Genomic DNA, 54,416 nt, shown 5'->3' on the forward strand with positions numbered 1-54,416 from the left:
AAGGGGCTTGCTGGAGCCCAAGAACCGTTCAGCATCTGTTTCGATCCCATCCTACGAAACGATATTGACCCTGAACTCGTCGCCACGAACGAGTGGGCGGGGTAGTGCAGAGGTTCCCTCGTGATGCTCGAGGATGGCCCTCACCACCTCGCGCGGGTACTCGTGATGGCGCTCCACCATCAGGGCCGAGGCCAGCGGGTGGACATAGAGCTGGCGGCGCTGCTCGGCACTCAGGTGCTTCTCGGGCGCCATGAGGATCGGATCGACGTGGAGCATGCCCAGGTCGTGCAGCAGCCCGGCCGCGCAGGCCAGCAGCACGTCATGGCGCCGAGCCACCGGCGACCAGGCCAGGTAGCCGGCCGTCAGTGCCGTGAGCACGGCATGCTCGAAGAGATCGGGAAAAGACTCGCGCGCCAGCGTGAGTGAAAAGCCGATCGGCGCGGGCAGCGGCAGGCTGCTCAACGCGGCCAGCACCACCTCGCGGGTCTTGGGCTGGGCCCCCATCGCGGCCAACAACGGCCAGCGCGCCAGCACAACCTCAGCAGCTTCTTGCAGCACCCGCCCATTCACCGCAGGCTCGCTGCTCAGGCAGTCCTCCACCGGCACGGCCAGACGGTGCTCGATCAGACGCTCGTACATGCGGGTGTCCACGCGCACCCCCGCATCGAGCAACTTCATGCCCCGCTCGTTGTAGATCGCACGCGAGGTCAGCACCGGCCGCTTCTCGCCCAGCTCCGTCACCGCCCGCACATAGTGGCAAGGATCCAGCACGGCATTGGTCATGGAAGGCAAGGTCTCAGGGCTTCAGCCTAGGGTCAGTCCAGGACGAATCACGGCCGCGATTGTGCCGCGGCCGGCTGGCGCGACGCTGTCACGCCGACGCACGCACCAGCCACAGGTCGCAGGGTGACTCCAGCGCCAGGTGCAGGCACACGCTGCCCAGCACCACACGCTCCACAGGAGAGCGGTTGCCCGCCGACAAGGCGATGAGGTCGACCCCCAGCGCTTTGGCCTGGGCGGCGATCACTGCCGGCGGGTAGCCATGCACCACCTTGCACACGACGGGCAGGTCGCTGTGGCCCACCTCGCGAGCCAGCGACTGCAGCGCCAGCGCCAACTCTGCCTGTGCGCGACGGTGCAGCTCGTCCAACCGGGCAGCATCCACCCCCGCATAGGCCAGCTTGCTCTCGTAGGGCAATTCGTAGACGTGCAGCAGCACCGAGTCCACCTTCGGCAACAGCCGCCGCAGGCGACGCAGCGCTTCACGGGACTGCGGCCCCAGGTCGGTGGGCAGCAGCATGCGTTGGTAGTCGCGCCCGCCGTCCTCGCGCACCAGCAGCAGATCGCAGGCCGCGCTGTGCAGCAGCCGCTCGGCCGTGCTGCCCAGCACTGCATCGGCCAAGCCGTGTTCGCCCCGGGCGCCGATCACGACGAGCTGGGCCCCACAGGCGGCCGCCTCCTCGGCCACGGCCTTGGCCGCTCGGCCCGACAGCAGCCGCACCGCCACGGGAGCGCCCAGCTGTGCGCCCATGACCTGGGCCATCGCCTGCAGCCGGGTCAGCGCCGACTGCTGCAGGGTCCGCGTGTCGGCCTCCGACACGCCAGGCACCCAAGCCTGCCACTGGCGCCACACCTCCCCGAGCACCGGCGGCTCATGCACATGGACCAGCACGAGCGGGGCGCCGAGTTCGCGGGCGATGCGCGCAGCACGGTGCACGGCCTGTTGCGCCGCCGGAGAAAAATCGGTCGCCGCCAGCACCGGCGGCACGGCAGTCCTGTTCACACGGCTTCCTTTCCTTGGAAACGGGCCCACCCGGCGCCAGCAGCCGCCCCCCCGACATCGGGTGCCAGCGGCCCCGAGCGCACGCGCCCCTCCAGCGCACGCACCGCGTTGCTCCGCGCCCCGTTCACTTCGGCCTTGCGCATGGTACTTCCCCTCCACGCCCCCGCAACCTCGACCGACTCCAACCTACAACAGACGTTGATAGGCATCAAACCCGTTGATTCCTAACAAACTAGCACTGAATCGCAGGGGCCATCCTGCCCTGACACAGCGCACGCCTCGGCGATGCCCCACCAGCGGTGTGAGGTCGCCGCCCCCGACCCATCGGCGCGCACGGGGGCGAACCGGGTCGCCCGAGGGCAACAGAGCGGACACACCGCCCCCTTCCTTTCGGGTTGACGTCGCATACCCCGAGGAACTTTCCACACGAGTGTCCTCTCCTGTCCACACAACAGGGGCCACATCGCCGTGCCGTCTGGTGGGCGTGGCGAAATGGGGGCACACTCTTTGCAAGAGGTCCGCTTCGAACAACGCCGGCTTTGTCCCCCTGTTCGAGGCTTGCATTTGCCGCTTGTGGTTTCATGCTGGAAGCCCGGACGCCAAACGCAAGCCCCGCCGCAGCGCCACAGGCGCTGCCCGCCGAACCCAAGGAGGTGTCGATGGACGTCATCAGCAACTTCGCCGCGCGCTACGAGCGCACCCGCGAAGAGGAATACACCCTCCAGGAGTACCTGGAGATCTGCCGGCGTGACCCCATGGCCTACGCCACCGCCGCCGAGCGCATGCTCGCGGCCATCGGCGAGCCGCAGATGGTGGACACGCGCAACGACCCCCGCCTGTCGCGCATCTTCGCGAACAAGGTCATCAAGCTGTACCCCGCCTTCCGGGAGTTCTATGGCATGGAAGACGCCATCGAGCAGGTGGTGAGCTACTTCCGTCATGCCGCGCAAGGCCTGGAGGAGAAGAAGCAGATCCTCTACCTGCTCGGCCCCGTGGGCGGCGGCAAGAGCTCCATCGCCGAGCGGCTCAAGCAGCTCATGGAGCACGTGCCCTTCTACGCGATCAAGGGTTCGCCGGTGAACGAATCCCCGCTGGGCCTGTTCGACCCGGACGAGGACGGCCCCATCCTCGAGAAGGAGTACGGCATCCCGCGCCGCTACCTGCAGCGCATTCTCTCGCCCTGGGCCGTCAAGCGGCTCGAGGAGTTCGGCGGCGACATCCGTCAGTTCAAGGTGGTCAAGCGCTATCCGAGCGTGCTCAAGCAGATCGCCATCGCCAAGACCGAACCGGGCGACGAGAACAACCAGGACATCTCCTCGCTGGTGGGCAAGGTCGACATCCGCAAGCTCGAGACCTTCGCGCAAGACGACCCCGACGCCTACGCCTTCTCCGGCGGGCTGTGCCTGGCCAACCAGGGCCTGCTCGAGTTCGTCGAGATGTTCAAGGCGCCCATCAAGGTGCTGCACCCGCTGCTCACCGCCACCCAGGAGGGCAACTTCAAGGGCACCGAAGGCTTCGGCGCCATCCCCTTCGACGGCATCATCCTCGCGCACAGCAACGAGAGCGAGTGGAAGGCCTTCCGCAACAACAAGAACAACGAGGCCTTCCTCGACCGCATCTACATCGTCAAGGTGCCCTACTGCCTGCGCGTGAGCGAGGAAATCAAGATCTACGAGAAGCTGATCCGCAACTCCTCGCTGGCTCAGGCGCCCTGCGCGCCCGGCACGCTGAAGATGATGGCGCAGTTCTCGGTGCTCACCCGCCTGAAGGAGCCGGAAAACTCCAGCATCTTCAGCAAGATGCAGGTCTATGACGGCGAAAGCCTCAAGGACACCGACCCCAAGGCCAAGTCCATCCAGGAGTACCGCGACTACGCCGGCGTCGATGAGGGCATGAGCGGCATCTCCACCCGCTTTGCCTTCAAGATCCTGTCCAAGGTGTTCAACTTCGATCCCGCCGAGGTGGCCGCCAACCCGGTGCACCTGATGTACGTGCTCGAGCAGCAGATCGAGCGCGAACAGTTCCCCAAGGAAGTCGAGGAAAAGTACATCGCCTACATCAAGGAGCTGCTGGCGCCGCGCTATGCCGAGTTCATCGGCAAGGAGATCCAGACGGCCTATCTGGAGAGCTACTCCGAATACGGCCAGAACATCTTCGACCGCTACGTCACCTACGCCGACTACTGGATCCAGGACCAGGAGTACCGCGACCCGGATACCGGCGAGATCTTCGACCGCGCCTCGCTCAATGCGGAGCTGGAGAAGATCGAGAAGCCCGCGGGCATCAGCAACCCCAAGGACTTCCGCAACGAGATCGTCAACTTCGTGCTGCGCGCCCGCGCCAGCAACGCCGGCAAGAACCCGAACTGGACCAGCTACGAGAAGCTGCGCACGGTGATCGAGAAGAAGATGTTCTCCAACACCGAGGAGCTGCTGCCGGTCATCAGCTTCAACGCCAAGTCCAGCGCCGACGAACAGAAGAAGCACGAGGACTTCGTCAACCGCATGGTCCAGAAGGGCTACACGCCCAAGCAGGTGCGCCTGCTGTGCGAGTGGTACCTGCGGGTGCGCAAGAGTTCGTGAACCGGACGGCCCGAAAAACGGTCCAAACACCATCACGACACGAGGACAGCTTCATGCCCACCCTGCAGCAGATCATCGATCGACGCCTGTCGGGCAAGAACAAGTCCATCGGCAACCGCGAGCGTTTCCTGCGCCGCTACCGCGAGCAGATCCGCGAGGCGGTGCGCAAGGCCGTCTCCGGCCGAGGCATTCGCAACCTCGAACAAGGCGAGGACATCATCTTGCCGCGGCGCGACGTCTCCGAGCCGGTCTTCGGCCACGCCCCGGGCGGCGAGCGCGAATACGTGCACCCCGGCAACCGTGAGTACGTCAAGGGCGACCGCATCGAGCGGCCGCAAGGCGGCGGCGGCAGCGGCGGCGGCTCTCAAGCCAGCGACTCCGGCGAGGGCGAGGACGACTTCGTCTTCCACCTCACCAAGGAGGAGTTCATGCAGGTCTTCTTCGAGGACCTGGCCCTGCCCCACCTCATCCGCACCCAGCTCGCCGAGGTGCCCGAGTGGAAGAGTCACCGCGCCGGCTTCACCACCGACGGCACGCCGGCCAACCTGCACGTCGTGCGCTCGATGCGCGGGGCACTGGCCCGGCGCATCGCCCTGAGCGGCGACACCCGCCGGGAGATCCGCCAACTCGAGGCCCGGCTGGAGCATCTGAAGTCGCACCCGCATGCCGGCGAGGCCCTGATCCGCAAGGAGATCCGCGACACCGAGGCCGCGCTGGAGGAGCTGCGCGCCAAGGCCCGCCGCGTGCCCTACCTCGACCCCATCGACCTGCGCTACCGCAACCGGGTCCGGGTGCCCGTCCCCAGCGCCAAGGCCGTGATGTTCTGCCTGATGGACGTCTCGGGCTCGATGGACGAGCAGCGCAAGGACATGTCCAAGCGCTTCTTCATGCTGCTGTACCTCTTCCTGACACGGCACTACGAGAAGATCGACCTGGTCTTCATCCGCCACCACACCCAGGCCGCCGAAGTCACCGAGGACGAGTTCTTCCACGCCACCGAGACCGGCGGCACCGTGGTGTCCAGCGCGCTGCACCTGATGCACGAGATCATCCGCGCGCGCTACCCCAGCAGCGAATGGAACATCTACGGCGCCCAGGCCAGCGACGGCGACAACTGGCACCATGACAGCGGCCGCTGCCGCCAGATCCTCGACGAGCAGATCCTGCCGCTGGTGCGCTACTACGCCTACGTGCAGGTGGCCGAGGCCGAGCAGAACCTCTGGGAGGAGTACACCCAGCTGCTCGAGATCCACCCCCACTTCGCGATGCGCAAGGTGGCCGATGCCGCCGACATCTACCCGGTGTTCCGCGAGCTGTTCCGCAAGGAAGGAGCCCCCGCATGAACGCCGACCGCCCCCGCGAGCGACTGCCCAGCCCGCCGGACTGGACTTTCGAGCTGATCGAGCAATACCACGCCGAGATCGCGCGTGTGGCCCATCAGACTTACCAGCTCGACACCTACCCCAACCAGCTCGAGATCATCACGGCCGAGCAGATGATGGATGCTTACGCCTCGGTGGGCATGCCCGTGATCTACCGTCACTGGTCCTACGGCAAGCAGTTCATCGCCACCGAGAAGAGTTACCGTCGTGGCCACATGGGCCTGGCCTATGAGATCGTCATCAACTCCGACCCCTGCATCGCCTACCTGATGGAGGAGAACACCATGGCCATGCAGGCCCTGGTGATCGCCCATGCCGCCTACGGGCACAACAGCTTCTTCAAGGGCAACTACCTCTTTCGCATGTGGACGGACGCCTCGTCCATCATCGACTACCTCGTCTACGCCAAGAACTACATCGCTGAATGCGAGGAGCGCCACGGCCTGGACGCCGTCGAAGACGTGCTCGACTCTTGCCATGCGCTGATGAACTACGGCGTAGACCGCTACCGCAGGCCGCAAAAACTCTCGCTGTCGCAGGAACAGGCCCGCCGCGAGGAGCGCGAGGCTTACCTGCAGCAGCAGGTCAACGACCTGTGGCGCACCCTGCCCCGGCGCAGCGACCGTGGCGGCGACGACGAGGCCGCCTCGCGCCGCTTCCCGAGCGAGCCCCAGGAGAACATCCTTTATTTCATCGAAAAGAACGCCCCGCTGCTCGAGCCCTGGCAGCGCGAGGTGGTGCGCATCGTGCGCAAGATCGCGCAGTACTTCTACCCGCAGCGCCAGACCCAGGTGATGAACGAGGGCTGGGCCACGTTCTGGCACTACACCTTGCTCAACACCCTGTACGACGAAGGCCTGCTGGCCGACGGCTTCATGATGGAGTGGCTGCAGTCCCACACCAACGTGATCTTCCAGCCGCCGGTGGGGCACCGTGCCTACAGCGGCATCAACCCCTACGCCCTGGGTTTTGCGATGTTCAGCGACCTCAAGCGCATCTGCGAGCAGCCGACCGAGGAGGATCGCCGCTGGTTCCCCGACATCGCCGGCAGCCCCTGGCTGCCCACGCTCGACTACGCGATGCGCAACTTCAAGGACGAGAGCTTCATTGGCCAGTTCCTCAGCCCCAAGGTGATGCGCGACTTCCGCCTGTTCGCGATCCGCGACGACGAGGACGAACCCGAACTGGAGGTCTCGGCCATCCACGACGACAGCGGCTACCGGGCCCTGCGCGAATCGCTCTCACGCCAGTACGACCTGAACCACCGCGAGCCCAACATCCAGGTCTGGAGCGTCAACCTGCGCGGCGACCGCTCGCTCACCCTGCGCCATACCCAGCACCACAACCGCCCGCTGCACGACAGCGCCCAGGAAGTGCTCAAGCACGTCGCCCGCCTGTGGGGCTTTGACGTGCACCTGGACAGCGTGGACGACCAGGGCCGCGTGACCAAGCAATGGACGGCAGTGGCGCCCAAGCACTGACGGCTCAGGGCGCGCCGAGCTCCCACACCCAGGCCGGCGGCGCGTTGCGCCACACCACGGTGCGCTTGCGCCACACCAGGCCGTCGCCCAGTTGCAGGTCGAAGGGCGCGCGAGGCTGGTAGGTGTACTGGATCAGGCGCCGGTCCGGCTGCGCCCGCAGGAAGCGCTCGATCGCGCGGCTGGTGCCGTCACGCCAGCGCGGCGGCAGCGAGCGAAACGGCAGCGAGGACACCAGCGCGACAGGCTCGTCACCCTCGGGCCAGACCTCGAGCACCTCATGGGCCGGGGCCTGCAGCACCGTCATGCCGGGAAAGCGTTCCCGCAGCCGTTCGGCCAGCTCGGGCTGCAGTTCCACCACCGTGGTGGGCACCTCGGGATGACGCTCGCACAGGGCCTCTGTGATCGCCCCGGTGCCGGCACCGAGCTCGACGATACGCCGGGCGCCCTCCGCACCCCGGGCCATCGCGTGCGCCAGGTGGCGCGACGAGGGCCAGATGGCGCCGACCATGGTCGGCCGCGCAAAGGCCAGCATCATGAAGGCGGTGGCTGATCGCATGGTATGGGCCCGACCCTCGGCGTTGCGACCCAGCCAATGTAGGGCTTGCATGCCCGCGCCGCAAGGGGCCGAAACCAAGCCTTACCAACGGAAGATCTTGCCCGGATTCATGATGTTCTTCGGGTCCAGCGCCCGCTTGAGCGAACGCATCAGCGCCACGGCGCCATCGCCGGCCTCCTCACGCAGGAAGCCCATCTTGTGCAAGCCGATGCCATGCTCGCCGGTGCAGGTGCCCTCCAGGCGCAGCGCGCGGGCCACGAGCTGGTGGTTCAGCCGCTCGGCGAGCTCACGCTCCTCGGGCTTTTGGGGGTCGATCAGGTAGCCCACGTGGAAGTTGCCGTCGCCCACATGGCCCACGATGAAATAGGGCAAGCCAGCCTCGTCGGCCTCGGCCACGGTGTCCAGCAGGCACTCGGCCAGGCGCGAGATCGGCACACAGGCATCGGTGGTCACTGCCCGGCAACCCGGCTTCGTCTGCAGCGCCGCGAAATAAGCATGGTGGCGCGCCGTCCACAGCTTCGTGCGGTCCTCGGGCGTGGTGGCCCACTGGAAGTCCTCGCCGCCGTGGTCGCTGGCGATCTCCTGCACCACCTGGGCCTGCTCCTGCACGCCTGCCGGGCTGCCGTGAAACTCCATCAGCAGCATCGGGCCCTCGCGCAGCGTGAGCTTGTCGTGGCGGTTCACTGCCCGCACGGCGTTGGTGTCCAGCAGCTCGCAGCGCGCGATCGGCACGCCCACCTGGATGATCTGGATGGTCGTGTTCACCGCCGCTTCCAGCGTGGGGAAGGAGCACACCGCCGCCGACACCGCCTCGGGCTGCGGGTACAGGCGCAGCGTGATCTCGGTCATCACGCCCAGCGTGCCCTCGCTGCCCACGAACAGGCGCGTGAGGTCGTAGCCCGCGCTCGACTTGCGCGCGCGGGTGCCGGTGTGCACCACCTCGCCCGAGGCCGTCACCACGGTCAGGCCCAGCACGTTCTCGCGCATCGTCCCGTAGCGCACGGCATTGGTGCCCGAGGCGCGCGTCGCGCTCATGCCGCCGATCGAGGCGTCGGCGCCCGGGTCGATGGGAAAGAACAGCCCCGTGTGGCGGATCTCGTTGTTGAGCTGGGTGCGCGTCACACCCGCCTGCACTGTCACGGTCAGATCCTCGGCATTCACCGCCAGCACGCGGTTCATGCGCGACAGGTCGAGGCTCACCCCGCCCTGCACGGCCAGCAAGTGCCCTTCCAGCGACGAACCCACGCCGTAGGGAATCACCGGCACCGCGTGCGCGTCGGCCAGCTTCACCACCTCGGCCACCTCCTCGGTGCTCTGGGCAAACACCACCACATCGGGCGGCGGCACGTCGAAGGGCGACTCGTCACGGCCGTGCTGCTCACGCACCGCCAGGGCCGTCGAGCACCGGTCGCCAAACCGCGCCTTCAGCGCCTCGATCATCGCCGCCGGCACCGGCCGGGGCTCGTAGGTGGGCAGCACGTGTCCGGGCAGGGGGGCGTTCATGGTTTGTCTCCTCTCCGGCGTCGGAACCGGGGAAGCACACATTACAAGCATTTACTTTAAGCCGCCTGAATCCGGGGCGCATCCGGGTCGTCCACATGGCACACTGTTCGTTGGCTTCTTGAAGCGTCACAGGGAGAAGACATGAACATCGACAGCCAAGGTCTGGTCCAGGATCCGCGCGTGCGCCTGGCTCTCAGCCCGAACATCGAACGCGGCCCGATGACGCAAGTGCGTGGCATCGTGGTCCACCAGACCGACAGCCCCACCGCCACCTCCACCCTCAACAGCTATCGCTCGCCCGGCGCCAATGGAGCGCACTTCCTGATCGACCGCGACGGGACGATCTATCAGACGGCTTCCATCCTGAAGGTCACGTGGCACGTCGGCCCCCTGCGAGCCCGTTGCCTGGCCGAACATCGCTGCGCCCCCACGGAGCTTCGCGCTCTGCGCCGTTTTGACCCCAAGGGGGAACATCAGCGCGAGCGAGCGAAGGCCCACCCGGACCGCTACCCCTCCAATCAGGATGCCATCGGGATCGAAATCGTCGGTCAGGCTCTGCCCAAGGACGTCCCGCAGGAAGAGCGCGTCTATGAATCCGTCACGGCCGCTCAGAACGCCTCCTTGAAATGGCTCGTCTCCGGGCTCTCGCTCTCACTCGGAGTGGCCATGGCCGAGGTGTTCCGCCACCCTGTGGTGTCCAGAAAGAACCCGACGGAAGCGGAGACCGCCGTATGGGAGTGATCGCGACTGGCAAGATCCTCATTGCCGCTGCGTGTCTCGTCGCAGCAGGTGCAATGGCCTCCAATTCTCAGAAGGCTCCGGCCGATGAGGGCATCGAGCCTACTGTGTTTCCGTTGAACCTGCCGGATGTGCGCTGGGTAGTCATCACGGAAAACGCGCAACGCACCGCGCCCGATGTCGATACGGACCTGCGCTGCGACCGATTTGCGGTAACGCAGCGCGAAATCGCCACCTTTGTGCGCCGCGCCCAGGGAGTTTCAGCCCAGGATGCGATGCACATGCTGAACTGGACACCCTGCCTTGCCTCCGGTCGTGTCGGCTTTGTCGATGGGCGAACAGGCCGCTGGTCCGTCAACCTCAGCCGAAAAGGCTGGCTGCTAATGGACGACGGCCAGGAAATCCACATGTACTGCCCGGAATGCCGCCTCGCCGGCCAACGCCTGCCCTGAGTGGGCGCTCTGCAGTACGATGCCCCCATGGGCAACCGACTCACACAGATCGCCACGCGCACCGGCGACGATGGCACCACCGGGCTGGGCGACGGCAGCCGCGTGGCCAAGGACCACCTGCGCGTGCAGGCCATGGGCGACGTGGACGAACTCAATTCGCACCTCGGCGTGCTGCTGGCCGAGCCGCTACCGCCGCCCGTGCGCGAGCTGCTGGTGGGCATCCAGCACGAGCTGTTCAACCTCGGCGGCGAGCTGTCGATGCCCGGCCACGCCCTGCTGAAGGACGCCGCCGTGCTGGCGCTGGACGAGGCGCTGGCCGAGCACAACGCCGCCCTGCCCCGGCTCAAGGAGTTCATCCTGCCCGCCGGCACCCGCGCGGCCAGCCTGGCCCATGTGTGCCGCACGGTGGCGCGCCGCGCCGAACGCGCCGTGGTGGCGCTGGCCGCTCACGAGCCGGTGAACGCAGCACCGCGGCAATACCTCAACCGCTTGTCCGACCTGATGTTCGTGCTGGCCCGCGTGCTCAACCGCGCCCGACTCGACGGCTTGGGCGGCGACGACGTTTACTGGCGCAGCGAGCGCCTGAAGCGCGACGAAGCGGGCAGCTAGCTCACCTGCAACGCCGCCACGTCCACCGTGACGCGCTCGCGGCCGGTGGCGCCCAACGCCGCGCGGGCATAGGCCTGAGCCCAGCCGGCCTGCTGAAACTGCGCCGGCCCCACCGCCTGGGCGATGGACAACAGCTTGTCGACGATCAGCACCTTGCCGCTGGCGCGCAGGGGCTCGCACTCATGCGCCACGAACTCGGCGTCGAGCCACTGGCGGGCCTCGTCATGGCTCATCGCGCCCGCCTCCGGCACCACGCGGGCTTCTTCGCCGGACCCGAACTTCACCACCACCTCACTGCGCATCGCGGTCTCCTGGTCAGCCAAGCCCCGATCATAAAAAAGAAGCCCGCCAACACCCCAGGGGATGTGGCGGGCGGATCCACCACGAAGGTGGTCTGCTGAGGGAAAACCTCGCTGCATGTCGCAGCACGGTGGCATTTCACCTGCAAGCGACGCAGGGCGCCAGCGCTCTTTCCAGCTCTTACCTCGCTTACACCTGGACGCAACTTCGGCGGATCCGGCGCGGGTACGCCGGGCTCAACCCCTGCGGGCTTTCACGGCATCCGACAGCACTTGCAGCACCTGCAGCGAATCGTCCCAGCCCAGGCAGGCGTCGGTGATGCTCTTGCCGTATTCGAGCTTGGACGGATCGTCCTTGCCCGGATTGAACTTCTGACTGCCCGCGTTCAAGTGGCTTTCCACCATCACGCCAAAGATCCGCCGCGACCCCGCGCCCACTTGGGCTGCGATGTCGCGCGCCACGTCGAGTTGGCGCTCGTGCTGCTTGCTGGAGTTGGCATGCGAGCAGTCCACCATCAGCGAGGGGTGCAGCTTGGCGGCCTCCAGTTCCTTGCAGGCGGCCTCCACGTGGGCGGCGTCGTAGTTGGGGGTCTTGCCGCCGCGCAGGATGACATGGCAGTCCTTGTTGCCTTTGGTCTCGACAATGGCCACCTGCCCGTTCTTGTGCACCGACAGGAAATGATGCGCCCGGCTGGCCGCCTGGATGGCGTCGGTGGCGATGCGGATGTTGCCGTCGGTGCCGTTCTTGAAGCCGATGGGGGCCGACAGGCCCGAGGCCAGTTCACGGTGCACCTGGCTTTCGGTGGTGCGCGCGCCGATGGCACCCCAGCTGATCAGATCACCGATGTACTGCGGCGAGATCACGTCGAGGAACTCGCTGCCGGCGGGCATGCCCAGACGGTTGATCTCCACCAGCAACTGGCGCGCGATGCGCAGGCCCTCGTCGATACGGAAGCTCTCGTCGAGGTAGGGGTCGTTGATCAGGCCCTTCCAGCCCACCGTGGTGCGGGGCTTTTCGAAGTACACGCGCATCACGATCTCCAGCGTGTCGGCGTACTTCTCGCGCTGCGCCAGCAGGCGGCGGGCGTAGTCGACGGCGGCGGCCGGGTCGTGGATCGAGCACGGGCCGATCACGAGCAGCAGCCGGTCATCCTTGCCCTGCATGATGCGGCGGATGCGGTGCCGGGTCTCGGACACCAGGGTCTCGATGGCCGTGCCGCGAATGGGGAAGAAGCGGATCAGGTGCTCCGGCGGCGGCAGCGGCGTCACGTCCTTGATCCTTTCGTCGTCGGTCTGGGAGGTACGGTCGACGGGCGCATACCAACCCTCGATGGCGCTGGCGGACTTGGCGTTCATGGGGTGCGTTCTCCTTGCTCGATCGTCAGGGGTGAGGGGCGGGGCCCGCCGCGGCCGTCTCCCAGGGACGAAAAAAAACCGCCGGAGGGCTTCCGGCGGTTTTCTGGGATTCGGTTGCGGGCTACAGTGACGCGCTGACCTCTCCTCCGCCGGTGCGGTGCGAGAACCAAAAGTAGGCAAAAAAGAAGGTCTTTGCGCGAGCCATGCGGCTAATGTAGCACGGCTTTGCGGCGCTGCGTCAAGGCCGCGCGTGGCGACTGCGCCACGTCAAAGCAGGATGTCGGGGTCGCCGGGCCGCGGTGGGGGCTCCTCGTCGCCCCCGGCGCGCAGTCCGCGCGTGAGCGCCGACCACCAGCCCGGCCGGCGTGCCGGCAGATCCGGGGCCGGGTCGGGCGGGCGCAGCACTTCGAGCTCGCCCAGCATGCGCGAGGCCACGTCCAGGAACTCGCGGCGCAGCATGGGCTCGTCCACCTCCCGGGCCGAGGCGTCGATCCACACGTCGAGCATCCACTGCACCTCGGTGAAGGTCACGGCGTAATGGCGCAGCGCCTCGGGCAGCACGCTGTGACGGCCCAGCAGGTCGCGCCGCTGGCGCTCCAGGCGCTCGCGCATGTCCAGTTGCAGCCGCGTGCGCACCGGCGGGCTGGCCGTGCGCACCTGGCGCACGAACTTCATCAGCTCGGTGTTGACCTGCTCCACCCGCTCGATCAAATCGGGGTCGGGCGGCGCACGCGGCGGCTCGGGCGTGAGAGGGTCGGGGTCGGACATGGCAACCCGGCCAAGAGGAATGCCGGATCCGCCAGCGTAGGGCCTGCCCCGCTCCCGATCAAGCCTGCCGGGCGCCTGGTGGGCCGCACCGTGCAAAAGCTCTCAGCAACTCGTCACGCTCGGCCCGCCGGCTCGCCGACCTCAGGCCGTGCCACCCACGGTGAGTCCGTCGATGCGCAAGGTGGGCTGGCCCACCCCCACCGGCACGCTCTGGCCTTCCTTGCCGCAGGTGCCCACGCCGGTGTCCAGGCGCATGTCGTTGCCGATCAGGCTCACGCGCGTGAGCGCATCGGGGCCATTGCCGATCAGCGTGGCGCCCTTGACCGGGTACTGGATGCGGCCGTTCTCGACCCAGTAGGCCTCGCTGGCCGAGAACACGAACTTGCCGCTGGTGATGTCCACCTGGCCCCCGCCGAAGTTCACGGCATACAGGCCCTTCTTGATCGAAGCGACGATCTCCTCGGGCGACTTGTCGCCGCCGAGCATGTAGGTGTTGGTCATGCGCGGCATCGGCACGTGCGCGTAGCTTTCGCGCCGGCCGTTGCCGGTGGGCCTCACCTTCATCAGGCGCGCGTTCAGGCTGTCCTGGATGTAGCCACGCAAGATGCCGTCCTCGATCAGCACGTTGCGCTGCGTGACGTGGCCTTCGTCGTCGATGTTGAGCGAGCCGCGCCGGTCGGGCAGCGTGCCGTCGTCGAGCACCGTCACGCCCTTGGCGGCCACCCGTTCGCCGATGCGCCCCGAAAAGGCACTCGAGCCCTTGCGGTTGAAGTCGCCTTCCAGGCCATGGCCGATGGCCTCGTGCAGCAGCACGCCGGGCCAGCCCGGGCCGAGCACCACGGTCATCTCGCCGGCCGGGGCCGGACGCGATTCGAGGTTGGTCAACGCGGCCTTCACCGCGTCGTCCACATAACCCTCGATCACCCCGTCGTGGAAATAGCCCAGCCCGAAGCGGCCGCCGCCGCCGCCCGTGCCCATCTCGCGACGGCCGTTCTGTTCGGCGATCACGGTCACGCTCAGGCGCACCAGCGGGCGCACGTCAGCGGCGATCGTGCCGTCGGCCCGCGCCACCAGCACCACGTCGTATTCACCCGCCAGGCCCGCCATCACCTGCACGATGCGCGGATCGCGCGCGCGCGCCAAGCGCTCCACCTTTTCCAGCAGCTCGACTTTGCGCGTGCTGTCCAGCGTGGCGATCGGGTCCATCGGCGCGTACAGCGCGCGACTGCCCGCCACCTGGGGCCGATCGACCTTCACGCGGCGGCTCTGGCCGGCCGCAGCGATGCTGCGCACGGTGCGCGCCGCATCGAGCAAGGCCGCCTCGGAGATGTCGTCGGAATAGGCAAAGGCGGTCTTTTCGCCCGACACCGCCCGCACGCCCACGCCCTGGTCGATGCTGAAGCTGCCCGACTTCACGATGCCCTCTTCCAGGCTCCAGCCCTCGCTGCGGGTGTATTGGAAGTAGAGGTCGGCGTCGTCGATGCGGTGCTCGCCGATGGTGCGCAGCGCCCGGGCCAGGGCGCTCTCGTCCAGGCCGAAGGGCTCCAGCAGCAGCGAGCGGGCAATCGCCAGGCGTTCGAGGGTGGGTTCGCGCGAGATCATGGGCTCATTGTAGGCAGGGCCCCGCGCCCCAGGGGCCACGAGGGCTTACGGCATTGTTGGACCCCGGCTCGCCGGTCTGCGCCAGCGCCTTCAGGTAGGCCAGGCCCGCGACCGCACGGCTTCCGTACCAGCTCAGCATCTCGCCGTCGACGAGGAGAACCCGCGCGCCGGGCAGGCGCTGCGCCACTTCATCACGGTGGCCGCCGCCGAAGCGGTAGGGTTCGCTGGACAGCAGCACCGTGTCCACCCCGGCCCCCCGGGCCTCGTCCCAGTCGAACACGGGGTAGCGGGCCGCCCCCTGCGGCCCACCCGTCACCGCCGGCCAGGTCTGCCAGTTCACCATGGCGAGCAGCCGCGAGATGTAGGTGTCTCGCGCCACGGTCATCCAGGGCTCGCGCCAGATCACGTAGAGCACACGGCGCTCGGCCCAAGGGCCGGCGCGGTCCACGGCCACCAGCGCGTCGCGAAGCCGCATGGACAAAGTGCCGGCCCGCGCCCGCACCCCCGGCAAGTGGCCGAAGGCCTGGACCATCTGCTCATACAGCGCGAGGTTGTCCTCCGGGGCGCAAGGGTGTGTGACGATCACCTCGGGCACGAAGCTGCGCAGGGCCTGCACCGTGGGCCACTCGTTCTCATCGACGTTGACGATCACGTGCGTGGGCGCCAGGGCCCGCAGGGCGTCGAGCTTCACGTCCTTGGTGCCGCCCACCTTGGGCACGGCCGCCACGGCCGGACGCGGGTGGATGCAAAAGCCGGTACGCGCCACGATCCAGGGCCCCAGTCCCAGGTCGAACAACAGCTCGGTGACCGAAGGCACCAGGCTGGCAATGCGAGGCGGGTCGGCAGGACGGGCGTGCATGCGCCGATCTTGCCCGATGTCACGCCCCTTGGGGCGGGCGCCCGGCCCCGCCCGTGATGCACCAAAGCAGGGAGCGCCCGCACTCCCCCGGGCAAACCCGCCCCGGGAAAACAACACTTTTTCACACCTGGGTCTCCCATTTGCAGGCCGCTCGCCCATAATGAAAGGGTCTCTGTGTGGATGCGGCGCCTAGGCGTGAGTGGTTCTCGACGGGTAGAAGCTCCAACTGAACGATGAGCGATAGAAAGGAGCTCTCTCGATGGGCAACAAGCTGTACGTGGGCAACCTCGCCTACTCCATCCGCGACGAAGACCTGAACCAGGCATTCAGCCAATTCGGCGCGGTCACCTCGGCCAAGGTCATGATGGATCGCGACACCGGCCGCTCCAAGGGCTTTGGCTTCGTGGAGATGGGCTCGGACGCCGAGGCGCAGTCGGCCATCAACGGCATGAACGGCCAAGCCCTGTCGGGCCGTGCGATCGTCGTCAACGAAGCCCGTCCCCGTGAACCGCGTCCGGGCGGCTTCGGCGGTGGCCGGGGTGGTTTCGGTGGAGGCGGTGGTGGCGGCGGCCGCGGCGGCTATGGCGGCGGCGGAGGTGGTCGCGGCGGGTTTGGCGGCGGCGGCAACTACGGCGGCGGCCGCGGCGGCTACTGATCGCCTCGCCCCTGCATCCTCCTAACAACGGCGAAGCCTTGGCTTCGCCGTTTTGCTTGGGAGCGCCGGGGCGGTCAGAACTTGTGCGGGCGCAGCACCTGCACGTCGGCAAAGAACATCGTCACCCCAAAGTGCGGCGCGTACTGCGCCAGCACATGCTCGGCGATCTGGTCGGCCACGGCGGCTTCGCAGATCACCTTCATCTCGATCGTGCGGTCGGCCTCCCAGGCGCCTTCGCGCACGCCCATGCTGCCTTCGCCGCGCACGTCGTAGACCGTATAGCCATGCGCGCCCAGACGCTTGACGTCGGCCACCAGCTGCTTTTCCAGCGCCGCCTCGGCGATGATCACCAGCAGCGTGCGGGGGTGTTTGGTCAGGGCCATGTTCAGGCTCCGGTCAGGGCTTTCGCCAGCGCAATGTACAGCGGGATGCCCACGAGGATGTTGAAGGGAAAGCTCACGCCCAGGGCCGCCGTGATCGACAGGCCGGCATTGGCCTCGGGCACCGCAATACGCATGGCCGTGGGCGCGGCGATGTAGCTGGCGCTGGCCGCCAGCGTGGCCAGCAGCGCCACGCCACCGGTGGACAGGCCCAGCATCAGGCCCACCCCCGCCCCGGCCAACGACAGCATGGGGGGCACGACCAGCCCCACGCCGATGACCACGAAGCCAAAACGCCTCACCTCGGCCAGCCGGCCGCCGGCCACCAGGCCCAGCTCCAGCAGGAACAGGGCGAGCACGCCCTTGAAGGGCTCGACGAAGACCGCGTGGATGGGCGCCGTGCCCGCCTCGCCGGCAATGGCGCCGATCAGCAGGCCGCCCACCAGCAGCAGCACACTCTTGCCGAAGGCCACCTCATGGGCCAGCGTGCCCCACCGCACCTCGCGCAGCCGCGACAGCCGGGCCAGCAGAATGCCGGCGATGATGCCCGGCGCCTCCATCACCGCCACCCACAGCGAGGCGTGGCTTTCGTAAGGGATGCCCTCGCGCGTGAGCGCCGCACTGGCCACCGCGAAGGTCACCACGCTCACCGAGCCGTAGTGCGCCGCGACCGACGCCGCGTCCGGCGCGCTCAGGCGCAGCGCGCGCAGCACGGGGTAGAGCACGAAGGGGATCATCAGTCCCAGCGCCATCGTGGCGCCCACCTGCGGCAGCAGGTGCATCAGCGGCTGCCGCGACAGCTCGATGCCGCCCTTCAGGCCGATGGCCAGCAGCAGGTAGATGGACAGCGTCTCGTACAGCGCCTCGGGCAGGCGCAGGTCCGAACGCACCAGGCGGGCGAAAACGCCCAGCAGGAAGAAGAAGACGACGACATCGATCATGATCGGCCGCGATGGTGCCACAAGCGCGGCGGGCCCGCGCGTCAGCCCGGTCGCGTCATCGCCAGCGGGTCGATCCAGCGGTCATAGTCCTCGGGACTGACGAAGCCGCTCTCGATCGCGGCCTCGCGCAGCGTCAGCCCATGCGCGTGGGCAGCCTTGGCAATTTGCGCGGCACGGTCGTAGCCGATGTGGCGGTTCAGCGCCGTCACCAGCATCAGGTTGCGCTCCAGATGCTCGTCGATCACCGCCTCGTTGGGCTCCAAGCCGCGTGCGCAGTGCTGGTCGAAACTCTCGCAGGCGTCGGCCAGCAGCGCAATGCTCTCGAGCACGTTGTGCACCATCACTGGCTTGTACACATTGAGCTGGAAATTCCCCTGGGTGCCCGCGAAGGCCACGGCCGCGTCGTTGCCGAAGACCTGCACGCACACCATGGTCAGGGCCTCGCACTGCGTGGGGTTCACCTTGCCTGGCATGATCGACGAGCCCGGCTCGTTCTCGGGGATGCGCAGCTCGCCGATGCCGCAGCGCGGACCGCTGGCCAACCAGCGCACATCGTTGGCCATTTTCATCAGCCCGCCGGCCAGCGTGCGCAGCGCCGCCGAGCACTGCACCAGCGCGTCGTGCGCAGCCAGCGCAAAGAACTTATCGGGGGCGCTGCGGAAGGGGTGGCCGGTGAGCTGCTCCAGGTGCCAGGCCGCGCGCTCGCCGAATCGCGGGTGCGCATTGAGCCCCGTGCCCACGGCCGTGCCGCCGATGGCCAGATCGTAGAGCCCGTCCAGCGTCTGGCGCACCGCGCGCAGGCCGAAGTCGATCTGCGACACCCACGCGCCGATCTCCTGGCCCAGGGTGATGGGCGTGGCGTCCTGCAGGTGCGTGCGACCGGTCTTCACCAAGTGCTCGTAAGCCTTCGCCTTCACCTCCAGTGTGTGGCGCAACGCCTCCACCGCCGGGAAAAGCCGCTCGTGGAGCTGCTCCACCACGGCGATGTGCATCGCGGTGGGAAAGGTGTCGTTCGACGACTGCCCCCGGTTGACGTGGTCGTTCGGGTGCACCGGCTGCTTGCTGCCCAGCACGCCCCCGGCCAACTCGATCGCGCGGTTGGCGATCACCTCGTTGGCATTCATGTTCGACTGCGTGCCCGATCCGGTCTGGAACACCACCAGTGGGAAATGCTCGTCCAACCGCCCTTCAGCCACCTCCTGGGCGGCCGACTCGATCAGCGCCACCAGGTCCGCCGGCAGCTCGCCCAGCTCGCCATTGGCCCGCACGGCCGCCAGCTTGAGCAGGCCCAAGGCGCGGATGATGGGCCTCGTCCACACGAAGCGCGGCACCCCGATCCTGAAATGCTGGATCGAGCGCTGCGTCTGAGCGCCCCAGTAGCGGTCGGCCGGCACCTCGATGGAGCCCATGGAATCGGTTTCGATGCGGGTGGGCATGTGCGTCTCCCGGCCACCGCACAGTGGATGGCCCGGGCCTAACCATAGCGGATAGCGCCGATGCCCGGCGCTGTGTGCCAATCGCGGCGAAGCCCGGTGCGACGGCCTGTCACGCTCGATTACAGCTGGACACGCTCACTCACGAGCCCGGGTTCCTAGAATGGCCTGGCGCCTGTCGCGACGCCATACACCACAAGACTCAGAGAGGACTTTCCATGCTGCACACCACCGTGCCGCTGGCCGACGCCGTGGGCAAGCACATCAGCGATCTGTGCCCCTTCTCCATCGCCAAAGACAATCAACAGAATCATTGCGCCCACTTCGTGAGCCACATGCTGGGCTACGATTTCGGCCACACCTGCAAGACCTTCACCTGGACGGACAAGCAGCGCGAGGCGCCTGGCGCCAACCTCCGCGTGAACGACGTCTTCAACCGCTGCCGCCTGCGGGGCTTGTGGTCCGAGCGGCCCTTGCACCTCCAGGGATGCCTCATCTTTGTGACCCACACGAGCAACGTCGTCGAGCTTGGCCACCAGTTGCAGATGCGCGACTCGCGCTGGAAGCACATCGGCATCCATCTTGGAGGAACCGTGTGGCACTACAGCATTACGGGACGTCAGGTAGTGAGTGAAACCCTCAGCGCCTTCAATGAGCGTTTTACCCGGGCCTATCAAATGTCTGGCAAGACCGTCGAGTTCTACTTCGGAGAGTTCATTTGAGAACGCACCTGTCGCGCCTTGGGGCAGCCTTGATGCTGGCGGGCTGCTACCACGCCCCCATTGACCCCTGGACGGGCGAGCGGGTGGCCATCGATCCCAGCCAACCGCCCAATGGGGCGCAGATGATGCAACTCTTTCTGAGCCAGGGCGACGCGCCCTTGCACGGTTCGGGCTGCATGTCCAGCCAAGCCCTCGATGCCCGCCTCACGCTCAAGAACCGGCTGGCACAGGTGCTGGGGGATGCGCTGGACCATCCCGAGCATCACCGCGCGGTGCTGAAAGGGGCTTGCAAGGCAGATCAGGTGGAGGCGCCCGACGGCCGCGTCATCGACGTCTGGGCCTGCTCGCTCAACATGGTGCAGGAGGACATGACCGGAAGCTTCGTCGCCAACGCCTTCGTCCGAGGCCACTTCACCAAGGACCGATGGCGCTTGGTGCCAGGCAGCCTACTGTGCCTGTAAGAATCGCGGAAACACCCGGTGCGACGGCCTGTCACGCTCGATTACAGCTGGACACGCTCACTTACGAGCCCGGGTTCCTAGAATGGCCTGGCGCCTGTCGCGACGCCATACACCACAAGACTCAGAGAGGACTTTCCATGCTGCACACCACCGTGCCGCTGGCCGACGCCGTGGGCAAGCACATCAGCCACTTCTGCGCTTTCGACCTCGGCAAGAACGACGGGGCCAACCACTGCGCCCACCTGGTCAGCCATCTGATGGGCTATGAATTCGACGCCACCTGCAAGAACGCCTCGCTGGCGGAGAAGCAACGCCCCGAGAAAGGCGCCTGCATCCGAGTCGACGAGATCTTCAATCGCCTGCGCGAAACCGGCCCTTGGGACGAACGGCCTGCACACCTGCAGACCTGCCTGATCTTCGTATGCAGGCGCAGCAACATGCGGCACCTCGACCATCGTCCCCGTATGGAATCGTCAGCCGCGAAGCATATCGGCATCCATTTGGCGGACACCGTTTGGCATTACAGCAACCGCAGCGACCAAGTCGTCAGTGACCGCGTGGCCGACTTTCGCACGAAGTTTCGTCGTCAATATCAGCTCGCCGGAGATCCCGTCGAGTTCTACTACGGGAGTCTTTCATGAGAGCCCTCCTCGTTGCATCCAGGGTCGTGTTGCTACTGGGGAGCCTCGCGCTGCCGCCTGGGCTGCTGTCCTCCCCCATGGAGCCCAGGTCGGGACTTCCGGCCACGATCGACCCCTCTGTTCCCCCCGAGAGCACTCAGGTCATCCAGTTGTTCCTTGAGAACGCTCACCTGCCCAGCGCCAACACCCCCTGCGACAACTCGCCGCAGGCCAAGCGCCGAACGCTGCGCGAGGAACTGTCCATGCTCTTGGGCTACGGCGTAAGAATGTCGGCCAGCCACTTCATGGCGATGCGCACGATCTGCGAACCCGGCCAAGCCCGGCGGCCCGACGGTTCACCGGTGGATGTATGGGTCTGCTCCTTCCATATCGAAACAACCGACGTTCAAAGGCGCCCTCAGAAGGGCGGCTTGATCATGGGTTCGTTCACGCGAGCCACGTGGGAGTTGCTGCCCCATACGCTGTATTGCTCGTAGGGCTTGGTCCGTCGAGCGCAGTAGCCCGTGTCCCTGCGGGCCTCCCCTAACGTTGGCTTCTTGCCCATGCACTGGGCCTGAAGCTGTTCGAACCGAACCGACCGACATGAACAACGAGCTGGACATGAGCAAAGCCCGGGTGATCGAACCCGAGTTCGACCACCGCGGCACCCCCATCTGGAAGTCCGTGCTCAGCCCACCGGACGACACCTTTGCGCTGGTGTATGTCATCCCCACTCGCATCATCCCCGTCATCTTCGTGCCCGGCGTGATGGGCAGCAATCTGAAGCCCAGGGAAGAAGGCGAGCGCTGGCGCATGGATTCGAAGCTGACGGCCTCTCCGTGGATATGGGCTGACGCAAAAGAGCGAAAAAAATCCCTGCGCCCCGAAGCCATGGTGGTGGACGACGACGGCAAAGTCCCCACCGACATGAAGCTGCCGGCCGAGGAGCTCAAGCGCCGGGGCTGGGGTGAGATCGCGGCGATGAGCTATGGCCCGGCGCTGCGCTGGCTGGAAGAGCACCTGAACGACTTCGGCTCGTACCAGAACGGCCTACGCGCCCAGCTCCGGCGCGAGGCACTGGGCGCGCAGGTGGGCGAGCAACTGCTGAGCGAAGACGAAGTGCGCCTGAGCTACCGCTACCGCTTCCCGGTGCATGCCTTCGGCTACAACTGGCTGGACGATAACGCCCAGTCCGCCCAAGCCCTGGGCCGCCGCATCGACGAGATCATCGAGCGCTACAACCACCGAGAGATGTCCCACGGCTGCCCGCTGGCGCGCTGCGAGAAGGTCATCCTGGTCACCCACAGCATGGGCGGGCTGGTGGCGCGGCATTGCTCCGAGGTGCTGGGCTACCGGGACAAGATTTACGGCATCGTGCACGGGGTGATGCCGGCCACGGGGGCGGCAGCCGTGTACCGGCGCATGAAGGCCGGCACCGAAGGTTCTTGGGGTGTGGCCCAGGTGCTCGGCGCCGATGCGGCCGAAGTCACGGCGGTGCTGTCCAGCGCGCCGGGGCCGCTGCAGCTGCTGCCCAGCCCCGAGTACGGCAACGGCTGGCTGAGAATCCGCGCCGGCGCCCAGGAGCAGGCCTTGCCGCAGCAAGGCGACCCGTATGGCGAGATCTACACCGTGCGCGGCGCCTGGTGGGGCTTGTGCGACGAAGAGCTCATCAACCCGCTCAACGAGGAGAAGGACCCTCGCAAGCGCAGGCAGCAGGTGGAGGCGGATTGGGGACGGTTCCTAGAACATATCGAAGATGCGAAGAAGTTCCACATTGCCATTCGCCGCCGCTACCACCCCCACACCCACGCCTTCTGCGGTGCCAGCCCCGAGCACAAGGCCTATGGCACGGTCAGTTGGGCGAGGCCGACCGCTGAGGGCGTGTCGGCGGAGCAATGGATGCAAGCTCGGCTGGCGCGCCGTCTCGGTCTGCGCGAGTTCAGCAAGACCGAAGACACCCGCACGGTGCTGCACCCGCGCAACCGCATCCCGGCGGCCTTCGGGATCAGCCAGCCCGACGAAGCCGGCGACGGCACCGTGCCGGCCCGCTCGGGCCTGGCGCCCAAGCCGCACTGCCAGAGCTTCCTGCGCGTGCCCGTCGAGCACGAGCCGGCCTACAACCCCGAGGCCGGCCCGGCCAGCCTCCAGGCCCTGCGCTTCACGCTGCGCGCCATCGTGCGCATCGCCCAGCGTGTGCGTGAGTCGAAGCGCATGATGTACGAGGACTTTTGATGAGACCGGACCGACGCCGCTGGATCCTGGGGGCCTTGTGCGCCCCGTTGACCGCCCTCGTGGCCTGTTCACCCCGCACTCCTGCCATGACCCCTGAAGAAGCCCATCTCGTCCACAAGCTCACCGCGCGCATGCGCACGCGCTGCATCGGCCGGCATCTGATCGACCTGCCCGAGGACTTCGTGCTCAACCCCGTCGATCGTGTCGAGATCGAAGGCGTGGAGGTAAGCATCCGGCCGCTGCCGCGTGCAGGTTTTGACTATCAGTTGGAGCGCAGGACCGAGGAACTTAAGCGTGAGACCATCCATGGAGAGAAGACGCAATCCTTGCGCGAGATACGTCAGTTACCGGATGGTCGAGGCGTTGTCTTCGATCGATCCAAGACGGGGGCCAATCCTGCGATCCGAACTTGGGAGCTGCGAGCTTGGCTAGACGGTTACCAGTTGGTGATGACAACGGAAAGTTACGACAAGTCGTTGTCTAAGCGGCCTTTAGCTGAACTCAAAACCGACGTCGAAGAAAAGTACACCCACCTGCTGAACGTGTACCGCCGCCTGCGCGGGCGGCGCGACGAGGAGATCCCCGGCGAGCCGGGGGACTGCTTTGCTCATGGCTTGTGGACGGGGGCGCAGGCCGAGGCGGCTGAGTTCTACGTGAACTATCACCTCAAGGATGCGCCGGATGTGTTTGTGCAAGTCAGCAGCATCAGCGGCGACGGTAACGTGGCTCGTCCCGACACGGGGTTGATGCAAAGGAAGTCCCAAATAGAGCGCGACTCGCGCCGTTCAGGCATTGACATCCTGCGGTTTTCAGCGCGAGCGATCGGCAAAGATGGTTACGAAGAGTATGTGGCTCGGGAGCCTGAAAAAGTGACTTCGGCACGAGTGGCAGGGCACACGGCCATCGTCCAAACCGATCAATCTGTTCAGGGGGTCGAGCGCCCGTTTTTGACCATCGAGTTCTACAACGGCCACTACATCCCCTCGCCGCCGCGCAGCCTGGAGGAAAAGGCCAAGATCCCGGATCTGACGCGCGCCACCTTGAGCGAAGGCCAGGTGCTGGCGCTGTGGGAGGCCATCACGGCCACGCTGCGGCCGCGGCCTGGGGCGTTGTGAGGGCTGGTGCGACGGGGTCGGGCCGTGCGGGGCGCCGGTGAGGATCCTCACTCCCCCCGCCGCTTCTTGCGCTCCCGCCCCGCAAACACCCGGTCGAACACGGCGTTGGGCAGCAGGCGCAGCAGCTTGGCCACCACGCCCATCTGCCAGGGGATGACGCAGTAGCTGGTGTCGGCCTCGATGGCGGCGTAGGCGCGGTCGGCGAAGGCGTCGGCGCTCATCAGGAAGGGCATGGGGTAGCGGTTCTCGCGCGTCAGCGGCGTGTCGATGTAGCCGGGCAGCACGGTCACGACACTCACGCCGTAGGGGCGCATTTCGCCGCGCAGGCTTTCGCAGTAGTTCACCACCGCGGCCTTGCTGGCGCAATAGGCGCCATGGCCGGGCAGCCCGCGGATGGCCGCCACGCTGGCGATACCCACCAAGCGGCCCGAGCGGCGCGCGCGCAGGCCGTCGATGAAGGGTTGGAAGGTGGCGGCCATGCCCAGCACATTGGTCTCGAGGGTGGCGCGCATCACGTCGAGATCGTCGAAGACGGCGGTGTCCATGCCCACGCTGATGCCGGCGTTGGCGATCACCACGTCGGGCAGGCCCTGGGCGTCGATGCAGGCGCGGCCGGCGGCGGTGATGGCGTTTACGTCGCGCACGTCAGCGGCGTAGACCGTGCAGTCCTCGGCCGTCCAGCCCTGGGCCTGCGCCCAGGCCTCGGTCTCGGCGGCGCGGCGCGCCACCAGGGCCAGGCGGTAGCCGGCGCGGTGGAAGCGCTGCGCCAGGGCCTGGCCGATGCCGCTGGAGGCGCCGGTGACGTAAACCAGCGGCCGGCTCATGACGCGGCCCCTGCGCGCCGCGCCGGGGGCAGCACACCCTGCACGCCTCCGCGCAGTTCGAGCACCCGCCGGGGATGGTCATAGATCAGCGCCTGGCCGGACAATTGCATTGCGCCTTGCTCCAGCATGACCGGCCGGTCCGACACGAGGCGCTGGGCATCGACGAAGAACAGCAGCTCCTCACCGCGGAACTCCATGGGCTGGTCCAGCGGATCGCGCGTCGGCTCGGCCCCGGCCTGGCGGACCACGCGGGCTTCGCCGACCAGGCGCACCTGGCTGCCGTCGCCCTCGGCCTGGGCCTGGCGCGCCGTGGCCACCGTGACGCGGCCCTGCTCGTCGGTGTGGCGCACGCGCACGTCGTCGATCTCGAGCCGGTCGGTGTCCGGATAGTGGCGCAGGGTGCGCCCCTCCAGGCGCAGGCCGGGCAGGCCCGCTTGGGGGTAGTGCTGCACGGAAAAGCGTTCCATCACGTAGTCGGGGTCGCTGCGCGGCGGAGCCTGCTCGCGCGGAGCCTCGGGCACCGGAGTGCTGCGCACCAGCCAGTAGGTCAGGCCGGCCAGCACGGCCATCAGCACCACCGGCAAGGAGGCCGTGAGCTGATCCAGCGCCCGGGCCCAACGCGACAGCCGCGGCCGCTGGGCCGGTGCGCGTGCGTCGATGAGCTGTGCACCGTCCACGTCAGGCCCCAGCCGCCGCACGGCCGTCGTCCAGGGTTTGCAGGTGGCCTTGCAGCAGCCTGGCATAGCGTCCGGCGCCCATCAGCAGCAGGTCGCAGAACTCGCGGGCTGCGCCCTCGCCGCCACGCAGCGTGCACACATGGTGAGCCACGGCTTTGGCTTCGGCATGGGCGTTGGCCGGTGCACAGGCCAGGCCGGCGCGCACCATCAGCGGCAGGTCGGGCCAATCGTCGCCGATCACGGCCACCTCGGGCCAGGTCCAGCCACGCTCATTCAAGAGCGCCTGGGCCACGGCGAGTTTGTCGGCCACGCCGAAGTGGGCCTCGGCGACGCCCAGGTCGCCCAGGCGGCGGCGCACCGCGGGTGAATCGCGGCCGGTGATGACCACCGGCTCGATGCCGGCGCGCGCCAGCAGCTTGATGCCGTGGCCGTCGAGCACATGGAAGGCCTTGAAGGATTCCCCGTCCTCGCCGATGTACAGCCGCCCGTCGGTGAGCACGCCGTCGACGTCGAAGATGGCCGAGCGCAGGCCCTGCGCGCGCAGCAGCAGCTCGGGCGGGGCCGACAGCGCCGGTCGCAGCTCGCGGGGGGCCATCAGATCACCTTGGCGCGCATCAAGTCGTTGCTGTTGAGCGCGCCCACCAGCCGGCCAGTCTCGTCGACCACCAACACCGAGGTGATGCGGGCTTCCTCCATCAGGTCGGCCGCCTCCACCGCCAGAGCGTCGGCCCGCACCGTGCGCGGCTGTCGGGTCATCAGCTCGCCGGCCGTCAGGCCGCGCAGGTCACGGCCCTGCTCGATCTGACGGCGCAGGTCGCCGTCGGTGAAGATACCCAGCACCCGGTCGTCGGCATCGACGATGGCTGTGGCACCCAGGCCCTTGGCGGACATCTCGCGCATCATGGCCGAGAAGCCCGTCTCGGGCCGCACGCGCGGCACGGCGTCGCCTCGGCGCATCACGTCGCGCACATGGGTGAGCAGCTTGCGGCCCAGGGCCCCGCCCGGGTGCGAGCGCGCGAAGTCTTCCTCGCGAAAGCCCCGGGCGTCCAGCAGCGCCACGGCCAACGCATCGCCCAAGGCGATCTGTGCAGTGGTGCTTGCCGTGGGCGCAAGGTTGAGCGGGCAGGCCTCCTGCGCCACCGAGGTGTCGAGCATCACGTCGCTGTGGCGCGCGAGCGTGGAGGTGGCGCGACCGGTCATGCCGATCAGCCTCACGCCCAGGCGCTTGAGCAGGGGCAGGATGGCGGTGAGCTCGTCGCTTTCGCCGGAATTCGAGATCGCGATCACCACGTCCGAGGGCGTGATCATGCCGAGGTCGCCGTGGCTGGCCTCGGCCGGGTGGACGAACATCGCCGGCGTGCCGGTGGAGGCCAGCGTGGCGGCCATCTTGCGGCCCACGTGGCCGCTCTTGCCCATGCCCATCACCACCACACGGCCGGTGCAAGCCAGGATCAGGCCCACGGCCTGGGCGAGGGGCTCGCCCTGGCGGTCCTTCAGGGCCAGCAGGGCCTGGGCCTCGATCTGCAGGGTCTGACGGGCCAGCTCGATGGCGCGGTCGGCGTTGAAGCCAGGGGCAGGCGGGCTTGACATGGGTTCAGGCGGGACAGGCGGTCGCTCGTTTACGATCCAGGGATTCTAGGCGCCGAGCCCGGCTCGCGCCGGCTTTTCCCGCGCGCGCCACCATGGCCTCCACCCTCGATCTCGTGTTGCTCTACCTGCTGGCCGCCGTGCTGGGGGTGGTCGCCTGCCGCAGCCTCAAGCTGCCGCCCATGCTGGGCTACCTGGCCGTGGGGGTGCTGATCGGACCCAACGCCATGGCCCTGGCCAAGGATTCGGCCGGCATCCGCTATCTCGCCGAGTTTGGCGTGGTCTTCCTGATGTTCGTGATCGGGCTGGAGTTCAACCTGCCCAAGCTCAAGAGCATGCGCCGTCTCGTCTTCGGGCTGGGCTTGAGTCAGGTCGTGGGCACGGTGGTGCTGGCCGTGGCCGGCAATGCCCTGCTGGCCTTTGGGCTGGGCCTGGTGGGCCGATCCTGGGACCTCGGCTGGCCCACCGCGCTGGCCCTGGGCGGCGCGCTGGCGATGTCGTCCACCGCCATCGTGGTCAAGCTCATGGCCGAGCGGCTGGAGCTCGACAGCGAGCACGGCCGGCGCGTGATCGGCGTGCTGCTTTTTCAGGATCTGGCCGTGGTGCCCTTCCTCGTGCTGATCCCCTCGCTAGGAACCGCTGCTGATGCGATGGCCCGCGACCTGGGTCTGGCCTTGCTGAAGGCCACGGTGCTGCTGGGCGTGCTGCTGGTGGGCGGGCAGCGCGTGATGCGCTGGTGGCTCACCCTGGTGGCGCGGCGCAAGAGCGAGGAGCTCTTCATCCTCAACGTGCTGCTGGTCACCCTGGGCCTGGCCTGGCTCACCGAACACGCCGGCCTGTCGCTGGCCCTGGGCGCCTTCGTGGCGGGCATGCTGATCGCCGAGACCGAATACAAGCACCAGGTGGAGGCCGACATCCGGCCTTTCCACGACGTGCTGCTGGGGCTGTTCTTCATCACCATCGGCATGCTGCTGGACTGGCGCGTGGTATGGCAGCAATGGCCGCTGGTGCTGCTGCTGGTCACGCTACCGCTGCTGTTCAAGTTCGCCTTCATCGCCGCGCTGGCCAAGCTCTTCGGCTCGCCCACCGGCGTGGCGCTGCGCACCGGGCTTTACCTGGCCCAGGCCGGCGAGTTCGGCCTGGTGTTGCTCAACCTCGCCACCGACCGCGCACTGGTGAGCGCCGACCTGCGCAGCGCGGTGCTGGCTGCCATGGTGCTGTCGATGCTGGCCACGCCCTTCATCATCGAGCACGCCGACCGCATCGTGATGCGCCTGTCGGCCAACGACTGGATGCTGCAATCGGTGCAGCTCACCAGCATCGCCAAGAAGTCCATCCGCACCGAAGCGCACGTGATCATCTGCGGCTACGGTCGCAGCGGCCAGAACCTCGCCCGCATGCTGGAGGCCGAGGGCATCCCCTACATGGCGCTGGACCTCGACCCCGACCGCGTGCGCCAAGCCGCCGCGGCCGGCCAGAGCGTGGTCTTCGGGGACGCGGCGCGGCTGCAAAGCCTGGTGGCCGCCGGCTTGTCGCGCGCCAGTGCCGTGGTGGTGAGCTATCACGACACACCCTCGGCGCTGAAGATCCTGCAGCTCGTGCGCGAGCACGCCCCGAAAGTGCCGGTGATCGTGCGCACCATCGACGACGCCGACCTCGAACGCCTGCGCGCGGCCGGCGCCGCCGAGGTGGTGCCCGAAGCGATCGAGGGCTCGCTGATGCTGGCCTCGCACGCGATGGCGCTGGTGGGCGTGCCCATGCGCCGGGTGCTGCGCCGCGTGCAGGAGCAGCGCGAGGCCCGCTACAGCCTGCTGCGAGGCTATTTCCATGGCGCCGACGACAGCGGCGCCGACGACCTCCACACGCAGCGCCTGCAGTCCGTCACCCTGCCTGCGGGCTCGCGCTGGTGCGGCCAGCCGATGCACCGCCTGGCGCTGGAGGCCTTGGACGTGCAGGTGGTCTCGGTGCGCCGGGCCCAGGGCGCGGTGATGCGGCCCGACCCCCAACTGCGGCTGCAGGGCGACGACACCCTGGTGCTCTCAGGCTTGCCCGAAGCCCTGGCCCGCGCCGAGGAACGCCTGCTGGCGGCCTGACGGGGCCTTGCGCGCGCAGCGCGCAAAGCCCGCACCTTCTCGGGGATTTACCGACGCCCCTGGCAACGGACGCCGGATGGGACGACCATCTCGCCGAGCCTGTCTCCCCTCCGTCGCCGACTGAACAGGAGCGTTCCATGCTGCATCGCCGCCAGTTTCTTGCCGGATCCGCCGCCCTCGCCCTCGGCTCCTCTGGGTTCCTGGGCTTTGCGCCCGCCTGGGCCCAGAACGCGCCCGACCTGGGCACCCCCGACCTGCCCAACCCCGGCTTCGCCCGCCTGCGCATCGGGGACGTCGAGATCCTGGCCATCAACGATGGCGTGGTCCGCCGCCCGCTGGCCGAGGGCTTCGTGCGCGACGTTCCGTTGGCACAGGTTCAGTCCGCGCTCGCCGAAGCCGGCCTGCCCACCACGCATGTGGACATCAGCTTCACCGCCTTCGTCGCCCTGTTGGGCGAGCGCCGCGTGCTGATGGACACCGGCAACGGCCAGTTCGGGGCGCCCACCACTGGCCGGCTGCTGGCCCACCTGCAGGCCGCCGGCATCGCCCCCGACAGCATCGACACCGTGGTCATCACGCACTTCCACGGCGACCACATCAACGGCCTGCGCAACCGCGAAGGCCAGACCCCCTTCCCCAAGGCCAAGGTCTGGGTGCCGGAAGCCGAGTGGGCCTATTGGATGGACGATGCCCGCATGAACGCCGCGCCCGAAGGCATGCGCGGCGCCTTCCAGAACGTGCGCCGTGTCTTCGGCCCCATCGCCGGCGAGGTGCAGAAGTTCGCCCCCGACGCCGCGCTGATGCCGGGTCTGCGCGCGGTCTCTGCCCACGGCCACACGCCGGGCATGTCGATGTTCGAAGTGTCATCGCGCGGCCGGCGCTTCCTCAACCTGGCCGACCTATCCAACATTCCCGCGCTATTCGTGCGTCAGCCCGACTGGGCGGTGACCTTCGACATGGACCCGCAGGCCGCACGCGCCGTGCGCCGCAAGATCCTCTCGATGACGGCCCAGGAGGGTGTGACGGTGGGGGGCTACCACTTCCCCTTCCCCGCCTTCGGCACCATCCGCGCGCGCGGCGACGGCTACGACTTCACGCCGACGCCGGTTTTAGCCAAGGCCCTGTGATGCGGCGCCGTCTTGCGCTGCACGGCTTGGTCGGGCTGGGCCTTGTGAGCCGCCTGGGCCAAGCCCACGGCGAGGCGGCCCGGCTTCTGGAGGCCCTGCGCGAGGGCGGTGCCGTGCTGATGCTGCGCCACGCCCGCACCGAACCTGGCGTGGGTGATCCGCCTGGCTTTCGGATGGGCCAATGCGCCACACAGCGCAACCTCTCGGAGATCGGCCGGGCGCAGGCGCGGCGTATCGGCCAGACCCTGGCCGCGCAGGGGCTGGAGCCACGGGCCGTGCGCTGCAGCGGCTGGTGCCGCTGCATCGACACGGCCGAGCTGGCCTTCGGGCGGCATGAGGTCTGGCCCGCCCTGCACTCTTTCTTCGCCAAGCGCGCCGCGCTGCGCGACCCGCAGACCGCCGCGTTGCGGCACGCGCTGGCACAGCTGCCGGCCCGGGGTTTCGAGGCCTGGGTCACCCACCAGGTCAACATCACGGCCCTCACCGGCGCCTGGGTGGACATGGGCGAGGCCGTGGTGCTGCGCGGCGGCCCCGATGGGGGCACAATGCTGGGCCGGCTGAGCCTGGCCGCCTGACTCGAGGCGGGGCGTCGGCCCGTCATCCCCGCCGACCCATGGACACCGCCGACTACATCAAGCGCCACATCCGCACCGTCCCCGACTGGCCCTCGCCTGGCGTGCAGTTCCGCGACATCACACCGCTGCTGCAGAACCCCAAGGTGTTTCGGGTGCTGATCGATCAGTTCGTGCACCGCTATTTCGACACCACCGCCGACGTGGTGGCCGGGCTGGACGCACGCGGCTTCATCATCGGCTCGGTGCTGGCCTATGAGCTCAACGTGGGTTTCGTGCCCATCCGCAAGAAAGGCAAGCTGCCCTTCACCACGGTGGAAGAGACCTACGAGCTGGAATACGGCTCGGCCACGGTCGAGCTGCACACCGACGCCGTGAAACCCGGCGACCGCGTCGTGCTGATCGACGACTTGATCGCCACCGGCGGGACGATGATGGCGGGCAAGCGCCTGCTCGAGCGGCTTGGGGCCACCGTCATCGAAGGAGCGGCCATCGTCGAGCTGCCGGAGCTGGGCGGTGGCGCCAAGCTGCGCGCGGCCGGCCTGCCGCTGTTCACCCTGGTGAGCTTCGAGGGGCACTGAAGGCCCTGCCGGCCGGCCCCCGCCCGGCCCGCTCAGGTCATGGGCATGCGGTGGGCGAGGTTGGAGCGCATGCGGATGGCCATCACCGCGCCCGCCGCGCGCAGCACCTCCAGCGCCACCACCGGCATGCGCGCAGCCAGCTCCTCCAGGCGCGGCAAACGCAGCGCGTAGATCACGCCGGGGGTCATCGCCTCCACGGTGGCCATGCGCGGGCCCTCGGCAAAGAGCGAGGGCTCGCCCATCACCGCGCCTGGGCGCAGGATGGCCACCTTGTTGGCGCCGGGCGGGGCGTCGGGCACGAACACCTGCATCGTGCCCTGGGCCAGGAAGTACATCGCGCGGTCGCGGTCGCCCTGGCGGATCACCTGGTCGCCCATGCGCACCTCGTGGCGGCTGAGGAACTGCGTGAGGGTGCGCCACTGCTGGGCATCGAGGCGCGGCCGGAAGGCGTCTTCGGTGTTGAGCGACTGCACCGCCTGGATCAGCTCCTGGGCTTCCATGGTCTCGTGTCCTTTGCACTGCTGCGCGGACCGCGCTGCACACACGTGCGACGCTCCGCTTCGATCGTTCGATTATGGGCCTTGGGTCCAAGACCTCACAATGCGCCCCCCCGCAGGCGGGGGCTCATCGGCCCAGGCAGGCCGCTCGTCGGCACCTGTTACTTGCCGATGCAGAACTTACGAAAGATCTCGCCCAGCAACTCATCGGGCGTCATGCGGCCGGTGATCTCTCCCAAGGCGTCATGGGCCAGGCGCAGCTCCTCGGCCAGCAGATCCAGAGCGGCATCGGCCACACGCGCATGGGCCTGGGCGCGGGCCAGGTGGTCGGCCGTGCGGCGCAGCGCGCGCAAGTGGCGCTCGCGCGCGATGAACACGCCCTCGGGTTGGGCATGCCAGCCCACCTGCTCGAGCAGCAGCCGACGCAAGACCTCCAGGCCCTCGCCCGTCTTGGCTGACAGGGCCACATGCGGCTGCGGCAGGCCCGGCGGCAGCCCGCGGGCGTCGAGCTTGTTGTAGACGTGCACCACCTGCGGGCCGCTGGGCAATCGGGCAGCGATGTCCGCCTCGCCGAGGTCGTAGTCGGCCTGTCCCAAGCGCGTGAGGTCGTGCAGGAACAACACCAGATCGGCCTGGGCGATCTCGCTCCAGCTGCGCGCGATGCCGATGCGCTCGACCTCGTCGGTGGCCTCGCGCAGGCCCGCGGTGTCGATCACATGCACCGGCACACCCTCGATCTGGATGGTCTGGCTGACCTTGTCGCGGGTGGTGCCCGGGATCGGCGTGACGATGGCCAGCTCCGCGCCGGCCAGGGCATTGAGCAGCGAACTCTTGCCCACGTTGGGCTGGCCGGCCAGCACGAGCCGGATGCCCTCACGCAGCAAGGCACCCTGGTGCGCCTGGTCCAGCAGTTCCTGAAGGGCCGTGCGGATACCCTCGAGCTGGCCGCGTGCATCGGCTTTCTCGAGGAAGTCGATTTCCTCCTCGGGAAAGTCCAGCGTGGCCTCCACCAGCAGGCGCAGGCGCACCAGCCGCTCGCGCAGGCCCTCCACCTGCTGCGAGAAGGCGCCGGCCAGCGAGCGGCCGGCCGAGCGCGCTGCGGCCTCGGTGCTGGCCTCGATCAGGTCGCTCACCGCCTCGGCCTGGGCCAGGTCGAGCTTGTCGTTCAAGAAAGCCCGCTCGGTGAACTCGCCAGGCTCGGCCAGACGCAGCCGCGGCAGCGCCTGCTGCGCCACGTCCAGGCAGCGCGCCAGCAGCAACTGCAGCACCACCGGGCCGCCATGGGCCTGCAGCTCCAGCACGTCCTCCCCGGTGTAAGAGTGCGGAGCCGGGAAGTACAGCGCCAGGCCGTGGTCGATGGCCTGGCCCTGCGCGTCGGTGAAGGGCAGATAGTGCGCATGGCGCGGCACGAGCGCGCGGCCCAGCAGGGCCGACACGAAGCCCGAGAGATCGCGCCCGGACACGCGCACGATGCCCACCGCCCCGCGGCCGGGGGCGGTGGCGATGGCAACGATCGGGTCGTGATGGCGAGGCAGCATGGCCGGCATTGTGACCCCAAAAAACACGAACGCCCCGAGGCGCTCAGCCCGGGGCGTTGCGGTCAGACCGAGAGCGCCTCAGCTCTTGGGCGAGAACTTCAGGTCCAGCACGCCGAGCTTCTTGTTGATGTACCACTGCTGCGCGATCGACAAGATGTTGTTCGTCAGCCAGTACAGCACCAGGCCGGCCGGGAAGAAGAAGAACATCACCGAGAACATCAGCGGCATGATCCACATCATCTTGGCCTGGATCGGGTCCGGCGGCGTGGGGTTCAGCCAGGTCTGCAGCAGCGTCGATGCCGTCATCAGCAACGGCAAGATGTAGTAAGGATCCTTGGCCGAGAGATCGTCGATCCACAAGATCCACGGCGCGTTGCGCATCTCCACCGACGACAGCAACACCCAGTACAACGCGATGAACACCGGGATTTGGATCAGGATGGGCAGGCAGCCGCCCATGGGATTGACCTTTTCCTCACGGTAGATGCGCATCATCTCCTGCTGCATCTGCTGCGGCTTGTCCTTGTAGCGCTCGCGCAGCTCGTTGATGCGCGGCGCCACGGCCTTCATCTTGGCCATCGAGCGGTAGGCGCTGGCGTTGAGGCCATAGAAAGCGGCCTTGAGCAGCACCACCAGGGCCACGATGGACCAGCCCCAGTTGCCCAGCAGGACATGGAGTTTGTCGAGCAACCAGAACAAGGGCTTGGCCAGAATGGTGAACCAGCCGTAGTCCTTCACGAGCTCCAGGCCCGGAGCCAGGGCCGCGAGCTTCTTCTCCTCCTGCGGGCCCACGAAGAGCGTGGTTTCGACGGTGCGACTCTCACCTGAGGCCAGCGGCGGCAGCGGCACGACCATCGCGATCGAGTACAGATTGTTGCTCACCTTGGCGGCGCGAAACTCGCGCATCAGCCGGTCATGCCCAGGCACATTGAGCAGCCAGGCCGAGGCGAAGTAGTGCTGCACCATCGCGACCCAGCCGTTGTCCGCCGGCGCGGCCGTCTCGGCCTTGCCACGCTCGATGTCCTTGAAATCGATCTTGTGGAACTTCTTCTGGTCGGTGTAGAGCGCCGGGCCAGTGAAGGTGAAATAGAAGCTGGACTCTCCCGGCGGCGGGTTGCCATCACGGGCGAGTTGCAGATACAGCTGAGGTTCCTGGGGGTCTTGCCCTTGGTTGACGACCTCATGACGCACGCCGATGGTGTACTGGCCCCGGCGGAAGGTGTAGGTCTTGAGGTAGCGCAGCCCCCCGATGACAGGCGAGCTCAGCGTCACTTCTAGCTGATCCTGGCCTTCGGCCAAGCGGCGCGGCCCCAGATCCTCGACCGTCATGGCGGTGAAGTGATTGGGAAAGGTCTTGCCGGCCTGGATCAATCCCGTCTGGGCCAGATAGACCCGCTGGGCCGATTGGTCGAGCAGCACCACGTTGCGGCGGCGGTCTTCCTGATCGGCGTAGTTCAGCAGCTCCAGGTAGCTCAGCGTGCCCCCCTGGGTGTCGATCACGGCCTTGACCACGTCGGTGGTGATCTCCAGCCGCTGCGCTGCGGCGGTGCCAGCCGCAGGCGCGGGGGCCTGAGTGGCGATGCCGCCGGGCGTGGCCGCGGTGGCCGGCTGCGGCAGTGCCGCCGCCGAGGCGGCACCCCCAGACGGCGCTGCCGACGCCGCCGGCTGCTGGGCCACCGGCGTGGGCGAGAACATCGACGGCCGGCCGGTGTGCTTGTTCCAGGCATCCCAGAGCAGGATGAGGGACATCGAGAACACCACCCACAGGATGGTGCGGCGCATATCGGTCATGGAGACGACTCGCTGTTGGAGGAAGGAGACGGGACACCCGGGGCGGGGCCGGGCTCGACGTGGCGGGTGAACAGCCCCGATCGCCCCTGCGCCCCCCCGCTGCTGCGCAAAGGCACAGGATCGTGCCCTCCCTCGCACCAGGGGTGGCAGCGCAGCAGGCGACGTGCGGCGAGGTAGCTGCCCATCGCTGCACCGTGGCGGTCCAGCGCTTGCAAGGCGTAGGCCGAGCAGCTCGGCTCGAAGCGGCAGTCGCCGCCCACCCAGGGGCTGAACAGCCACTGGTAGGCGCGCACCAAAACCTTGAGAGCGGCGGCGATCATGCAGTTCTCCCAGCCCAGCGTCGCGCCGCGGCGTCCATCAGGGCGTCGGCCTCGGCACGCACGGCACGACGCAGCGCCAACGAATCGGCGCTGGGGAACTGATCGCGGTCGAAGGCGGCGCGCAATCGCGCCACCCACATCCCGCCAGGCAAGATGCCGGCGTGCCGCGCGAAAGCCGCGTACATCTGCCGCTTGAGTACGTTGCGCATGACCGCGCGGCGCGCCCAGCGCTTCGGGATCACCACGCCGACGGCCAGCGTGCGGGCCGTGGCCGCATAGACATCCACAAGGGGCGCTCCCTCAGGATCGGCCCCTGTTGACAACTGGGCCTGAACAGGCAGGTGGTGCAGCACGAAGTGCGGGCTGCGTGCCGCGATGGCCGAAGCACCGGCCCCCAGCACCCGCTCGAAATCCGCGCGGCTCGACAACCGCACCAGGTCTGCAGGGGCTGCGGGCTGGGCCAAACCGGCGCTCGCCGCGCTGCCAGGGTCAGACGGCCAGGCGCTTGCGGCCCTTGGCGCGACGGGCATTGATGACCTTGCGGCCGCCCTTGGTCTTCATGCGCACCAAGAAGCCGTGCGTGCGGGCGCGGCGAACCTTGGAAGGCTGGTAAGTACGTTTCATGATCGGATCCTCTCGGAGAACTCCACCCGGGCCGGACAGCCTGGCGACAGCCAACCCTCGCAGGCGCAAGGGCCCGGCACAGGGTTGGGGGGACTCCCGGCACCTGCCGCGCCCTCTGCGGCCGCTCACCCCTGCCGCTGTGCGCACCCAAGGGCGTGGACCCTTGGGCGTGACATCAAGTGCAAGGCGCCTGGGCGCAGGCTCACGAAAGTCCGGGAAACCCTCAATTACACCAAATGCCCCGAAGGTGGTCAACGGCTGTGCGGCCAAGCCGCAGGGCCGGCCAGGGTTGATCCGAACAGGTTTTCTGTGGATAAGTCGTCCCGCAACGGCCGTGCAGGGCTAGAATCTCGCGGCTCCAGAAAAAAGTTTTCCACAAATCCATGAGCTCCGACTTGTGGCAGCGCTGCTGCGAACGACTCGCCGCCGAACTGCCCGAACAGCAATATGCCACTTGGATCCGCCCCCTGCCCCCGGGCCTGCTCGCCCAGGGCGAAGCCGGGCCGGTGCTGTCCCTGCGTGTGCCCAACCGCTTCAAGCTGGACTGGATCCGTGCGCAGTACGCGGCCCGCATCGAGGCCGTGCTGGCCGAACTTCACGGCCAGCCGGTGCGGCTGGAACTGACCCTGGCACCGCGCGAGCCCGTGCCGGCGCGACCGGCTGTGGCCGTGGCGGCGGCGTCCTCGCCGGGCCCTGCGGGGATGAACGGCTCGGCTGCGGCCAGCCCCATCGTGGCGCCGGCCCCGCCGCCGCCACAGCCATCACGTCACCGCCTCAACCCCAGCCTGACCTTCGACACCCTGGTGCCCGGCCGGGCCAACCAGATGGCCCGCACCGCCGCGCTGCACGTGGCCGGCGCGCCGGGCCAGATGTACAACCCGCTGTTCATCTATGGCGGTGTGGGCCTGGGCAAAACGCACCTGATGAACGCCGTGGGCAATGCCCTGCTAGCCGACCGGCCCGACGCCAAGGTGCTCTATCTGCACGCCGAGCAATTCATCTCGGACGTGGTGAAAAACTATCAGCGCAAGACCTTCGATGAGCTCAAGGCCAAATACCACCAGCTCGACCTGTTGCTGATCGACGATGTGCAGTTCTTTGCCGGCAAGGACCGTACCCAGGAGGAGTTTTTCAACGCCTTCGAGGCCCTGCTGGCCAAGCGCGCGCACATCATCATGACCAGCGACACCTACCCCAAGGGCTTGGTGGACATCGACGAGCGCCTGACCAGCCGCTTCGATTCGGGCCTGACCGTGGCCATCGAGCCGCCCGAGCTGGAGATGCGGGTGGCCATCCTGATCAAGAAAGCCGAGGCCGAAGGCGCCCAGATGCCTGAGGACGTGGCCTTCTTCGTGGCCAAAAACGTGCGCGCCAACGTGCGCGAGCTCGAAGGGGCGCTGCGCAAGATCCTGGCTTATTCACGGTTTTCCCACAAGGAAATCAACATCGCGCTGGCCCGCGAGGCGCTCAAGGACTTGCTGTCGATCCAGAATCGGCAGATCTCGGTCGAGAACATCCAAAAGACGGTGGCCGACTTCTACAAGATCAAGGTCGCCGACATGTACTCCAAGAAGCGGCCTGCCTCGATCGCCCGGCCTCGGCAGATCGCGATGTACCTGGCCAAGGAACTCACCCAGAAGAGCCTGCCGGAGATCGGCGAACTCTTCGGCGGGCGCGACCACACCACCGTGCTGCATGCCGTACGCAAGATCGGCGGCGAGCGCAGCAAGAACACCGAGCTGAACCAGCAGTTGCACGTGCTGGAACAGACCCTCAAAGGCTGAAGGCCCCCTCCACTGAACTTGCCTGACACAAGGGACGCACTGTTGTCAAAGCACAAAGCTGGGGACAAGTTTCGAACAAGCCCCGTCTTGTCCACAGGCCGGCGCGTCGGTGCGAAGTTGTTGTCGCTTCGCCCGCCCGCTTCCCCCGGGGCGGGCCACAGGCTTGTCCCTGGCCCAAAGCCTTGATCGAACAAGACAAAATAGCGTTTTCCACAAAAACACCGGCCCCCTACTACGGCTACCACCTCAAGAGGTTCACATGATTGTGTTGAAAGCACCCCAGGACAAAGTGCTCGGCGCTCTCCAGGCCGTGGCCGGCATCGTGGAACGCCGCCACACCCTGCCCATCCTGGCCAATGTGCTGATCCGCAAGACCGGGGCCCAGGTGGAATTCACCACCAGCGACCTGGAGATCCAGGTGCGCACCACGGCCGAACTGGACGGCGATGCGGGCAACTTCAGCACCTCCGTGGGTGCGCGCAAGCTGATCGACATCCTGCGCTCCCTGCCGGCCGAGCAGGTCGTTGCGCTGTCGGCCACCCAAAACAAGCTCACGCTGACCGGCGGCAAGAGCCGCTTCACGCTGCAGACGCTGCCGGCCGAGGATTTCCCGCTGGTGCAGGAGGCTGCCGACTTCGGCCCGAGCTTCAGCGTGCCCCAGAAAACGCTCAAGAGCCTGATCGGTCAAGTGCACTTCGCGATGGCGGTGCACGACATCCGCTACTACCTCAACGGCATCCTCTTCGTGGCTGAAGGTCAGCAGCTCACCCTCGTGGCCACCGACGGCCATCGCCTGGCCTTGGCCAGCGCCACGCTGGACGTGGAGATGCCCCGCCAAGAGGTCATCCTGCCGCGCAAGACCGTGCTGGAGCTGCAGCGCCTGCTCAAGGACGAGGACACCCCCATCGAGATGCGCTTTGCCGGCAACCAGGCCAAGTTCAGCTTCTCGGGCATGGAGTTCGTCACCAAGTTGGTCGAAGGCAAGTTCCCCGACTACAACCGCGTCATCCCCAAGAACCACAAAAACAGCGTCACCCTGGGGCGCGCCCCGCTGCTGGCCAGCCTGCAGCGCGCGGCCATCCTCACCAGCGAGAAGTTCAAGGGCGTGCGCATCAACATCGAACCGGGCCTGCTGCGCATCGCCTCGAGCAATGCCGAGCAGGAGGAAGCCAAGGAAGAACTCGAGATCGACTACGCAGGCGACACCATCGAGATCGGCTTCAACGTGACCTATCTCGTCGATGCCCTGGCCAACATGAATCAGGACATGGTGAAGGTGGAGCTGCAAGATGCCAACTCCAGTGCGCTGATCACCATCCCGGACGACAACGGCTTCAAGTACGTCGTGATGCCGATGCGCATCTAGCCTTGCCCGAGGCGGCCAGCCGCCACCGCGCGTCTCCTGGCGCACCCCTGCCCCCGCCACAAGCGGGGGTTTCGTCCCGATTGACACCCGGTCCCGTACCGGGCCCTCTACGTTAGGCAGTCATGAGCGAAAACCAAGCCCCTCAGCCCCAGCCCGTTGACGGCAGCGGGTATGGCGAAAGCAGCATCCAGATCCTCGAGGGCCTGGAGGCCGTGCGCAAGCGTCCCGGCATGTACATCGGCGACACCTCCGACGGCACGGGCTTGCACCACCTGGTCTTCGAGGTGGTGGACAATTCCATCGACGAGGCCCTGGCCGGGCACTGTGACGACATCGTGGTCACCATCCACACCGACAACTCGGTCTCCGTCATCGACAACGGCCGCGGCATCCCCACCGGCGTGAAGATGGACGACAAGCACGAGCCCAAGCGCTCGGCCGCCGAGATCGCGCTGACCGAGCTGCACGCCGGCGGCAAGTTCAACCAGAACAGCTACAAGGTCTCCGGCGGCCTGCATGGCGTGGGCGTGTCCTGTGTGAACGCTTTGTCCAAATGGCTGCGCCTGACGGTGCGACGCGACGGCAAGGTGCACTTCCTCGAATTCCGCAAGGGCGTGCCGCAGGACCGTGTGATCGAGATGCGCGACGGGGTCGAGGTCAGCCCCATGAAGGTCATCGGTGAGACCGACAAGCGCGGCACCGAGGTGCACTTCCTGCCCGACGACGAGATCTTCCAGCAGAACAACGACTTCCACTACGACATCCTCGCCAAGCGCTTGCGTGAGCTGTCCTTCCTGAACAATGGCGTGAAGATCCGCCTGGTGGACGAGCGCCACCACAAGGAGGACAACTTCGCCTTCGCCGGTGGGGTCAAGGGCTTCGTTGATTTCATCAACCAGGGCAAAAAAGTCCTGCACCCCAACGTCTTCCATGCCGCGGGCGAGAAGCTCAGCGAGCAAGGCACCACCATCGGTGTCGAGGTGGCGATGCAGTGGAACGACGGCTACAACGAGAACGTCCTGTGCTTTACCAACAACATCCCGCAGCGTGATGGCGGCACCCACCTGACCGGCCTGCGCGCGGCGATGACCCGCGTGATCAACAAGTACATCGAGGACAACGAACTGGCCAAGAAGGCCAAGGTCGAGGTCAGCGGGGACGACATGCGCGAAGGCCTGGCCTGCGTGGTGAGCGTCAAGGTGCCCGAGCCCAAATTCTCCAGCCAGACCAAGGACAAACTCGTCTCCAGCGAGGTCCGCGGACCGGTGGAGGAGATCGTGGCCAGCAAGCTCACCGACTGGCTGCTCGAGAACCCCACCGATGCCAAGATCATCTGCGGCAAGATCGTGGAGGCCGCGCGCGCCCGCGAAGCCGCCCGCAAGGCCCGTGAGATGACGCGCCGCAAGGGCGTGCTCGATGGCTTGGGCCTGCCCGGCAAACTGGCCGACTGCCAGGAAAAGGATCCGGCGCTGTGCGAGATCTACATCGTCGAGGGCGACTCGGCCGGCGGCTCGGCCAAGCAGGGCCGCGACCGGAAGTTCCAGGCCATTTTGCCGCTGCGCGGCAAGATCCTGAACGTCGAGAAGGCGCGCTACGAAAAGCTGCTGTCGAGCAACGAGATCATCACGCTGATCACGGCCTTGGGCACTGGCATCGGCAAGGACGACTTCAACCCGGACAAGCTGCGCTACCACCGCATCATCATCATGACCGATGCGGACGTGGACGGCGCACACATTCGCACCCTGCTGCTGACCTTCTTCTACCGCCAAATGCCCGAGCTGGTGGAACGCGGCCACATCTACATCGCCCAGCCGCCGCTGTACAAGGTGAAGGTGGGCAAAGACGAGCAGTATCTGAAAGATGCCCATGAGCTCGATGCCTACTTGCTGCGCGTGGCGCTGAAGGATGCGCGCCTGGACACGGGCGTCAATGGCACGGTGCTTGAAGGTGAAACGCTGGAGACGCTGGCGCGCCAGTACGTGCTGGCCAACAACGTGATCGACCGCCTGGCCAACTGGATGGACGTGGAAGCCCTGCGCGCCCTGGCCGACGGTCTGGAACTGCAGCTCGACACGGCCGAGCAGGCCCGCGCCTCGGCCGCCGCGCTGAAGGCCGCTTTGCACGACGCCGAGGTGGAGGCCGTCTACGACGAGCGCACCGACAAGCAGATGCTGCGCATCAGCCGACGCCACCACGGCAACCTCAAAAGCAGTGTGATCAGCGCCGACTTCGTCCACGGCGCCGACTACGAAGCCCTGAGCACCGCCGGCCGCATGTTCAAGGGTCTGGTCGGCCCCAACGCCATCGTGCGCAAGGGCGAGGGCGACAAGCAGAAGGAGGCCCAGGTCGGCGACTTCCGTCAGGCCATGGCCTGGCTGATGCAGCAAGCCGAGAACAGCGTCTCACGCCAGCGTTACAAGGGCCTGGGCGAGATGAACCCCGAGCAGCTCTGGGAAACCACCATGGACCCCAACGTGCGCCGCCTGTTGAAGGTGCAGATCGAGGACGCGATCGAAGCCGACCGGGTGTTCACGATGCTGATGGGCGACGAGGTGGAGCCGCGTCGCGACTTCATCGAGAGCAACGCGCTGCGGGCGATGAACATCGACGTCTGATCACGCGGTTTGCCACGGCCTATCCGCTCTGGGTCAAAGCTGCTTTGGCGCGGCCCGAGGACGGGATTGGCGCCCTTGGCGCTTGGCGGGCGGCGTCCCCAGCTGAGCGGTCAGCAGCGCTGCGGCCAAGGTCACGATCCAAGAGTAGTAGACCCACAGCAGGAAGACCGGCAACACCGCAAAGCCGCCGTACAGCGCGCGGTAAGTGGGCAGTTTCAGCACGAACGCGGCGAAGGCTTGCTTGCCAAACTCCAGGCCCGCCGCGCCAATCAGGCCGCCCAGGAGGGCATGACGCGGGCGCACGGTCGTGTGGGGCCCCATATAGAAAAGCAAGGTCAGCGTGAGGAAGCTCAGCAGGGCCGGGCCCAAGGCCCACATGAACTCGACGCGCACGGGCAAGTCACTGAGCCAGCCCTTGGACACTGCCACGGCATGCGACACAGCCCAAAGACTCATGCCGAGCACCAGCGGCCCGGCCGCCACCAGGGGGAGGTACAGGGCCAGACGTTTGAGCCAAGGGCGGCCCCGACGCACCTGCCAGATCTGGTTGAGCGCGTTCTCGACGGTGAGCATCAGGGCCACCGCGGTGATCACCAGGAGTCCGTAAGCGGTCCAGCTCAGGGTATGGGCATTGTCCGCAAAGCGTCCCAGGTGTCGCAGGACGGCCGTTGCGATCTCGGGCGGCAACAGATGAGCCAGCCACAGTTCTTCGAGCGATCGCTGGAAGGGCCGCAAGCCCGGCAGGTGCTTGAACAGCGCAAACCCCACGGCCAGCAGCGGTACCAGCGACAGCAGCGTGGTGAAGCTCAGGCTGCCGGCCACCTGGGCCAGGCGGGCGTCGCGCAGGCGATCGAGGAGTCGGCGAAGGCGGGAAAGCATGGCAGGCACGAGGGGCCGGTGTCGGGCGCGGGCCGGATTGTCCGAGAATCGAGGCCACCCTTCCCGTGCAGAATCGACGCCCGAGGCGCCCATGACGGATTCCCTGGCCACGCTGGCCCAACGCCTGCAGCAGTTCGCCCAGGCGCGCGACTGGCAGCGCTTCCATTCACCCAAGAACCTGGCCTCGGCCCTGGCCGTGGAGGCCGGCGAGCTGCTGGAGCATTTCCAGTGGCTGACCGAGGAGCAGAGCCGGCAGCTCGAGGCGGAGCGCAAGGCCGAGGTGGCCGAGGAGATGGCTGATGTGCTGCTGTACCTGGTGCAGTTGGCCACGGTGATGGAGGTCGATTTGCTCGAAGCGGCCCAGCGCAAGATCGAACGCAACGAGCGGCGCTTTCCCGCGCTTTGAGGTGCACCGCTTTCGGGGCACGTGGCGCATCTTCAGGCACAATGGCGCCGTGGCTGCTCAGCGGCGGCCACGGTGATGTCGGGAGAGCCTGCCGGGGGTGCGCATGCCCAGGCGGCGCCGAAGGAGCAACCGCCCCGGAAACTCTCAGGCCCCAGGACCGGCATCGCCCACCGACTCTGAAGAGCTGCCGGCCGTTGGCGTCGCCGGTCAGCACCGAAGGAGCAAGCGGGAGCCCCGTGCGCCCGTGAATCTCTCAGGTCCGCAACAGAGGGGGCGTCCAGGCCGCGGTTCGCGCAGCCCGGGCTCCCATCCTCGACGCGTGGCTTTCCCTGAGAGGAGCTTTCATGCCTTCCCTTGCAGTCATCGGCGGCGGCATCACCGGCGTCACCACCGCCTATGCCCTGGCCCGCCGCGGCCTGTCCGTCACCCTGTTCGAGCGCCATCGCTATGCCGCGATGGAGACGTCCTATGCCAACGGGGGGCAGTTGTCGGCCTCCAACGCCGAGGTGTGGAACCACGCCTCCACGGTCTGGAAGGGCCTGAAGTGGATGCTGAAAAACGATGCGCCGCTGCTCTTGAGCCCGCGGCCGAGCTGGCACAAGCTGAGCTGGTTGGCCGAGTTCGTCACCAGCATCCCGCACTACCGCCGCCACACCATCGAGACGGTGCGCCTGGCGATCGCCGCGCGCGAGCACCTGTATGCGTGGGCCAATGAAGAGGGCATCGACTTCGACCACCGGCGCGAGGGCATCTTGCACATCTACCGCGACCAGGCGGGTTTCGAACATGCCCGGCGCGTGTCGGCCCTGCTGGCCGCCGGCGGGCTGCAGCGTCGCGCCGTGACGCCCGAGGAGATCCGCGCGATCGCGCCCACGCTGGCGGGCCGCTATGTCGGCGGCTGGTACACCGACAGCGACACCACCGGGGACATCCACAAGTTCACGAACGGCTTGGCCGAAGCCGCGCAGCGCCGCGGCGTGCGCTGCCTGTACGGCCATGAGGTGCGGCGGCTGAACGCGCGGGACGACGGCGTGCGCGTGACGCTGGCCGGGTCCGGCGGCGAGCACGAGCTGCGCTTCGACGGCGTGGTGGTGTGCGCCGGCGTGGCCAGCCGGGCCTTGGCCGCGCAGCTCGGCGACCGGGTCAATGTCTATCCGGTCAAGGGCTATTCGATCACCGTGAACCTGCTCGACGAGGCCAGCCAGGCCGCTGCGCCCACAGTGAGCCTGCTCGACGACGAGACCAAGATCGTGACGAGCCGGCTGGGTGTGGACCGCTTCCGCGTGGCCGGCACGGCCGAGTTCAACGGCGAGAACCGCGACATCCGCGCCGACCGCATCCGCCCGCTGGTGGACTGGGTGGCCCGCTGCTTCCCCGGGGTGTCCACGCGCAGCGTGGTGCCCTGGGCGGGGCTGCGACCGATGATGCCCGACATGATGCCCCGCGTGGGTCGCGGACGGCACCCGCGCGTGTTCTACAACACCGGCCATGGCCACTTGGGCTGGACGCTGTCGGCGGCCACGGCCGATCTCGTGGCCGCAGTGGTCGAGCGTTCGCTGGGCCGGCCGCTGGTCGTGCCGGCGGCCGAGCCTCAGGCGTTCATCACCGCCACCGAACGCACGTTGACGTAGGCCTCCAGCGCCTCGGGGCCCCCCTCGGAGCCATAGCCCGAGTCCTTGATCCCGCCGAAGGGCATCTCGGCCGAGGGCATGGCGGGCATGTTGATCCACAGCATGCCCACCTCGACGCGGCGCGTGAGCAAGTCGGCGTTCCTGAGGGACCGCGTGAAGGCATAGGCGGCCAGGCCATAGGGCAGACGGTTGGCCTCGGCGATGGCTTCGTCCAGTGTGTTGAACGAGCGGATCGCAGCCACCGGGCCGAAGGGCTCGTCGTTGAAGACGCGCGCATCGAGGGGCACATCGGCCAGGATCGTGGGCTGCCAGAAGTTGCCGCTGTGGCCGATGCGTTCGCCGCCGGCGAGCACGGTGGCGCCCTTGCGCACGGCATCTTGCGTGAGCTCGGCCATCGCGGCCAGGCGCCGCGGGTTGGCCAGCGGGCCCATCTGCGTGCCCTCGGCCAGGCCGTCGCCCACCTTCAGGCCCTGGGCGTGTTGGGCCAGCGCCTGGGCGAACTCGTGGCGGATGCTCTCGTGCACCAGGAAGCGCGTGGGCGAGATGCACACCTGGCCGGCGTTGCGGAACTTGGCCGCGCCGGCGGTCTTCACGGCCAGCGCGATGTCGGCGTCCTCGCAGACGATGACCGGCGCGTGCCCGCCCAGCTCCATCGTCACGCGCTTCATGTGCTGCCCGGCCAGCGCGGCGAGCTGCTTGCCCACCGGCGTGGAGCCGGTGAAGGTGATCTTGCGAATGGCCGGGTGGGGAATGAGATAGCTCGAAATCTCGGCGGGGTGGCCGTAGACCAGACCCAGCACACCCTTGGGCAAACCGGCGTCGGCAAAGGCGCGGATGTAGGCGGCCGGGCCGGCGGGGGTTTCCTCGGCGGCCTTCACCAGCATCGAGCAGCCGGCCGCCAGCGCTGGGCCGACCTTGCGCACCACCTGGTTGATCGGGAAGTTCCAGGGGGTGAAGGCGGCCACCGGGCCCACCGGGTCCTTGAGCACCATCTGGCGCAGCTCGGGGCGCCCGCGCGAGGGCACGATGCGCCCATAGACGCGCAGGCCTTCGTCAGCGAACCACTCGGTGAGGTCGGCGGCGGCCAGGGTCTCGGCCTTGGCCTCGGCCAGGGGCTTGCCCTGCTCCTGGGTGATGAGCGGGGCGATCTCGTTGGCGCGCTCGCGGATCAGCGCGGCGGCGCGGCGCATGATCTTCGCGCGCTCGGCCGGGGCCATGTCACGCCAGGTCTCGAAGCCCTGCTGGGCGGCCTGCACGGCGCGGTCGAGGTCGGCCTGGGCTGCGTGGGCCACGCGACCGATCTCCTGGCCGGTGGCGGGGTTGAAGACGGGCAGCGTACGACCGTCAGCGGCATCGCACCACTGGCCGGCAATGAAGAGCTGGGTGTGGGGGTAGGTCATGGAAGGCCTTCCTGCGGTTCAGGGACAAGGGAATGCGTCGATTGTGCGTGCAGCTTGACACACTTGCAGGCGCAAGGTGCTTGCCGTGGGTGTTGGGCGCCAAGTCGAACGCTGTCCGGCACCATGACCGCGCGGCGCAGGCCCGGGCCTGCGTGATGCCACCGTTGCGGTGGTGGGCCTGAGGGGGAGCCGAGGATCAGGCTCAGTCGGCCCGTTCCCGGTTCCGGATGGGCCACCAGGCGGCGGCCAGGCACAGCAGCGCAAAGCCGAGCAGCAGGCCGGCGCGCAGCACGATGTCGCCGGCCTCAGGGTCACCCAGGAAGACAGCCTGCAGGCCGTCCAGGGCCCAGCCCATGGGCGACCATTCGGACACCGTCTGCAGGCCCGGCGGCATCAGCATGCGCGGCACCATCACCCCGGCGATGGCGCCCAGCACCACATTGAGCCCGCCACCCAGAGCGGCGGCCTGGTCGAAGCTGCGGCTGTAGGCAGCGATCAGCAGGGCCAGGCCCACGGCGGCGGCGCTCGTGGCCAGTACCATCAGCGCAAACCAGCCGGGCGCGATATCGAGCTGCAGCGCCGGGCCACCCAGCAGCGGCACCAGCCAGCGGCCCACGGCGATCATGAAGGCGAGCTGCACCCAGTTCAGCAGCATGAAGGCCACGAGCTTGCTGCCTAGCACGGTGCCCGGCGAAACGCCGAAGCTGGCCAGGCGCGTGAGCGTGCCATCGTTGCGTTCCTGGATGAGCACGCCAGCAATGGGGATCACGACGAAGAACATGCCGAACACCAGCCAGGCCGGCACGCTTTGCTGCACGGCCGTCATGGCCCGGCCCGACTCGATCTCGTAGAGGTAGCGGATCCGGGGCCCGCCGCCCTCGCCCATCAGCTCGGGCGTGGCGGCGCTGTCGAGCAGCACGCTGGCAAAGGGCCCGGCTTCGGCCGCGGCGATGCGCATGCGCACCTGTAGCATCGAAAAACTCAGCTCGGTGCGCAGCCGCGCGGCGGCCGCGGGCTGCACCCGGTTGCCCAGCCACAGCTCCACCTGCTCGGCCCGCGGCTGGCCGTCCTCGCCCAGCCAGGGCGAACGCACCACCACGGCGGCTTCGATGGCGCGCGTGCGCAGGGCCGCACGCAGCGCCTCGCGGCTGTCGTAGCGCTGGCCGCCGTGCCGGCCGAGCCATTCCTGGCTCCAGGCTTGTGCGGCGGGATGGGTGTCTTCGACCACCCAGCCGGCCACGGGCAGATCAACGCGCGCCACCAGCGTGTTCTTCAGCGTGAAGGACATCACCAGCACAAAGACCGCCGGCATGAAGAAAAGCACCGCCAGGCCATGCGGGTTGCGGGCCAGCAGTCGCCATTCCTTGACGGCCAGGCGCACGATCTGGTGGAGGCGATGGGCGGGGCGGGTCATGGCGGCCGGTGTCAGTCGCGCAGCGAGCGGTGCGTGTGGTGCATGAACAGGGTCTCGAGGTCGGCAAAGGGTGAGCCGCCTTCCGGGCCGCGCAGCAGCGTGGCCAGATCGCCGTGGGCGATCACCTGGCCGTGGTCGAGCAGCACGATGTTCGAGCACACCGCGCTTACCTCTTCCATGTAGTGGGTCGCATAAAGCACGGCCGTACCGCCCTGCACCAGCTCGCGCACGCGCTCCAGCAGGAAGGCGCGCGACTGCGGGTCTACCCCCACCGTGGGTTCGTCGAGCAGCAGCACGTCGGGGCGCTGCAGCAAGGCAATGGCGAGGTTGAGGCGGCGGCGCACGCCCCCCGAGCAGTGGCGCGCGCGGCGCGACGCAAACTCCTGCAGCTGGCCGCTGGTCAACGCCACCTCGATGCGCCGCTGTCGTTCGGCGGCGTCCACGTCGAGCAGGTCGGCGAAGAGCTGCAGGTTTTCCAGGCAGCTCAGCTCGGGGTAGAAGGCGTATTCCTGCGGCACCCAGGCGATGCGCGGCGGCGATCCCTGAGGGTGTATGAGGCGGCCCGCCTGGGGCGTGCGCAGGCCGATGAGCAGGTTGATGAGCGTGGACTTGCCCGAGCCGTTGGGCCCGAGCAGGCCTACGGCCTGACCGCGATGCAGCACCAGGTCCACGCCACGCAGCGCGGCCTCGGGCTGCCGCGGGTAGCGGTAGACCAGCTGTTCGGCGGCCAGCACGGGTGCGGTGCTCATCGGCTGGCCGGCCCTGGCAATGTGCGCCCGGGCAGCACGGGCGCCGGGCCCAGGCTGCGCCACAGGGCCAGCGGTGCCATACCCCGGCGCAGCAGGCGCCCACCCACCATGATCACGATCTTGGTGATGTCGGCCACCGGTCGGAAATGGCTGGGCCGGGCATCGGCGGGATAGCGCCCGGGGATGGCCACGGCCAGCGTGGGATGGCCCTGCTGGGCGGCTTCAATCAAGATCTCGCTCTCGAAGGTGAAGCGAGTGCCGTGCACGCGTGGGCCCAGCGCGATGCGCATCACCTCGCGCGGGTAGACGCGATAGCCCGACTGCGAATCGGCGATGGGATGGCCCGCGGCCCACGAGATCCAGAAGCAGGCGAAGCGGTTGGCTCGGTAGCGGGCCGGCGGGAACTGCGAGCGGTCATGCAGCCGAGAGCCGATGACGATGCGCTCGGGCGCGCCCGTCCAGGCGGCCAGCAATGCGGGGGCGTCTTCGGGGTCGTGCTGGCCGTCGCCATCGAAGGCGATCACGCAACGCGCGCCGCGCTCCAGTGCAAAGGCAAAAGCCGTGCGCAGGCTAGCCGCCTTGCCCAGGTTCACATCATGGCGCAGCAGGCTCACCGGCAGATCCTGCACGGCCGCCGCCGTGCCATCGGTCGACCCGTCGTCGACCACGATCACACGCGGGCACTGTTGCAGCGCCCCTTGCGCCAGTGCGCGGATCGTCCGTTCCTCGTTGAAGGCCGGAATGGCAATCCAGACATCCTGCCAGTCCATGGTCGTCATCAATACATGCCGCCGTTCACGCCGATGACCTGGCCGGTGATATAGCTTGCTGCATCGGAAGCCAGGAACGCCACCAGCGCAGCCACTTCCTCGGGCCGGCCGGCGCGTCCGGCTGGCACCAGCGCCTGGATGCGTTCGGGCGGGAAGGCCGATTCAGCCATCGCGGTGTCGATGATGCCGGGAGCGACGGCATTCACCGTGATGCCACGCGAGGCGAGCTCCAGCGCCAGCGACTTGGTGGCGCCGTGCAGCGCCGCCTTGGCCGCCGCGTAGTTGGCCTGGCCACGATTGCCGGCCTGCCCCGCCACCGAGCTGATGTTGACGATGCGGCCCCAGCGCGTGCGCATCATCGGCAGCAGCAGCGGCTGGGTCACGCGGTAAAAGCCATTCAGGTTGGTGTCGATCACCTCTTGCCAGGTGGCGGCATCCATGCCGGCCATCGGGGCGTCGCGGTGCAACCCGGCGTTGTTGACGAGGATCTGCACCGGGCCCTCGGCCAGGATCTGCTCGATGGACTGGGCCACCGCGTGGGCATCGCCCAGATCGAAGGCCAGTGCGCGGGCCTGGCCGCCTGTGGCCGTGATCTCATCGGCCAAGGCCTGGGCGCGCTCCAGCCCGCGGTGGGCGTGCACCAGCACCTGCACACCCTGGGCCGCCAGGGCGCGGCAGATCGCAGCCCCCAAGCCGCCGCTGCCACCGGTCACCAAGGCGCGACGGCTCATGTCACCTCCCCGGCGTTGAAGGCCACAATGAGGCGACCGCGCGCGATGGCCTGGCCCGCGGCGCTCACCTCGAAGGCATAGAAGCAGCCCGAGGCCTCGCGGCTGAGCAGCTCGGCCTGTATCTTCAGGGGGCCGGCATCGTGCGGGATGTCGGCGCGCAGCAGGTCGACCTGGGCCAGCTTGGCGAGCACGCCGGCGCGCGGGCGCGAGTGCGCATCGAGCAAGGCGCCGTGCACGGCCGTGGCCTGAGCGGCGTATTCGGGGGCAATGACCGACGAGATGCGGCCCTCGCGTGCCAGCGGGTGATCGGCGGTCGGGGCGGCGGCTTGGCAGACGATGTGCTCGCGGTCCCAGTGCAGCACGCCGTCGAGCAGGCACATGGCGCCCGCGTGGGGCACGCGGCGTTCGATGTCGGTGCGATCGAGCCTCATGCGGTGGGCCCCAACGTCAGGGTGAGGTGCAGGCCGCCCAGCGGCAGGGTGAGCGCCGTGCCGGTGGGCGCGGCCAGCAGCCCCAGCGCGGCCAGGGCCCGGGCGCTGCTGTGGTGGGCCCAGGCCTCGGGCAGCCAGCTCGGGCGCCAGGGCGGTGCGGGCGATTCGCCGGCCGGCGCCACGATCAGTTCACCACGGCCCAGCACCGGGCCTTGCACTGGCGTATCCGTGGCGCTGAGGACCCAGGCCGTGCCGAGCGGTTCCCTCAGGGGCAGCAGTTCGTCCAGCGGGGCTGTGAGCGCGGGGTCGTAGGCCACCAGCAGCACCGGCTCGCCGCCGGCCTGGGCTTGCGTCAGCGCACACAGCAATCCGCTGGCGAAGCTGTCCTCACCCAGGCTCACCACAGTGGCCGGCTGGCGGTTGCGGTAGGCAATGGAGAAGTAGCCCGAGGGCGCGTTGTGCACCGAGTTCGGGAACACCAGGGGTGACACCTGGCGCGTGGTGGCCAGGGTATCGAGCATCTGCTGGCAGATCTCGCCTGTGCCCTCATCGGTGGCAAAGACTGAGCGCAGTGTGCTTGCATCGAAGGGCGTGTCCGCCACGGCCTGTTCCACGCAGGCCAGGGCCAGGCGCACGGCGCGGCTGGCGCGGCGGCGCTCGTTGGGCGGCAGGGCCGACGGTGCAGGCAAGGCCAGAGGGCTGTCGGGCCGCGGCAGCGGCGTCCCGCGTCGTGCGGCGTCGAGCAGCGCCTCGAGCGAGCCCAGGCCGGGGGCCAGGACCGCGGCGGTGTGGAGGGAAAAACGCAGGCGGCTCACGTCAATTGCTGCGACCAAGGATGAGCGTGCAGTTGCTGCCGCCAAACCCGAAATTATTGCTCATCGCGTACTGCAGCTTCGTGTCGCGCGGGGTGATGATCAGGTCCAGCGGCAGGGCGGGGTCGGGTTGTACGAGGTTGGCGCTGGGCGGCAACACCTGGTGGCGCAGCGCTTCGGCGGTGATCAGCACTTCGACGATGCCACAGGCGCCCAGGGTGTGGCCGGTGATGCCCTTGGTGGACGAGACCGGCACACCGCGCTGGCCGAACACCGACACCAGCGCGGCGGCCTCCGAACGGTCGTTGGCTGGCGTGGCCGTGCCGTGGGCGTTGACGTAGCCGATGTCCGAGGGCGCGAGCCCGGCGGCGTCGAGCGCAGCGCGCATGGCCTGGGCAGCCCCCAGGCCTTCGGGATGGGGCGTGGACATGTGGTGAGCGTCGCTCGACTCGCCGCCGGCCACGAAGTGCACCGAGCCTTTGGCCTGTTCTTCGCTCCGCTCCAGCAGCGCAAAGCCGGCGGCCTCGCCGATGGAGATGCCGTCGCGGGTGGCATCGAAGGGCCGGCAGATGCGCGCAGACAGGAGTTGCAGCGAATCGAAGCCATGCAGGGTCGACAGGCACAGGCTGTCGGCGCCACCGACGATGGCGGCGTCGATGAGGCCGGCGTCGATCCAGCGCTGGGCGGTGAGGAAGACCTTGGCGCTGGACGAGCAGGCGGTGGACAGTGTGGCCAGCGGCCCCGCCACCCCCAGCACCTCGGCGGTGAAGCGGGCCAGGGCGTCGCCGGTGTGGTGGTGACGCAGATCGAAGTCCTCGGGCCAGCGGCCGCTGGCGCGGCGCTGCGCATAGGCGATCTCGGTGCTGCGGATGCCTGAGGTGCTGGTGCCTAGCACCAGGCCCACGCGCGGGGCGCCGTACTGCGCCACGGCCTCTCGCACGGCCTGCACGAAGGCGGCATCCTGCAGCGCCATCCACACCAGGCGGTGGTTGCGGCAGTCCCAGGCGGACAGGGCCTCGGGCAGGACGACCTCGTCCACGCCGGGCACGGCACCCAGCCAGGTGTCGAGCGAACACCAGTCGAGCGGGTTGGGCTGCAAGCCGCTGCGGCCTTGCGCGGCGGCGGTCCACAGCGCATCCAGGCCGCATCCGGCGGGGTGAACGACCGTGGTGGCAGTCAGGGCAAGCACGCGGGTCTCCTGTGATCCTGCAGGGGCCGTCTCAGGCGGCCTGGCATTCGATGAGGGTGTGAAAGCCACCCACCGCGTCGTGTAGCGTAACCACTTGCAGGCCGGCAAGGTCGATCAGGCGCAAGAACACCTCGGAGTCGTACATCTGGCTGTTGCCGTTGGCCACGCAGGTGAAGTACAGCGAGGTCTGCTGCAGGCTCATCGCGGCGGCCTCGAAGCGCTGGCGGTCCCAGAAGAGTTCCAGGATCCACAGCCGCCCGCCCGGCGGGAGGGCACGCCGCGCCTTGTCCAGGATGGCGACGATCTCGTCGTCGGAGAAGCAGTCGAGGAACTGGCTCATCCAGATGAGTTCGTAGCCGCGGGGCAGCTCGGCGGCCGCATCCAGCAGGTTCACCGGGTGCAGTGTGGCGCGTTCGGCCACCCCGGCCTCGGCCAGGTGGGCGCGGGCACGCTCCAGCTGGGGCGGCAGGTCCACCAGGCCCATCTGCAGCTGCGGCAGGCGTTTGAGGCACATCCTGGCCCACCTGCCGGTGTTGCAGCCCACGTCGAGCAGGCGTGCCGGTGGCTGCTGGGCGAGGCGTTCGCACACTACGGGGAAAGCCTGGTCGGAATAGAAGTGGTCGAAGTCGTGCCAGCTGCGCCGTGCCGGCTCGGACATCTCCGACAGGCCTTCGTAGAGCGTGGCCCAGGGCCCCAGGGTCTGTAGGCCAGCGGGGCGGCCCTCGGTGAGTGAGGCGTCCAGATGCGCGGCGGCCTGGTAGCAGACGTCGCGGGTGAAGTCGAAGTTCACGCGAGTCATCTCGTCGTCGAGCAGGAAGCGCCCGAGCTTGCCCAGGTGGTAGCGGCCCTCCCGGCGCCAGACGATGTGCAGGCCCAGACCTGCTTCGAGCAGCACGCGCACGGCATAGGCCGACAAGCCGGTGGCTTTGACCACCTCGTCGAGGCTGCGGCCCTCACCGGCCGGCGCTTCGGCCAGTGCAGCCAGCACGCCGCGATCGCGCATCACGGCCGTGGCCTGGAAGGCCAGCGGCGCAAAGGCCAACCACTGGGCGGCGCTGACGGCCTGCAAGGCGGTGAGGGGATCTTTGTCGAACATGGGAAGCCGTCCTAGTGCAGGAGCCGGGTGGTGGTGCGCTCGCCCGAGCGCTCATGGACGATGATGACCTGCAGCCGGCCCTGGGCGCCCTGCAGTTCCAGATGGTCGAGGCTGCGTGCCACTTCTGGTCGGCGCGGGTTTAGGCGCGCGGACCACAGCGAGGCGTTACCCCCCAGCTCGATGTGGAAGTCGCTCTGCAGGGCGCCCAGGTCGCCCGCCACGGCCAGGCGCAGCGCGCGGGCCAGGGCGGCCACGGCCGGCGCTTCGGCATAGCGCAGGGTGCGTGCGGGTTGGCCCTCGGCACCCACCCACTCCATGCGGTCGCCCAGCAGCCGCCAGGTTTCGGCGCGGGGTTCGGTGACGTGCTTTTCGAGGCCCTG

The 54,416-nt window shown here is 68.0% G+C and carries 54 protein-coding genes, 1 pseudogene and 1 riboswitch (1 of these 56 running past the window's edge); of the genes and pseudogenes, 22 read left to right on the plus strand and 33 right to left on the minus strand.

Annotation, left to right across the window (positions count from 1 at the left end):
- Nucleotides 1–51: 51 nt before the first annotated feature.
- Nucleotides 52–783: an HD domain-containing protein gene (locus ACK4ZD_RS08630; RefSeq protein WP_409660545.1), complete on the minus strand. Its 732-nt coding sequence runs from the start codon at nucleotides 781–783 to the stop codon at nucleotides 52–54.
- 88 nt (nucleotides 784–871) lie between these two features.
- Nucleotides 872–1,783: a universal stress protein gene (locus ACK4ZD_RS08635; RefSeq protein WP_409660547.1), complete on the minus strand. Its 912-nt coding sequence runs from the start codon at nucleotides 1,781–1,783 to the stop codon at nucleotides 872–874.
- Nucleotides 1,784–2,442: 659 nt separating this feature from the next.
- Here ACK4ZD_RS08635 and ACK4ZD_RS08640 point away from each other — a divergent pair.
- Genes ACK4ZD_RS08640 through ACK4ZD_RS08650 form a run of 3 tightly spaced genes read left to right on the plus strand, consistent with a single transcriptional unit; the run spans nucleotide 2,443 to nucleotide 7,228 of the window.
- Nucleotides 2,443–4,365 (plus strand): PrkA family serine protein kinase, encoded by a 1,923-nt coding sequence (locus ACK4ZD_RS08640; protein WP_409660549.1) that lies wholly within the window; start codon nucleotides 2,443–2,445, stop codon nucleotides 4,363–4,365.
- 53 nt (nucleotides 4,366–4,418) lie between these two features.
- Nucleotides 4,419–5,708, plus strand: a complete 1,290-nt coding sequence (locus ACK4ZD_RS08645; protein ID WP_409660551.1) for a YeaH/YhbH family protein — start codon at nucleotides 4,419–4,421, stop codon at nucleotides 5,706–5,708.
- Entirely contained in the window at nucleotides 5,705–7,228 is a 1,524-nt protein-coding gene (locus tag ACK4ZD_RS08650) for a SpoVR family protein (RefSeq protein ID WP_409660553.1), read from the plus strand. Before ACK4ZD_RS08645 ends, ACK4ZD_RS08650 begins: the two co-directional genes overlap by 4 nt.
- 4 nt (nucleotides 7,229–7,232) lie before the next feature.
- Here the strand turns inward: ACK4ZD_RS08650 and ACK4ZD_RS08655 are convergent, their stop codons facing one another.
- Complete coding sequence (locus ACK4ZD_RS08655; protein WP_409660555.1) at nucleotides 7,233–7,835, minus strand: class I SAM-dependent methyltransferase; 603 nt, start codon at nucleotides 7,833–7,835, stop codon at nucleotides 7,233–7,235.
- Nucleotides 7,836–7,865: 30 nt separating this feature from the next.
- Nucleotides 7,866–9,287 carry an FAD-binding oxidoreductase gene (locus ACK4ZD_RS08660; RefSeq protein WP_409660557.1) on the minus strand — a complete coding sequence of 474 codons (1,422 nt, stop codon included), beginning with the start codon at nucleotides 9,285–9,287 and terminating at the stop codon, nucleotides 7,866–7,868.
- Between the two features lie 141 nt (nucleotides 9,288–9,428).
- Here ACK4ZD_RS08660 and ACK4ZD_RS08665 point away from each other — a divergent pair, with 141 nt between their 5' ends.
- From ACK4ZD_RS08665 to ACK4ZD_RS08675, 3 genes are read left to right on the plus strand one after another with little or no spacing between them, the layout of a single operon-like run.
- Complete coding sequence (locus ACK4ZD_RS08665; protein WP_409660559.1) at nucleotides 9,429–10,028, plus strand: N-acetylmuramoyl-L-alanine amidase; 600 nt, start codon at nucleotides 9,429–9,431, stop codon at nucleotides 10,026–10,028.
- Nucleotides 10,019–10,477 carry a hypothetical protein gene (locus ACK4ZD_RS08670; RefSeq protein ID WP_409660561.1) on the plus strand — a complete coding sequence of 153 codons (459 nt, stop codon included), beginning with the start codon at nucleotides 10,019–10,021 and terminating at the stop codon, nucleotides 10,475–10,477. The genes ACK4ZD_RS08665 and ACK4ZD_RS08670 overlap by 10 nt, the downstream gene beginning before the upstream one ends.
- Before the next feature lie 27 nt (nucleotides 10,478–10,504).
- Entirely contained in the window at nucleotides 10,505–11,086 is a 582-nt protein-coding gene (locus tag ACK4ZD_RS08675; protein WP_409660563.1) for a cob(I)yrinic acid a,c-diamide adenosyltransferase, read from the plus strand.
- Here ACK4ZD_RS08675 and ACK4ZD_RS08680 read toward each other — a convergent pair.
- From ACK4ZD_RS08680 to ACK4ZD_RS08700, 5 genes are all read right to left on the minus strand, one after another.
- On the minus strand, nucleotides 11,083–11,388 hold the full coding sequence (locus ACK4ZD_RS08680) for a hypothetical protein (RefSeq protein ID WP_409660565.1): 306 nt from the start codon (nucleotides 11,386–11,388) through the stop codon (nucleotides 11,083–11,085). The two genes, ACK4ZD_RS08675 and ACK4ZD_RS08680, sit on opposite strands and share 4 nt — an antisense overlap.
- A gap of 234 nt (nucleotides 11,389–11,622) precedes the next feature.
- Nucleotides 11,623–12,741, minus strand: coding sequence for a 3-deoxy-7-phosphoheptulonate synthase (locus ACK4ZD_RS08685; protein ID WP_409660567.1), 1,119 nt, complete (start codon nucleotides 12,739–12,741; stop codon nucleotides 11,623–11,625).
- A gap of 267 nt (nucleotides 12,742–13,008) precedes the next feature.
- Nucleotides 13,009–13,509, minus strand: coding sequence for a hypothetical protein (locus ACK4ZD_RS08690; protein ID WP_409660569.1), 501 nt, complete (start codon nucleotides 13,507–13,509; stop codon nucleotides 13,009–13,011).
- A gap of 141 nt (nucleotides 13,510–13,650) precedes the next feature.
- Entirely contained in the window at nucleotides 13,651–15,111 is a 1,461-nt protein-coding gene (gene tldD / locus ACK4ZD_RS08695; protein WP_409660571.1) for a metalloprotease TldD, read from the minus strand.
- Nucleotides 15,112–15,115: 4 nt separating this feature from the next.
- Nucleotides 15,116–15,970: a helical backbone metal receptor gene (locus tag ACK4ZD_RS08700; protein WP_409660573.1), complete on the minus strand. Its 855-nt coding sequence runs from the start codon at nucleotides 15,968–15,970 to the stop codon at nucleotides 15,116–15,118.
- Nucleotides 15,971–16,229: 259 nt separating this feature from the next.
- Between ACK4ZD_RS08700 and ACK4ZD_RS08705 the strand changes: the two genes are divergently transcribed.
- Entirely contained in the window at nucleotides 16,230–16,625 is a 396-nt protein-coding gene (locus ACK4ZD_RS08705; protein ID WP_409660575.1) for an RNA recognition motif domain-containing protein, read from the plus strand.
- Nucleotides 16,626–16,699: 74 nt separating this feature from the next.
- Here ACK4ZD_RS08705 and ACK4ZD_RS08710 read toward each other — a convergent pair whose 3' ends face one another.
- From ACK4ZD_RS08710 to fumC, 3 genes are read right to left on the minus strand one after another with little or no spacing between them, the layout of a single operon-like run.
- On the minus strand, nucleotides 16,700–17,008 hold the full coding sequence (locus ACK4ZD_RS08710; RefSeq protein WP_409660577.1) for a P-II family nitrogen regulator: 309 nt from the start codon (nucleotides 17,006–17,008) through the stop codon (nucleotides 16,700–16,702).
- Between the two features lie 2 nt (nucleotides 17,009–17,010).
- On the minus strand, nucleotides 17,011–17,946 hold the full coding sequence (locus ACK4ZD_RS08715; RefSeq protein WP_409660579.1) for a sodium-dependent bicarbonate transport family permease: 936 nt from the start codon (nucleotides 17,944–17,946) through the stop codon (nucleotides 17,011–17,013).
- 41 nt (nucleotides 17,947–17,987) lie between these two features.
- Nucleotides 17,988–19,382: a class II fumarate hydratase gene (fumC, locus tag ACK4ZD_RS08720; RefSeq protein WP_409660581.1), complete on the minus strand. Its 1,395-nt coding sequence runs from the start codon at nucleotides 19,380–19,382 to the stop codon at nucleotides 17,988–17,990.
- Nucleotides 19,383–19,597: 215 nt separating this feature from the next.
- Here fumC and ACK4ZD_RS08725 point away from each other — a divergent pair, with 215 nt between their 5' ends.
- The 6 genes from ACK4ZD_RS08725 to ACK4ZD_RS08750 all read left to right on the plus strand — a co-directional run bounded on the left by ACK4ZD_RS08725 (nucleotide 19,598) and on the right by ACK4ZD_RS08750 (nucleotide 24,529).
- Nucleotides 19,598–20,101, plus strand: coding sequence for a hypothetical protein (locus ACK4ZD_RS08725; RefSeq protein ID WP_409660583.1), 504 nt, complete (start codon nucleotides 19,598–19,600; stop codon nucleotides 20,099–20,101).
- A complete protein-coding gene (locus ACK4ZD_RS08730) occupies nucleotides 20,098–20,562 on the plus strand; it encodes a hypothetical protein (RefSeq protein ID WP_409660585.1) in 465 nt (154 codons plus the stop codon). Before ACK4ZD_RS08725 ends, ACK4ZD_RS08730 begins: the two co-directional genes overlap by 4 nt.
- A 137-nt stretch (nucleotides 20,563–20,699) precedes the next feature.
- Complete coding sequence (locus ACK4ZD_RS08735) at nucleotides 20,700–21,203, plus strand: hypothetical protein (RefSeq protein ID WP_409660587.1); 504 nt, start codon at nucleotides 20,700–20,702, stop codon at nucleotides 21,201–21,203.
- A complete protein-coding gene (locus ACK4ZD_RS08740; RefSeq protein ID WP_409660588.1) occupies nucleotides 21,200–21,679 on the plus strand; it encodes a hypothetical protein in 480 nt (159 codons plus the stop codon). The genes ACK4ZD_RS08735 and ACK4ZD_RS08740 overlap by 4 nt, the downstream gene beginning before the upstream one ends.
- Nucleotides 21,680–21,785: 106 nt before the next feature.
- The gene (locus tag ACK4ZD_RS08745; RefSeq protein WP_409660590.1) at nucleotides 21,786–23,414 is read left to right on the plus strand and encodes an esterase/lipase family protein; all 1,629 of its coding nucleotides are present in this window, start codon (nucleotides 21,786–21,788) and stop codon (nucleotides 23,412–23,414) included.
- A gap of 86 nt (nucleotides 23,415–23,500) precedes the next feature.
- Nucleotides 23,501–24,529: a T6SS immunity protein Tli4 family protein gene (locus tag ACK4ZD_RS08750; protein WP_409660591.1), complete on the plus strand. Its 1,029-nt coding sequence runs from the start codon at nucleotides 23,501–23,503 to the stop codon at nucleotides 24,527–24,529.
- Between the two features lie 47 nt (nucleotides 24,530–24,576).
- Here the strand turns inward: ACK4ZD_RS08750 and ACK4ZD_RS08755 are convergent, their stop codons facing one another.
- The 4 genes from ACK4ZD_RS08755 to ACK4ZD_RS08770 are packed head-to-tail and all read right to left on the minus strand — an operon-like array spanning nucleotide 24,577 to nucleotide 27,620.
- Entirely contained in the window at nucleotides 24,577–25,353 is a 777-nt protein-coding gene (locus tag ACK4ZD_RS08755) for an SDR family oxidoreductase (protein ID WP_409660592.1), read from the minus strand.
- A complete protein-coding gene (gene lptC / locus ACK4ZD_RS08760; RefSeq protein WP_409660593.1) occupies nucleotides 25,350–26,030 on the minus strand; it encodes an LPS export ABC transporter periplasmic protein LptC in 681 nt (226 codons plus the stop codon). Before lptC ends, ACK4ZD_RS08755 begins: the two co-directional genes overlap by 4 nt.
- Before the next feature lies 1 nt (nucleotide 26,031).
- Complete coding sequence (locus ACK4ZD_RS08765; RefSeq protein WP_409660594.1) at nucleotides 26,032–26,625, minus strand: KdsC family phosphatase; 594 nt, start codon at nucleotides 26,623–26,625, stop codon at nucleotides 26,032–26,034.
- On the minus strand, nucleotides 26,625–27,620 hold the full coding sequence (locus tag ACK4ZD_RS08770) for an SIS domain-containing protein (protein ID WP_409660596.1): 996 nt from the start codon (nucleotides 27,618–27,620) through the stop codon (nucleotides 26,625–26,627). The genes ACK4ZD_RS08765 and ACK4ZD_RS08770 overlap by 1 nt, the downstream gene beginning before the upstream one ends.
- Before the next feature lie 92 nt (nucleotides 27,621–27,712).
- Here ACK4ZD_RS08770 and ACK4ZD_RS08775 point away from each other — a divergent pair, with 92 nt between their 5' ends.
- The 4 genes from ACK4ZD_RS08775 to ACK4ZD_RS08790 all read left to right on the plus strand — a co-directional run bounded on the left by ACK4ZD_RS08775 (nucleotide 27,713) and on the right by ACK4ZD_RS08790 (nucleotide 31,990).
- Entirely contained in the window at nucleotides 27,713–29,710 is a 1,998-nt protein-coding gene (locus ACK4ZD_RS08775; RefSeq protein ID WP_409660598.1) for a cation:proton antiporter, read from the plus strand.
- 137 nt (nucleotides 29,711–29,847) lie between these two features.
- Complete coding sequence (locus ACK4ZD_RS08780; protein ID WP_409660600.1) at nucleotides 29,848–30,837, plus strand: MBL fold metallo-hydrolase; 990 nt, start codon at nucleotides 29,848–29,850, stop codon at nucleotides 30,835–30,837.
- Nucleotides 30,837–31,412, plus strand: coding sequence for a histidine phosphatase family protein (locus ACK4ZD_RS08785; protein WP_409660601.1), 576 nt, complete (start codon nucleotides 30,837–30,839; stop codon nucleotides 31,410–31,412). The genes ACK4ZD_RS08780 and ACK4ZD_RS08785 overlap by 1 nt, the downstream gene beginning before the upstream one ends.
- 38 nt (nucleotides 31,413–31,450) lie before the next feature.
- On the plus strand, nucleotides 31,451–31,990 hold the full coding sequence (locus tag ACK4ZD_RS08790) for an adenine phosphoribosyltransferase (protein ID WP_409660603.1): 540 nt from the start codon (nucleotides 31,451–31,453) through the stop codon (nucleotides 31,988–31,990).
- A 32-nt stretch (nucleotides 31,991–32,022) separates the two neighbouring features.
- Here the strand turns inward: ACK4ZD_RS08790 and ACK4ZD_RS08795 are convergent, their stop codons facing one another.
- The 6 genes from ACK4ZD_RS08795 to rpmH all read right to left on the minus strand — a co-directional run bounded on the left by ACK4ZD_RS08795 (nucleotide 32,023) and on the right by rpmH (nucleotide 36,760).
- Nucleotides 32,023–32,490 (minus strand): cyclic nucleotide-binding domain-containing protein, encoded by a 468-nt coding sequence (locus tag ACK4ZD_RS08795; protein ID WP_409660605.1) that lies wholly within the window; start codon nucleotides 32,488–32,490, stop codon nucleotides 32,023–32,025.
- Nucleotides 32,491–32,648: 158 nt separating this feature from the next.
- Nucleotides 32,649–34,025 carry a tRNA uridine-5-carboxymethylaminomethyl(34) synthesis GTPase MnmE gene (mnmE, locus tag ACK4ZD_RS08800; protein WP_409660607.1) on the minus strand — a complete coding sequence of 459 codons (1,377 nt, stop codon included), beginning with the start codon at nucleotides 34,023–34,025 and terminating at the stop codon, nucleotides 32,649–32,651.
- Between the two features lie 78 nt (nucleotides 34,026–34,103).
- Nucleotides 34,104–35,816, minus strand: a complete 1,713-nt coding sequence (gene yidC, locus ACK4ZD_RS08805; protein ID WP_409660609.1) for a membrane protein insertase YidC — start codon at nucleotides 35,814–35,816, stop codon at nucleotides 34,104–34,106.
- Nucleotides 35,813–36,136: a membrane protein insertion efficiency factor YidD gene (gene yidD, locus ACK4ZD_RS08810; protein ID WP_409660611.1), complete on the minus strand. Its 324-nt coding sequence runs from the start codon at nucleotides 36,134–36,136 to the stop codon at nucleotides 35,813–35,815. Before yidD ends, yidC begins: the two co-directional genes overlap by 4 nt.
- Entirely contained in the window at nucleotides 36,133–36,570 is a 438-nt protein-coding gene (locus tag ACK4ZD_RS08815) for a ribonuclease P protein component (protein WP_409660613.1), read from the minus strand. Before ACK4ZD_RS08815 ends, yidD begins: the two co-directional genes overlap by 4 nt.
- Before the next feature lie 55 nt (nucleotides 36,571–36,625).
- Nucleotides 36,626–36,760 carry a 50S ribosomal protein L34 gene (rpmH, locus tag ACK4ZD_RS08820; RefSeq protein ID WP_019561239.1) on the minus strand — a complete coding sequence of 45 codons (135 nt, stop codon included), beginning with the start codon at nucleotides 36,758–36,760 and terminating at the stop codon, nucleotides 36,626–36,628.
- Between the two features lie 383 nt (nucleotides 36,761–37,143).
- Between rpmH and dnaA the strand changes: the two genes are divergently transcribed.
- The 3 genes and pseudogenes from dnaA to gyrB all read left to right on the plus strand — a co-directional run.
- A complete protein-coding gene (gene dnaA / locus ACK4ZD_RS08825) occupies nucleotides 37,144–38,544 on the plus strand; it encodes a chromosomal replication initiator protein DnaA (RefSeq protein ID WP_409660615.1) in 1,401 nt (466 codons plus the stop codon).
- A 259-nt stretch (nucleotides 38,545–38,803) separates the two neighbouring features.
- Nucleotides 38,804–39,910 carry a DNA polymerase III subunit beta gene (dnaN, locus tag ACK4ZD_RS08830; protein WP_409660617.1) on the plus strand — a complete coding sequence of 369 codons (1,107 nt, stop codon included), beginning with the start codon at nucleotides 38,804–38,806 and terminating at the stop codon, nucleotides 39,908–39,910.
- A gap of 170 nt (nucleotides 39,911–40,080) precedes the next feature.
- A pseudogene (gene gyrB / locus ACK4ZD_RS08835) lies at nucleotides 40,081–42,528 on the plus strand (DNA topoisomerase (ATP-hydrolyzing) subunit B); the annotation flags it as partial.
- A 33-nt stretch (nucleotides 42,529–42,561) separates the two neighbouring features.
- Here the strand turns inward: gyrB and ACK4ZD_RS08840 are convergent.
- Nucleotides 42,562–43,407 carry a YihY family inner membrane protein gene (locus tag ACK4ZD_RS08840; RefSeq protein WP_409660619.1) on the minus strand — a complete coding sequence of 282 codons (846 nt, stop codon included), beginning with the start codon at nucleotides 43,405–43,407 and terminating at the stop codon, nucleotides 42,562–42,564.
- Nucleotides 43,408–43,498: 91 nt separating this feature from the next.
- On the opposite strand from ACK4ZD_RS08840, the gene ACK4ZD_RS08845 reads away from it, so the two are divergent.
- Entirely contained in the window at nucleotides 43,499–43,813 is a 315-nt protein-coding gene (locus ACK4ZD_RS08845) for a nucleotide pyrophosphohydrolase (protein ID WP_409660621.1), read from the plus strand.
- Between the two features lie 69 nt (nucleotides 43,814–43,882).
- Nucleotides 43,883–43,983, plus strand: a riboswitch (glycine riboswitch).
- 174 nt (nucleotides 43,984–44,157) lie between these two features.
- Nucleotides 44,158–45,444 carry a D-amino acid dehydrogenase gene (locus ACK4ZD_RS08850; RefSeq protein WP_409660622.1) on the plus strand — a complete coding sequence of 429 codons (1,287 nt, stop codon included), beginning with the start codon at nucleotides 44,158–44,160 and terminating at the stop codon, nucleotides 45,442–45,444.
- Here ACK4ZD_RS08850 and ACK4ZD_RS08855 read toward each other — a convergent pair.
- The 10 genes from ACK4ZD_RS08855 to ACK4ZD_RS08900 form a co-directional block, all read right to left on the minus strand.
- On the minus strand, nucleotides 45,405–46,844 hold the full coding sequence (locus ACK4ZD_RS08855) for an NAD-dependent succinate-semialdehyde dehydrogenase (RefSeq protein WP_409660624.1): 1,440 nt from the start codon (nucleotides 46,842–46,844) through the stop codon (nucleotides 45,405–45,407). The two genes, ACK4ZD_RS08850 and ACK4ZD_RS08855, sit on opposite strands and share 40 nt — an antisense overlap.
- A gap of 202 nt (nucleotides 46,845–47,046) precedes the next feature.
- Nucleotides 47,047–48,258, minus strand: a complete 1,212-nt coding sequence (locus tag ACK4ZD_RS08860) for an ABC transporter permease (RefSeq protein ID WP_409660625.1) — start codon at nucleotides 48,256–48,258, stop codon at nucleotides 47,047–47,049.
- An 11-nt stretch (nucleotides 48,259–48,269) separates the two neighbouring features.
- Entirely contained in the window at nucleotides 48,270–49,007 is a 738-nt protein-coding gene (locus ACK4ZD_RS08865; RefSeq protein WP_409660627.1) for an ABC transporter ATP-binding protein, read from the minus strand.
- Entirely contained in the window at nucleotides 49,004–49,786 is a 783-nt protein-coding gene (locus ACK4ZD_RS08870) for a glycosyltransferase family 2 protein (protein ID WP_409660629.1), read from the minus strand. Before ACK4ZD_RS08870 ends, ACK4ZD_RS08865 begins: the two co-directional genes overlap by 4 nt.
- The gene (fabG, locus tag ACK4ZD_RS08875) at nucleotides 49,786–50,508 is read right to left on the minus strand and encodes a 3-oxoacyl-ACP reductase FabG (protein ID WP_409660631.1); all 723 of its coding nucleotides are present in this window, start codon (nucleotides 50,506–50,508) and stop codon (nucleotides 49,786–49,788) included. The genes ACK4ZD_RS08870 and fabG overlap by 1 nt, the downstream gene beginning before the upstream one ends.
- Nucleotides 50,505–50,939: a hydroxymyristoyl-ACP dehydratase gene (locus tag ACK4ZD_RS08880; RefSeq protein ID WP_409660632.1), complete on the minus strand. Its 435-nt coding sequence runs from the start codon at nucleotides 50,937–50,939 to the stop codon at nucleotides 50,505–50,507. The genes fabG and ACK4ZD_RS08880 overlap by 4 nt, the downstream gene beginning before the upstream one ends.
- Nucleotides 50,936–51,754 carry a beta-ketoacyl synthase chain length factor gene (locus tag ACK4ZD_RS08885; protein WP_409660634.1) on the minus strand — a complete coding sequence of 273 codons (819 nt, stop codon included), beginning with the start codon at nucleotides 51,752–51,754 and terminating at the stop codon, nucleotides 50,936–50,938. Before ACK4ZD_RS08885 ends, ACK4ZD_RS08880 begins: the two co-directional genes overlap by 4 nt.
- 1 nt (nucleotide 51,755) lies before the next feature.
- Nucleotides 51,756–52,940, minus strand: a complete 1,185-nt coding sequence (locus tag ACK4ZD_RS08890; protein ID WP_409660636.1) for a beta-ketoacyl-[acyl-carrier-protein] synthase family protein — start codon at nucleotides 52,938–52,940, stop codon at nucleotides 51,756–51,758.
- A 31-nt stretch (nucleotides 52,941–52,971) separates the two neighbouring features.
- Nucleotides 52,972–54,036, minus strand: a complete 1,065-nt coding sequence (locus ACK4ZD_RS08895) for an SAM-dependent methyltransferase (RefSeq protein ID WP_409660638.1) — start codon at nucleotides 54,034–54,036, stop codon at nucleotides 52,972–52,974.
- Nucleotides 54,037–54,047: 11 nt separating this feature from the next.
- Nucleotides 54,048–54,416 carry the 3' portion of a LolA-related protein gene (locus tag ACK4ZD_RS08900; RefSeq protein ID WP_409660640.1) on the minus strand. The gene runs 195 nt beyond the window's last position, so 369 of the gene's 564 nt are visible here — the last part of the coding sequence; the start codon falls outside the window, past its right edge; its stop codon occupies nucleotides 54,048–54,050.

Source organism: Caldimonas sp., assembly GCF_046291045.1.
Lineage (GTDB): Bacteria > Pseudomonadota > Gammaproteobacteria > Burkholderiales > Burkholderiaceae_C > Caldimonas.

Excerpts from the sequence above, each read along its gene's own strand:
- ACK4ZD_RS08630 (WP_409660545.1), bottom strand. The coding sequence starts at position 783 with ATGACCAATGCCGTGCTGGATCCTTGCCACTATGTGCGGGCGGTGACG.
- ACK4ZD_RS08640 (WP_409660549.1), top strand. The coding sequence starts at position 2,443 with ATGGACGTCATCAGCAACTTCGCCGCGCGCTACGAGCGCACCCGCGAA.
- ACK4ZD_RS08645 (WP_409660551.1), top strand. The coding sequence starts at position 4,419 with ATGCCCACCCTGCAGCAGATCATCGATCGACGCCTGTCGGGCAAGAAC.
- ACK4ZD_RS08650 (WP_409660553.1), top strand. The coding sequence starts at position 5,705 with ATGAACGCCGACCGCCCCCGCGAGCGACTGCCCAGCCCGCCGGACTGG.
- ACK4ZD_RS08655 (WP_409660555.1), bottom strand. The coding sequence starts at position 7,835 with ATGCAAGCCCTACATTGGCTGGGTCGCAACGCCGAGGGTCGGGCCCAT.
- ACK4ZD_RS08660 (WP_409660557.1), bottom strand. The coding sequence starts at position 9,287 with ATGAACGCCCCCCTGCCCGGACACGTGCTGCCCACCTACGAGCCCCGG.
- ACK4ZD_RS08665 (WP_409660559.1), top strand. The coding sequence starts at position 9,429 with ATGAACATCGACAGCCAAGGTCTGGTCCAGGATCCGCGCGTGCGCCTG.
- ACK4ZD_RS08670 (WP_409660561.1), top strand. The coding sequence starts at position 10,019 with ATGGGAGTGATCGCGACTGGCAAGATCCTCATTGCCGCTGCGTGTCTC.
- ACK4ZD_RS08675 (WP_409660563.1), top strand. The coding sequence starts at position 10,505 with ATGGGCAACCGACTCACACAGATCGCCACGCGCACCGGCGACGATGGC.
- ACK4ZD_RS08680 (WP_409660565.1), bottom strand. The coding sequence starts at position 11,388 with ATGCGCAGTGAGGTGGTGGTGAAGTTCGGGTCCGGCGAAGAAGCCCGC.
- ACK4ZD_RS08685 (WP_409660567.1), bottom strand. The coding sequence starts at position 12,741 with ATGAACGCCAAGTCCGCCAGCGCCATCGAGGGTTGGTATGCGCCCGTC.
- ACK4ZD_RS08690 (WP_409660569.1), bottom strand. The coding sequence starts at position 13,509 with ATGTCCGACCCCGACCCTCTCACGCCCGAGCCGCCGCGTGCGCCGCCC.
- tldD (WP_409660571.1), bottom strand. The coding sequence starts at position 15,111 with ATGATCTCGCGCGAACCCACCCTCGAACGCCTGGCGATTGCCCGCTCG.
- ACK4ZD_RS08700 (WP_409660573.1), bottom strand. The coding sequence starts at position 15,970 with ATGCACGCCCGTCCTGCCGACCCGCCTCGCATTGCCAGCCTGGTGCCT.
- ACK4ZD_RS08705 (WP_409660575.1), top strand. The coding sequence starts at position 16,230 with ATGGGCAACAAGCTGTACGTGGGCAACCTCGCCTACTCCATCCGCGAC.
- ACK4ZD_RS08710 (WP_409660577.1), bottom strand. The coding sequence starts at position 17,008 with ATGGCCCTGACCAAACACCCCCGCACGCTGCTGGTGATCATCGCCGAG.
- ACK4ZD_RS08715 (WP_409660579.1), bottom strand. The coding sequence starts at position 17,946 with ATGATCGATGTCGTCGTCTTCTTCTTCCTGCTGGGCGTTTTCGCCCGC.
- fumC (WP_409660581.1), bottom strand. The coding sequence starts at position 19,382 with ATGCCCACCCGCATCGAAACCGATTCCATGGGCTCCATCGAGGTGCCG.
- ACK4ZD_RS08725 (WP_409660583.1), top strand. The coding sequence starts at position 19,598 with ATGCTGCACACCACCGTGCCGCTGGCCGACGCCGTGGGCAAGCACATC.
- ACK4ZD_RS08735 (WP_409660587.1), top strand. The coding sequence starts at position 20,700 with ATGCTGCACACCACCGTGCCGCTGGCCGACGCCGTGGGCAAGCACATC.
- ACK4ZD_RS08740 (WP_409660588.1), top strand. The coding sequence starts at position 21,200 with ATGAGAGCCCTCCTCGTTGCATCCAGGGTCGTGTTGCTACTGGGGAGC.
- ACK4ZD_RS08745 (WP_409660590.1), top strand. The coding sequence starts at position 21,786 with ATGAACAACGAGCTGGACATGAGCAAAGCCCGGGTGATCGAACCCGAG.
- ACK4ZD_RS08750 (WP_409660591.1), top strand. The coding sequence starts at position 23,501 with ATGACCCCTGAAGAAGCCCATCTCGTCCACAAGCTCACCGCGCGCATG.
- ACK4ZD_RS08755 (WP_409660592.1), bottom strand. The coding sequence starts at position 25,353 with ATGAGCCGGCCGCTGGTTTACGTCACCGGCGCCTCCAGCGGCATCGGC.
- ACK4ZD_RS08765 (WP_409660594.1), bottom strand. The coding sequence starts at position 26,625 with ATGGCCCCCCGCGAGCTGCGACCGGCGCTGTCGGCCCCGCCCGAGCTG.
- ACK4ZD_RS08770 (WP_409660596.1), bottom strand. The coding sequence starts at position 27,620 with ATGTCAAGCCCGCCTGCCCCTGGCTTCAACGCCGACCGCGCCATCGAG.
- ACK4ZD_RS08775 (WP_409660598.1), top strand. The coding sequence starts at position 27,713 with ATGGCCTCCACCCTCGATCTCGTGTTGCTCTACCTGCTGGCCGCCGTG.
- ACK4ZD_RS08780 (WP_409660600.1), top strand. The coding sequence starts at position 29,848 with ATGCTGCATCGCCGCCAGTTTCTTGCCGGATCCGCCGCCCTCGCCCTC.
- ACK4ZD_RS08785 (WP_409660601.1), top strand. The coding sequence starts at position 30,837 with ATGCGGCGCCGTCTTGCGCTGCACGGCTTGGTCGGGCTGGGCCTTGTG.
- ACK4ZD_RS08790 (WP_409660603.1), top strand. The coding sequence starts at position 31,451 with ATGGACACCGCCGACTACATCAAGCGCCACATCCGCACCGTCCCCGAC.
- ACK4ZD_RS08795 (WP_409660605.1), bottom strand. The coding sequence starts at position 32,490 with ATGGAAGCCCAGGAGCTGATCCAGGCGGTGCAGTCGCTCAACACCGAA.
- mnmE (WP_409660607.1), bottom strand. The coding sequence starts at position 34,025 with ATGCTGCCTCGCCATCACGACCCGATCGTTGCCATCGCCACCGCCCCC.
- yidC (WP_409660609.1), bottom strand. The coding sequence starts at position 35,816 with ATGACCGATATGCGCCGCACCATCCTGTGGGTGGTGTTCTCGATGTCC.
- yidD (WP_409660611.1), bottom strand. The coding sequence starts at position 36,136 with ATGATCGCCGCCGCTCTCAAGGTTTTGGTGCGCGCCTACCAGTGGCTG.
- rpmH (WP_019561239.1), bottom strand. The coding sequence starts at position 36,760 with ATGAAACGTACTTACCAGCCTTCCAAGGTTCGCCGCGCCCGCACGCAC.
- dnaA (WP_409660615.1), top strand. The coding sequence starts at position 37,144 with ATGAGCTCCGACTTGTGGCAGCGCTGCTGCGAACGACTCGCCGCCGAA.
- dnaN (WP_409660617.1), top strand. The coding sequence starts at position 38,804 with ATGATTGTGTTGAAAGCACCCCAGGACAAAGTGCTCGGCGCTCTCCAG.
- ACK4ZD_RS08840 (WP_409660619.1), bottom strand. The coding sequence starts at position 43,407 with ATGCTTTCCCGCCTTCGCCGACTCCTCGATCGCCTGCGCGACGCCCGC.
- ACK4ZD_RS08845 (WP_409660621.1), top strand. The coding sequence starts at position 43,499 with ATGACGGATTCCCTGGCCACGCTGGCCCAACGCCTGCAGCAGTTCGCC.
- ACK4ZD_RS08850 (WP_409660622.1), top strand. The coding sequence starts at position 44,158 with ATGCCTTCCCTTGCAGTCATCGGCGGCGGCATCACCGGCGTCACCACC.
- ACK4ZD_RS08855 (WP_409660624.1), bottom strand. The coding sequence starts at position 46,844 with ATGACCTACCCCCACACCCAGCTCTTCATTGCCGGCCAGTGGTGCGAT.
- ACK4ZD_RS08860 (WP_409660625.1), bottom strand. The coding sequence starts at position 48,258 with ATGACCCGCCCCGCCCATCGCCTCCACCAGATCGTGCGCCTGGCCGTC.
- ACK4ZD_RS08865 (WP_409660627.1), bottom strand. The coding sequence starts at position 49,007 with ATGAGCACCGCACCCGTGCTGGCCGCCGAACAGCTGGTCTACCGCTAC.
- ACK4ZD_RS08870 (WP_409660629.1), bottom strand. The coding sequence starts at position 49,786 with ATGACGACCATGGACTGGCAGGATGTCTGGATTGCCATTCCGGCCTTC.
- fabG (WP_409660631.1), bottom strand. The coding sequence starts at position 50,508 with ATGAGCCGTCGCGCCTTGGTGACCGGTGGCAGCGGCGGCTTGGGGGCT.
- ACK4ZD_RS08880 (WP_409660632.1), bottom strand. The coding sequence starts at position 50,939 with ATGAGGCTCGATCGCACCGACATCGAACGCCGCGTGCCCCACGCGGGC.
- ACK4ZD_RS08895 (WP_409660638.1), bottom strand. The coding sequence starts at position 54,036 with ATGTTCGACAAAGATCCCCTCACCGCCTTGCAGGCCGTCAGCGCCGCC.